A 53,189-nucleotide genomic window follows, 5' to 3' on the forward strand; every position below is an offset into this window, starting at 1 on the left:
TATCCCCCTTTTGTTACATGAAATTAGTTTACACCTTTCCCTGAGAAAGAGGTATTATTTTTCAAGCCAGTTCGTATGGAAGGTTCCTTCCTGATCCACTCTTTGATATGTGTGGGCACCAAAATAATCTCTCTGTGCCTGAAGAAGATTTGCAGGAAGAACCTCTGATCTGTAGCTGTCGTAATAAGAAAGAGCACTTGCCAATCCCGGAACTGGAATGCCAGACTTAATAGCAATAGCAACCACTTCCCTTGCCGATTCCTGATAGTTCTCCACTATGGATTGGAAATAAGGATCCAGCAAAAGATTTTCAAGTTCAGGATTACGGTCGTATGCTTCCTTAATTTTATGAAGGAAGCCTGCACGAATGATACAGCCACCGCGGAAAATCATTGAAATTTCACCAGGCTTAAGATCCCAGCTATACTCTTTAGAAGCATTCTGCAATTGAGCAAAACCTTGTGCATAGGAAATAATTTTACTTAAATAAAGAGTTTTTCGGATTAATTCAATAACTTCTTCTTTGTTTCCGGAAAACTTTGCCTGTGAAGGGCCTCTCAAAATTTTGCTTGCTTTTACCCTTTCATTTTTCATTGCTGATAAGAATCGGGCAAAAACGGATTCAGTGATAATGGAAAGAGGCACTCCGAGATCCAGCGCACTTTGGCTGGTCCACTTACCTGTGCCCTTTTGGCCGGCTGTATCAAGGATAACATCAACGAGTGGCAAGCCTGTTTTTTCATCTTTTTTTGTAAAAATGTCTGCAGTTATCTCAATAAGATAGCTGTCCAGTTCACCGCTATTCCAATCACTGAATACCTTGTGAAGCTCCTCAGCGGATAATCCAAGGATGTTTTTCAATAAATGGTATGATTCGCAAATTAACTGCATATCTCCGTATTCAATTCCGTTATGAACCATTTTCACGTAATGGCCTGCACCGTTTGGTCCAATATAAGTACAACATGGATCCCCATTTACTTTTGCAGAAATGGATACCAAAAGGTCTTCAACCTTCTCGTATGCTTCTTTCTGCCCGCCTGGCATAATGGCCGGTCCTGTAAGGGCACCTTCTTCTCCTCCAGAAACCCCTGCTCCAATAAAGAGGATTCCCTTTTCCTCAAGTTCCTTATTTCTTCGAATGGTTTCTTCAAAATAACTGTTTCCGCCATCGATCAGGATATCACCTTTTTCCAAGTATGGAACCAGGCTCTCGATGGCTTTATCAGTAATAACTCCTGCATTAACCATCAATAAAATTTTTCGTGGTGTTTCCAGAGATTGAACAAACTCCTGGACATTATTAGTTCCTGTTAAATTCTTTTCTTTATTAGTATCAAGAATTTCATTTATTTTTTCTTGTGATAAATCATAAACAGCAACAGAAAAACCCCTGCTCTCAAAATTTAGTGCAAGGCTCCTTCCCATTACTCCTACTCCGACTACTCCAACATTCTGTCTTTCCAATTCAAATCATCCCTTCAAGATGCAAAACATAAATTATGTAATGATATTTTTTGTACACTGAAATATTTCTATTATATCCAAAAGTACGGAGGAATCAAAATGTTAAGTTTTGTTAGCCCTTTAGACTTTAGACACTTAATGTTCAGAAAAGACATCGATTGTTCAATTTTGAGCATTCCGCCTTTTTATATAATGGATAAGAGAGTATTTAGTGAAGGGACTTGAAAATATGACGAAACTTCTATATATCACCGCTAATCCCAAGGGTATTGAAAAATCAAAAGGACTGCAAATAGGGGAAACCTTCCTCAATTCTTTTTTAGAGGAACAGCCAAATACAGAAATTAAGCGGATTGATTTGTTTTCATACGATTTGGCCCATATGGATGCAGATCTTGTATCCGCCAGAGGTAAGCTGGCTGGCTACGGTTATACGATGGACCAGTTAACAGAACCTGAAAGAGTAAAAATAAAAAAAATGCGTGCTGTTGCTGATGAATTCATACAGTATGATTATTACGTATTTGTCTCGCCACTTTGGAATCTAAGCTCCCCTGCAGTTTTAAAGGCTTATATTGATAATTTATTTGTTTCCGGAAAAACATTTGCCTATACTCCAACCGGAGCCAAAGGACTTTTGACAGATAAGAAAGCTGTACACATCCACACAAGGGGCGGACAATATATCGGAACGCCGATGCAGGAGCTGGAATCCGGGGATCGTTATTTAAAAATTGCATTAAGATTTCTTGGTATTGAAGTAATGGAAACTATTGTAGCTGAGGCATTTGATTTATACCCTAAAAAGGTTCCGGAAATTGTTGCAGCTGCCAAAGTACAAGCTGCAGCCGCAGCGAAAGAACTGGCAAAAGGAACAATTATGATTTAACTAAGAAAAAGCCCGTTCAGCGAAACAACTTCCTGTAACAGTTTCCCTGAATAGACGACATGCAGCATTGCGACGAGGTAAAATATAAGCTTCTTTGAAAAAGCTGTGGCGAAGGAGCACTTGAGTTCTATGTCAGTTTACCGCAGGGAGAAGCGGGAAGGACACTAGCTGGCCCAACTATCACCTAAAGGTCATACTTGAAGGATGCTTCTCTTGATGAAAACTAGCTGGCCGCTGGAGCTAAGAATTTTAAAAAGCTGCATTTCTTCATGAAATGCAGCTTTTCCTAATAGTTAAAGTACGCCAGAAAACAGTCTTGCAAATGACTCTTTTGCACGGTTAAAGAAACCTCTTTTATAGAACTCAACAGGGCGAATCCTTTCACTGTCCTTCATATCTTCCTCATAGTCAGCTGCAAGATCCCGAATCGCACTGGAGCCAAAGAGAAAAACGTTCACTTCAAAGTTCAAATGAAAGCTTCGCATGTCCATATTGGCAGTTCCAATGGATGCAAGATTTCCATCAACTATTATAAGTTTTTGATGCAAAAATCCTTTTTGGTAGGAATACACCTCTACTCCATAACGTAAAAGCTCAGGAAAATAGGAACGGCTTGCATATTGAGTTAAAAAGCTGTCATTAATCTCCGGCACCATTACCCTTACCTCAATCCCTTTGGCCGCAGCCACTCTTAAAGCTGTCCGAATAGACTCATCAGGAACAAAATATGGTGTGGCGATCCATATCGACTGTGTCGCACTGGAAATTAAAGAATAATAAAAGTCACTCATAATACCCTGCTGTGTATCAGGTCCGCTGGCAACAACCTGGACGGCTCCATCAATCTCACCTTCTTGGACATGAAGCCTGTTCGCACTGTAACTTTCAAGAACCCTTTCTCCGCTTACATACTCCCAATCTAGTAGAAAAACAGCCTGAAGGTTGAATACAGCCTCCCCTTCCAAAACCATATGGGTGTCTCGCCAGTAACCAATTCTTTTGTCTTGTCCTAGATATTCAACTCCTACATTCAGGCCGCCCACGAATCCTATTTCCCCGTCGATAATAATAATTTTCCTATGGTTGCGGAAGTTGAATTTCTGATTAAAAAAGCCATATTTTAATGGAGAGAATGGATGAACCTTAATCCCCGCCTCCGTCATTAAAGCAATATCCTTAGCAGAGAGGCTTAAACTTCCCGCGGCATCAAAAATAAAAAGTACCTCCACTCCGGACTTTGCTTTTTGAATTAAAATATCAATAATCTCTTTGCCCAGACGGTCAGACCTGAAAATGTAATATTCAATATGAATAAACTTTTTAGCTTCCTGAAGACGCCTTTTTATTTCTGTAAAAGTCTCTTCTCCGTTCTTTAAGACGGACGCCTTCGTTGCAATGCTAATTGGAGTAACCGAAGCATTCTCCGCAAATTTTGCAAAGGACATTTGCTGGTCGAGCAAAAAATTCAAGTCAGGTTTCGTTTCTGTCCTGGTAAGCTTCTCCCACGCCTCCCTGTCATTTCTTCGCTTTGTCTGAAAGAGATACCCCTTTAAATAAAGCTGTCCGGAGTAAAGATAAAATATATAACCGATAAGCGGAAGGAAGAACAAAACATACATCCACAATAAAGTGTGGGGAGCAGACCTATTTTCCAGTATAAGAGAAAAAATACTGACCATAATAATCGCCAGATAAAAAATACCAGCTATCAGTTTTATATAAAAGGGATAGCCGGTAAAAAACATGAGATAAACACATATTGCAAGTAAAATAATAAATAAAAATTCCATTCTGCTCTTTTTTTTATTCATATCAGTCTCCAGCCCAAAAGTTTTATAGCAACACAGTTACCTTTACCCTTATCTTACTTAATTAAAAACATTCGCTTAGTATGCAAAAAACTCCGTAAAAGGACTTCTTTACGGAGTTTTTCTAAATCAATTACTAGTTTCCTTTAATGTATTAATATAACGTTCCAAAGAATACTTATTTTCTGTTACATTGGCCAGGAGCTTTTCAACCTGGCTAACATCATGCCAATCCAGCGAAACAGCTAGATTCATGGTTCTGAAAAATGCATCCTCCTTTTCGCAAATCTTCTACCTCTTTTCTTAAAACTTCTACCCCTTTTTCCGATACTTCTACTTTTCTCACTTAAAGACCGGCCATTGCCGGCTTTACTCGCATATGTTCTCCCTTTTGGATGTGAGGTTCTACTCCTTTTCGCAAATCTTCTACCTCTTTTCTTACAACTTCTACTTCTTTTTTCTATACTTCTACTCTTCACACTTTAGTCAATCCGTCGAGAAGACCATGGCTGTCGATCAAAAACAGGAATTTTCACCATAGAAAAACCACCGGAAAATCCCGGTGGCTCTCTTTTAGTTTATTTATTTTCAAAGGATGTTCTTATTTCACTGTAAGAAATTGATTCTGTATTCGGGTAGATAAGATCCGCCTTGGCAAGTGTTTCATTGTTACCAACTCCAACTGCGAACATTCCGGCACCTTTAATACTTTCAACTCCAGCCGCTGCATCCTCAATTCCAATACAATTTGAAGGATCAACATTTAATTGCTTTGCTGCTGTCAGAAATATTTCAGGATCAGGCTTTCCCTTCAGAATCTTAGCTGCATCCACAATAGTATCAAACTGGGAAGTCAGTTCCAGGCGGTTCATAACAGTAAACGCATTTTTGCTTACTGATGCAAGCCCAAGCTTTAAACCGTCTGCCTTTAGTTTAGTTATTAATTCCTCAATGCCTGGAAGGATATCCGCAGGAGTGATATCTTCTATAAGCCTGCAATAGTGGACATTTTTTTGGTCAGCAAGAATCTTTTTTTCTTCAAAAGTAAAATCATTCTCACGACCGCCCAGTACAAGTATTTTTTCGAGTGAATCCATTCTTGATATTCCCTTTAATTCCTCATTAAACTCTCTTATAAAAGGAATATCCAATTCCTCGCCCAATGCTTTCCAGGCAAGATAATGATATTCTGCTGTATCTGTAATAACCCCATCCAGGTCAAAAATTACAGCTTTTAACAGTTGTGACATTATAGTATTTCCTCCAATTTTTGTTTAGCAACAGCTATTACCCGGCCATTTTCTTCAATATTGACATCTTCGCCATATAAATTAATAGTGAGGGCTGGGCCATCCAGAGTAATCGCTGTTTCATCTTTTGTAGCTTCTACATGGATTAAACGGCCGCGGTAAACAATTTTAAAGGCATACCGACCCCATCCTTCAGGGATAAACGGCGCAAACGATAAGGTTTCGTTAGCTGTACGCATTCCCGCAAACCCCTGAACAATTGAAAGCCATGAACCAGTCATACTTGTAATGTGAAGTCCATCCTCTGTGTCATTATTGTAATTATCAAGGTCGAGGCGTGCTGTACGATTGTACATTTCATACGCTTTTTCCTCCATGCCAAGCTCTGCAGCAAGAATGGAGTGGACACAAGGTGACAATGAAGACTCGTGAACAGTCATTGGCTCATAAAACTCAAAATTACGGCGTTTTTCTTCTTCGCTGAATTCATGGTTCAAGAAGTACACACCTTGGAGTACATCCGCCTGCTTGATAAAACAACTGCGAAGAATTTTATCCCATGACCAGTTCTGATTTATAGGACGTTCTGATGGATCAAGCTCATCGGCAGTCATCAAATTTTTATCAAGGAATGTATCGTGCTGGACAAATACACCTAATTCCTCATCATAAGGGAAGTACATTTTCTTAATAATTTCTGTCCACTTTCCGATTTCAGCACCATCAATTTCCAAATCCTCAACACGCTTGCCATGCCCATTTTTCTGCAGGTATTCAACTGCCCAAAGGGTATACTTCAACGTCCAGACTGCGATTGTATTGGTGTACCAATTATTGCTGACATTATTCTCGTATTCATTTGGCCCTGTAACACCATGAATCATGTACTGATCTTTTTTCTTATTGTAGTGTACTCTGTCAGCCCAGAAACGGGAGATACCTGTAAGGACGTCTATCCCATACTCATTTAAATATTCTTTGTCCCCAGTATAGTTCACATAATTATAAATCGCATAGGCAATTGCACCATTCCGGTGGATTTCCTCAAAAGTGATTTCCCATTCGTTATGGCATTCAACCCCTGTAAAAGTAACCATTGGATAAAGAGCACCTTTAAGACCTTGCTGGCGGGCATTGTGATAAGCCCCTTCTAATTGGTTGTGCCTGTAGACTAGTAAATTTCGGGACACTATTGGAGAGGCTGTTGACAGGTAAAAAGGAATGGCATAAGCCTCTGTATCCCAATATGTTGCACCGCCGTATTTTTCCCCTGTAAATCCTTTTGGTCCGATATTTAGTCTTGCATCTTCACCATAGTAGGTACTGAAAAGCTGGAACAGGTTAAAACGAATACCTTGCTGAGCTACCTCATCGCCATCAATTTCAACATCAGCAATGTCCCAACGCTTTAGCCAGCCATTTTTATGTTCTTCAAGCAATGCCTCAAATCCTTTAGCTGCACTTCTTGTCAGAACCTCCTGACCTTTTTGGAGAAGTTCTTTCTCAGAATAGTCACGATCGGTGGTAACAGCAATATATTTGTAAAGTGTTACTGACTCTCCCTTTGCTGCTTTTGCAATGATGGTGTTTTCTACGTACTCATTTTTAAGTGCTGTAGAAACAGAAACAACATTACCTTTAACATCAAGCTTCATTGAAGCAGCCACTTTAAATGTTGGCGTTCCAAATGGATTATCCTTTGTTTTCATGACCAGGCTGCCCTGATAATCAGAAATTCCTTTGCTGATTTCAGTCCAGAAATCCTCATCATAGTTGGAATCTTCGTTACGGATATCACCATCCATGTACGGTATGAAAGTGATTTCACCTTCATAGTTTTTAGGAGTTACAGAATATTTAATGACAGCTAGTTCCGGGTCCGCAATGGACAGGAAACGAACTGCCTCAACTTCTGTTATTTTTCCGCCATGATTTACAGTAAATCGTCGAGTTAGAATACCATGCTGCATATCGAGTTCACGATAGTATTCGTTAACCTCATTTGTATAAAGGTCAATCTCCTGTCCTTCTAGTAAAACTCGAATACCAATATAATTGATGGAGTTAATCACCTTCCCAAAATATTCAGGATAGCCATTCTTCCACCAGCCAACCCTTGTTTTATCCGGGAACCAGACTCCCGCAATGTATGACCCTCGGTGAAAATCGCCTGTGTATGTTTCTTCAAAATTGCCGCGCATGCCCATATGTCCGTTACCAAGACTGGTTAAACTCTCAGCAAGACGAAAATCATCTTTATGGAGTTCAGTCTCAACAATTTTCCAATTGTCCACTTGAAATAATCTTTTCATCTATGTTCATCCTTTACACTAATTATTGTGCAACCGTTTTCCTAAATGTCCAAAAAAAATGAAGCCTTCGCAACCTATGTATCTATTATAAACAATTCTTATTAAAATAAAAGTGAATAATTATCTAAAACAGCAAAAAAAGAAATCGTTTGCACAGAGACAGAAAACATTTTCTTAGCCTCTAACCGGTTTCCGACCCGGAAGCAAAACAAAAAAGCGGCAGGATTGATTTTTCTTGCCGCCAGTAATATTTATTGTTTTTCATCCTGTGCTTTCTTCTGCCCTTTTTTATTAAGCGAGATTTCACCGCATGCAATTCTATTCCCTGAATCGCCAGACGGCTGGGTCATCCCATCATCTTTGGCCTCATGAATAACGATCGAGGTTCCTTCTTTTGTAAAAAGTGATGTTTTCCCACTTTTGAGAGTTAGTTGAGGTGCCACAAGCTCTGCCTTTGCCTTCCCATCGCTTTCAACTATTAAGTTTGGCAGGTCTCCAGCATGTGCGCCTTTCGGATGAAGAAGACCGTGTTCTTTTTTCTCTGGATTAAAATGATTCCCAGCAGATTTAAAATCAGGAGCCTCGCACTTCCCTTTTTCATGAATATGGATAGCATGCTCACCGGGAGTCAAACCACTGACATTCACTTCAAGTTTTATCCCTTTTGCCTGTTCAGATACGGTGACCGTACCCAATGAGTCCCCCGCTGGATTGTACATGTTTACATCCAACTTTTTCGGATTCCCTTCCGTACACCCCGCTAAAAACAGCAGCAGAATAAGAATCAAACCATTCTTCATCACCATACTCCTCCAGAAACGCAATTTGTCCATCAGTATCTCCTTAAAGGCTGTAAAATAAACTTTCCAAGACAAATGTGTTGCAGAGAATGATACTTTTCATCGGCATTACCGAGTTTTATTCCTTTTCCTTTTTTAGGTAAAAGTTTCCCGATCTGTTACCGGGTTTTATCCTTAATCCCCTCTTTATTGGACACTTTCACTAATTTGTTGGTGAATTTATCCTTAAGATCCACTCTAATCAACATTTCCCCTAGTCCGTTGAAGAGTTTTGTCTTTGAGGACCCTCTTTTTGTCGTTTCGTTGATTTTCTGACATTGATTATCCAAAAAAAAGAAACAGCTTCTCAGCTGTTCCTCCCAGTATCTTTTTTCATAATTTTGTCTTCCAGCTCTTTTGCCTTTTTTGCTTCCTTTCGTGAAATCACGATAAAGAATCTCATTGCGATCAGTGCCATAATAAAGAAAATAGCGAAGGTTATGCCCGCTGGTATATACTCTCTTTTATCTTCAGGAAAATATAAAAACAATGATAAAACAAACCATTGAACCATTTTTGTCTTCCTTTCTCCAAAAGGTGATGCTCAATGATTTATTATATCAATAACACTTTCATCAACCAAGCATTTCATTTCAACTGCAACACTTATTTAATAACAGTAATTTTTTTAATCGTTACATCTTCATTTGGCTTATCCTGAGCTCCAACTGGAGTATTAGCAATCTTATCGACTATATCCATCCCCTCAACAACCTGTCCAAAAACAGTGTGCCGGAAATCAAGCCAAGGAGTCCCTCCATGCTCATTATAAGCATCTATAATTTCCTTCGGATAACCAGCCTGCTCCATTTGTGACTTCATTTGTGAATCAAGACCAGTTTTCTGTACAATGAAAAATTGGCTTCCGTTCGTATTTGGACCCGCATTAGCCATAGAAAGAGCCCCGCGGAGATTGTAAAGATTTTTTGAGAATTCATCCTCAAACGGCTTTCCATAAATACTTTCCCCTCCGGTTCCCGTTCCTTTCGGATCACCGCCCTGAATCATAAAGTCTTTAATAACCCTATGGAAAATAAGGCCATTATAATAGCCTTCTTCGCTATGCTTGATAAAATTCTCAACGGCTTTAGGAGCATATTCCGGAAATAGTTTAATTTTTATTTTGCCCATCGATGTTTCCATTTCAACGGCTTTTTCATTTTCTGCAATTTCGGTAGAAAGCTGTGGATACTCCATTTTTTTACCTTCCTTTTGTGAAGTTTTTGATGCAGCCTTATGGGACTCCTGCCCTGTTTTGGTTTTACTGCCGGATGTTCCGCAGGCAGCCAGAATCATAATAACTGCGAAAATAATTGCTGCACTTTTCAGTCTCATATATCATTCCTCCAAATATTATGCTTAAACACTAAGTCTTTGTTTTTTATTAAATCATGCCCCATAATAAAATAAAACTGAAATTTAAAAAAGGAGAGCGAAATTGTGAGCGAATTCCAAATAGGAGATAAGGTTACTGCCATATATAAAACCGGAAAGTACATCGGTGAAGTTACGGATATTCGTCCCGAGCATTATTTAGTCAGGGTTTTGGGAGTATTGAAACATCCCATGCAGGGGGACCTGCATAACCCAAAAGAAATCAGTTCAGGGATTTTTCATGAACGCAGAGCCCTTGCCTTTCGTGAACAAGCCAACATACCGAAGAAAATGGTGAGGCTATATGAAGAGGAAATACCAGAATACAGCTCATCTTTAAGGGAAGCTGTTGATAGAATGAAAGCAGATCTCTCCCAGGATTCCGCAGCTTGGAACGAACTTAGCCTTAAGCTTATTGAAGGACTTGAGAAAGATTATTTCAAATAAAATAAGAAAAGCGGAAGCGCCCGTTCAGCGACGTATGGACTGGGGCCCACTTCGACTGAGATAAAGGATACACGAAATGCAAAGCATTTCGATGTTGACTTATCGTAGGGAGAAGCGGGATGGACACTAGGCGCTGGGCGCTGGAACTAGACAATTTAAAAGGTAAAACTTTATGCTTTCTTAACAAAAAATAAAGGCCAAATCACAATTCTCGTGATTTGGCCTTTTAAGCAAACTCATTTAGTAATTTTGAAAAATCAACCCGGTCTCCAATAGTAGTAGGTTCCGGTTTTTGAAGGTACCTCTTGTCTTTTTCCACTAGCTTGAAAATATGATAGGTTGTCAGAGCATCATCTAATGCCTTATGATGTTTCCCGGTTCCTTCCTTACCATATTCCTGAACTGCTTTCCAAAGCCCTGTCTGGTTCTGGTCTCCAAAGAACCTTTTATATTCCATTGAAAGATCAACTTCTGCCGCTTTAAATGGAAATGATATTCCAGAACGGCTGCAATTTTGACGGAGTACCTTCATATCCATGTTTCCCCATGTAACAACCGTATTGTCGTAATTCCTTCCCATCTCCTCCAGCATCTGCGCAAGCTCTCTAAACGGCAGGCCATCGTTCACCTGTTTTTGCGTAATATGTAAGAAAGATTTGCAGCGTTCAGATAAAATAGGAAACTGTACAGGTGTAACGTAAGTGGAGAATTGCTTCTGGATTTGATTGTCCACAACAGCTACAATCCCCGCCTCAATAATTTCAGGATAAAAATCCTTCGATCTCATATTTTTTTCAGGCATTGTAAATTCAAAATCGATAAATAAATATTGGCGTTTCCCTTTCATACTATCACCCTCTTTCTCTTCTGTCCGTTTATTTATATTATATAAGAGACCTGTACAAAAAAATTGTGCCTTTTCTCTAAGCCTATTTATTTTATTATAGCAGAATTCCACGGTAATTTTTTAAATTTTTTCACAATGATATTCCTATTTCCAGGTAATTATTCCTTTAAAAATGAATAGCCGAACCGATAACAATACAGTACAGCATAAAAACTCACAGGATTGATTTAATTATGAGAACATTATCAGGCTACCTTATTATTTTACTTCTGCTACCCCTTTTTGGCATGACCGTTTTTTTGGCATCGGAAGAATGGGGACATGCAAAAAGTATCCATAGCACTCTCGATAACAAAATAAAGATTAAAGATATAAGCCTTAAACAAACTAGTGAAATTCTTGACCGAAATGGCCAGCTTGTTTCTGAGATTGCCGGTGCAGAAACAAGGTATTATGTTGCCTCAAAAGATATACCTGTTTTAGTAAAGAATTTGTTTGTTGTTTCTGAAGACCGGAACTTTTACCAGCATCCCGGATTTGACTTACCAGCTATGGCTCGCGCAATGGCGATTAATATGAAAAGCCAGGGTATTTCACAGGGAGGAAGTACCATTACCCAGCAGCTCGCCAGAAATATCTATCTGGGACAGCAAAGAACCTACAATCGGAAGCTGAACGAGATTATGTTCGCTTACCAGCTGGAACGTTCCCTATCGAAAGAAAAAATTTTGGAGCTGTATTTAAATACTATTTACTTCCAAAATGGTGCATACGGCATTGAAGCAGCGGCAAGGGAGTATTTCAATAAACATATTGGGGAACTATCTGGGGGAGAGCAGGCCTTTATAGCAGCTATTCCTAATAATCCTTCTCTCTATAATCCGTTGAAGCATTTTGTATTTACGAAATCCAGGCAGGAACGCCTGCTGGATCAGCTTCATGCCGCAGGAATCCTTACTGCTCAGGAAACAGCAAAGATTAAGGCAGAGCCCATTCGTTTAAATATACGGATAAAAACTAATTTATTTCCAGATTATACTGATTATGCTGAAGCTGAATTGAAGGAATTAATTTTTCAAAAAGATGGCCTGGATCAGCTTGTTGCCAAAGCTTCCCCTGAAACCAAAGCAGCCATAATAGAAAAGGCTGAAGCGCATTATCAGGAAGTTGTTCATTCTGGACTGGTCGTGCATACTGCCCTTGATCCCGCCCTCCAAAATAAAACAATATCAGCCGTACAAAAAAATCTTCCATACCCGGGAGTTGAAGGCGCCGCCACAGTAATCAGGCAAAAGGATCATACGATTGTGGCAATGGCAGGCGGAAAAGCATATCGAAAATATGAATTTAATCGAGCTTACCAGGCATTCCGGCAGCCGGGCTCCTCTATTAAGCCTCTATTGGATTACGCGCCCTATTTTGAGCGAAAGCAGGCAAATATAACACAAAAAATTAATGCAGGTACATTTTGCTCCAACGGCTATTGCCCGGAAAACTACGGTAATGCAAAGTATGGATATGTGACGCTAGAGAGTGCCTTTATCCATTCCTATAACACCCCTGCTCTCCGTTTGTTACAAACAACTGGGATTTCAAATGCCTTTAAAGATCTTAACCTTTTCCATTTTCAGAATGTAACCAGCCAAGACCAAAGGCTTCCGGCTGGGATCGGAGGTTTTTACACAGGCATGTCTCCTCTTGAAATGACCCGTGCATATACGGTTTTTGGAACCGGCGGCAGCTATCAGCCATCCAGAGCAATTGTTAACGTTACAGATCGTCAGGGGAAAATTTTATATACCTGGAATGACAAACCTGTTAAGGTCTGGAGCCAGAAAACAGTCGATAAGGTGCGGGTTTTGATGAAGGAGACACTCAGGGCAGGCACAGCTAAACGGGCTTATATCCAGGCTCCCTATGCAGGAGGAAAAACAGGTACAACAAATGATTATAAAGACTATTGGTTAATTGGGCTGACAGACGAGCTCACCATTGGGGTTTGGGTTGGTAAGGACAAGCCACAGAGCATGGAATCCATTGAAAAAAAGGGTCCACACCTTATGATTTGGAAGGATATTGCTAAAAACTAACAGTAAGGGGTAACTAAGCGCGTGCTTTAGTTACCCTTATTTTGATTTAGACAGAAATGCTGGCAACGATGCTGTTATATACTTTAACAGCCAGAATAGCAACACCTAGAATCAGTATGGACCAGGTTAAAATTTGAAAAAAGATAATTCCTATTAATCCGGAGGTTTTTAAGGCTGGGCTTACTTTAAAAACAAAATAGACAAAGTATACAAGAGATGTTGCCAGAAAAACTCCCGCTAACACCGTTAATTGCTGAATACTTAATAAAGATAATGCTCCCCCTCCTGCAAACAAGAGTGGGCCATTGCGAACCTTTCTTAAGCTTTCACCATCCGAATCCTGTGAAAAGAAGAGCAGTGAGAGTTCATTTATCGTATCAGCGACCAATTTTAAAGCAGCAAAGACCATAAAGAACATAACGGTTAATAATGCCATAAGTGAAAGCTTCACGCCGCTGTCCGAAAAAAACTCGAGCATCCCTGTGTAAATACCTGTTTTTTGCAGAAAGGCAAGAAGCGGAATTTCCATAGCAATTGCAAAAGAAAGACTGAACAAAATAATTGATAAAAGCGGAAAATAACTTGTTAAATAGGTGTTTTTCATCATATATCTCCCTGTTGTTTATCCAAAGAACATTATGGGATAAAAAAAGGTCATAGACAACACAAGAATTTATCACCTACATACTAAAGGTGCCCTGACATTCAAGGGCACCTCCTGAAAAATGTTAAACTCGGTTGTTGATTTCCCTTTAAAGACACCCGGAATCTTGTGACCTTCCGCTACAATTGGCATAGATAAAAATCTACAATGTTCTTTAACACAGCTTATTTTAAAGGAAAAACGGCCATTGTACACCTCGAAATGCAAATCATTCGATCCTGCTCATCCTTTATTTTGATATCCCAAACCTGAGTAGTCCTTCCCTGATGAAGGACCTCACCATAAGCTGTTACCTTGCCATCCTTCTTCGGACGAACATGATTAGCGTTAATTTCAAGCCCAGCGACCGCTTGTGTCTCTTTGTCCACAAGCTCATAGGCACCAACACTTGCCACAGTTTCCGCGAGAGCAACAGAAGCACCGCCATGAAGAAGTCCAAAGGGCTGTCTGGTCCTTTCATCCACAGGCATTGTGGCAATTACTTTTCCCTTTTCAAGCAAAGTTACTTCGATACCCAGTGTTTCAATTAGCGTATTCCTCAATTCCATTTCCTCAGCTCCCCATGCAAAAAATTCCATTTTATTTATTATAATATGGAACATACTATGGTTGTCCACTTCTGGACATCCTCCATCTAAAATGAGGTGATGGCGAATGGATATTAGAGAAGGTTTAATTCCCGCTGTACTTGGAACAGCCGTGACAACAGCAGGACTTGTAATGAAACAAAACAGAAAAATTGACTCCATGATCTCCAATACGGTTTTCGGCTTTGGTTTAGCCCATATCGTTTTGGGAGCAATCGACTTATATGAACATAGAGATCAATTCTAAACACTTAAGAAAGGCAGCCTTCGCTGCCTTTTATTTTTGCTGGGAAGTCTCAGAAAATACCCATTCTTCCACAGCCACCAAATTAATATCATTATTTTTGCTGCTATTAGCTTTTTTCCGTGTTTTTTTCCACAACACCCATACAATTCCCGCGGCACCCACCACCAGTATCCCAAGTATAATGGCCTTTTTCCCATACTGGACAATCTCTTCAAGATGATCGCCAAACAGAAAACCAGCTGAATACATCAGGCTGAGCCATATAAAAGCACCTGAATATGCATAGAGGGTAAAATTCCGGAATGAAAGTCGGCTGAAGCCGTATAAAAACGGGACAAATGTGCGGAGACCAGGAACAAAGTAGCTTAACAGCAAGGATTGTGCTTTGTATTTATCCATTAACTTTAACGAGGTATCTATAGCATTCGCAAACTTTTGCCTTTTGGTTAAAAATTTTAGCAGTGGCCTTCCTACGAACCTACCCATCACATAACTTGTCGTTAAGGCTGCAAAAATCCCTGCTAGTGTAACGATAAATGTTAAATAAGGATTCAAAACCTTCTGAGAAGAGGCCAAACCAACTGACATACTAATAATCTCATTCGGTACCGGCAGTCCAAATATTCCTAGCCAAAGCCATAAAAATAATCCGACGTATCCGTTCTCTTCAAAAAATTGAAGCAGAATGCCTATGTCCATGGTGATAGCCCTCCTTTCTCAAAAGGTTTATTCCTTCCTTTCCTAATTCCCTTTTTTTCCTAAATTAATCCATGAAATTGAAATTTCCATTTATCACCTAATTTAGCCAGGTAATAATAATAACAGACTGGCCAAAGGAACTGCCTTATATCAAAATGAAATAACTTAATAGTAAGGGTATCCAAAGCCTCCACCATAGCCGCCGTAACCGCCATAGCCGCCGTACGGATAACCACCACCGTATCCCAACATAGCGCTGCCTAGCATACCTCCAAGTACGCCTCCTACAAATGGACCTCCAAAACCGCCAAAGCCTCCACCGTAAAAAGGCCTTCTTCCAAATCCATATCCGCCAAAACCGCCATAATGTCCGAAACCACCATGTCCTCCGTGGAAGTAGGGCATTCTAAAATCGTTCATACGGGTTCCTCCTTTTTTTGTCAGTGCCTACACTATTTCATATGCGGGCGGGCAGTGTTTTGCGTGGGCTAGGATAGGGGTCCTGGAGAATGGATTTTAAAAGAAAAAAGCCCCCGGAATTCCGGAAGCTTATAAAAATTATTTTTGAAATGGTTCAAAGCATTCCACAAAAACGGCAAGGGTTCTGGCCATAACTCCTGTAGCACCTGAAGGTCCAAGGTTATATTCCTTTGAAGAAGTAGCTGTACCTGCAATATCAAGATGGACCCAAGGAGTTTCTTCAGCAAATTCACCGATAAAAGTTCCTCCCATAACAGCATGGCCTTCAGATCCAGGAGAATTATTCAGATCAGCGATTTTGCTTCCCCTCACTCTTTCCTTATCCCTTTCAAAGATTGGAAGCTGCCAAATGGGCTCGCCAGCTTCCGCAGAAGCTTCTAATATCTGTTCAAACAATGCCTCGTTATTTGTCATAGCACCTGTAGTATGCAATCCAAGGGCAGTAATAACTCCTCCAGTAAGAGTAGCCACATCCACTAAATAATTTGCTCCATGATGTTTGGCATACGTAATGGCATCCGCTAAAACAAGCCGTCCTTCTGCATCTGTATTAAGCACCTCAATGGTTTTTCCGCTCATAGAGGTAATAACATCATCAGGTTTAAATGCTCCGCCGCTTATCATATTGTCCGTAGATGGAATGACAGCCACAACGTTTTGTTCCGGCCTTAATTCCCCAATAATCTCCATTGCGCCAAGTACAGCTGCAGCACCGCCCATGTCGGTCTTCATCCCGACAATACCTGTTTTTGTTTTAATGGAATATCCTCCGGTATCAAAAGTAATGCCCTTACCGACTAAACCGATGACATCTTCCCATTGTTCTTTACCCTGATACTTAAGAACAATCATTTTTGGCGGTTCCGCGGAACCCTGATTAACTGCCAGGAATGCTCCCATGCCAAGCTTTTCAATTTCTTCTTTATCGAGGATTTCCGATTCAAATCCATATCTATTGGAAAGCTCCTCGGCATACTCTGCTAAATCCGTTGAAGTCAGCATGTTTCCAGGTAGATTCACAAGCATCCTAGCTGAGTTTGTTCCTGCACCATAAGCATAACCTACTGTTAGCGAAGCCTGGATTGCTTCTGCCTCCTCTGACGTGCTGTAGACTGTTATTTGCTCAAGCTTCTTAACTGGCTCATTGGATTTTTGCTTATATCCCTCAAATTCATAAGTTGCCAGCGCAAAGGATTCACTTAATGCATGTGCAGCGGCTTCAGCATCTAATTCTTCATGTCCAACAAAGGAATCGAGAAGGAATGCAGCTTCCTCCTGCCTGCTCTTCTTTAAGGCTTTAAACAGGGCACCAAGTGATTCCTTCAGTAAATCAAACGTTAAGTCCTTTGGTTTCCCAAGTCCCAAGACCCAAATTCTTTTTGCCCCTATTTTTCCAAAGCTATGTACTTTATTTACAGCCTTTGCTTTCGCTGAAAGATCACCGCTTTTAACAAGTTCAGTCAGCTGACCTCCAAAAGCTTCATCGAGCTTTTCTAAAGGTCCCTCAAACTTTACAGGCTTGTCAAATAACCCAATAACAATGCCTTCATGTTCACTATGCAAATCAAAATTTCTGCTTACATTGAACAATTCCTTCACCCCCGATAAATTTTCCCACATTTTTCTAGCACGACTTTCCGAATTTGTTGTTTAAACCATGCTAATGGGTGTTATACATTGATTATAACGAAAAGGAGTAAATATTTCGAATATCTAATTAAAGGGCTTGTAAAACTTCTTCTATTACTTTTTTATAAAAACATTGTTAACTTGCCTGTTGGTCGCGCTTTTCCCGCAGGAGTCTCCCGCTTTTCGCTCTAATCAACTTGGTGAATAACACAATGAGTAAATAAAAAAGAACAGATGAATCATATGATAAAGCCATTAGAAAAACTTGGCATTCGCCAAGTCCTTTTTGGCGGATGCCTTAGTTTTGCTTATCACGCTCAAATCGGCACATCCTCAAAAAAGCTATGCTTTTTCTTCGTGCGAGGCAAAGCTGACGTAGCTTTCCTTGTCCTGTGCCTTTCGCCTGACTAGGACTTCCTCGGAAAAGCAGGTGCTTTTCCTTCGTGCGATGATAATGCTGACGAAGCCTTCCTTATCCTGTCCGTCGTGCGTTCAGAATTTATGGATATAAATTTCTGATTAGCTAAAAAAAGAAAAACAGGCACAAGGCCTGCTTTTACTCTGATTTTGTATATTGCTGACGGAACACCTGCATAGATTCATTTTCGTTCCATTCTTTTAATTGCTGTTCACTTAACTTTCCCTCGCCCATCTCAACAATATAGACATCGAGGGTCTTTTTGCCCCACTGTTTATAAACATCCTGGACAGTATTGTAAAAGAGGTCCAGCCTATTGCCTTTGATAGCCCCGCCCTTATCCGCAACCACACCATAGCCATAACCAGGAATAAAGAGGACTGTCCCAATTGGAAAAACGTTCAAATCAGCAGCGACTGTCGAATATAAATCACGCTTAACTTTGACTCCTGAATATGTAATCCCGTATTCCGGATGGCTGCTATATTTGCCTGTTGATTCATAACCAGCGGTATAACCTGTAGCTGTCACTGTTTTTTTGGGATACTTTGACCAATTAACAGATTCCTCTAAAGTTTGCGGCGGTGCCGCTGCCTCCACACTGGATGAAATAAGTGGTTCTGTTTCTGCCACCCGTTTTAAAGATTTGAATGCCAGATCAATTTGCTTAAGTTTATGTGTAAAAAAAGAATCTGCATACTCTTCCTGCTGCCAGCTATCTGCTATGGCAGTAACGGAAATAAGGGATTTCGCTTCAACGCCTGAAATGGATTGGAAGGTCGTTAATAGCGCCATTACAAATAGAACTGTCATGGCAAAACGCCTTGTCCAAGTTTTAAATTTTGTCATGTATTTTTTCACTCCTCCCAAACATAATAATTTCCCAACTTTGGAGAAAGTATGCCTCTTTGGAGCAAAAAAATGATTAAACAGCCTAAAACTTACTAAAACGGACATAAAAAAAGTCTTTTACTCGAAAGTAAAAGACTAGAACATTTGATAACCATTTTTACGAAGCAGCTTGATTGTAATACCGGCTCCAATAGCGCCTAAAAATCCGCTTATAAGGATTAGGACATCTGCAGAACCAAGAGACATAACCCGATTTCCCAGATCTTTAAATGCATTGCCGCTGTCTGTAAAATAATTAATGAAGCGGACCTTGTCTATGATAAGAATAGCTATTATGGGGAAAATGACCGCCATAATCCAGGACATTCTTAAAAGCATATTCAATAAGAAACCAATCCCAAAAAACAATACGAAAAATAACAGCATCGAAATGATTAAAACACCAATCGACATAAATAACTCCCCCTCTGCACATCAACACTAAGTGTACTGAATGCAGAAAAAGGAGTCAATCGTCATGTTTAAATTTATTTTACTCTTTGCTTTTTCCTGAACCGCCGCAGCAGCTGCAGGTTTCAGATCCGCCGAGAAGCAATTGAAAATATCCATTACCTGAACAATAATCACACTCTTTGTTAGTATCCGTTTTCTTCATCACCGATCAGCTCCTTAAGATATTTACTTAATTTTCTGATAATATACCAAGAAAACACCTAATTTGAAAAGGTTCAATTTCGGCTGAAATGGACAATGTAAACGGATACATATTGAATTATCTTTCAATTCCTCTTAGTTACTCATTTTTTTGATAAATCAGAAATTTTATTAATTTGCTTACAAAAGTACTTAAAGCGACTGGTTTCCTTCTTTAACTTACCTGTTGATTTCCCGCCCTCAATGAGCTTTAAAACAGCCAATTAACTAAAAGAACAATTTATAGGATGTATAACCGAATTGATCTCCCGGGTTTAAACCTTCTGCCGAAGGCCTTGATAAGACTTCTTCAATATCGAGCAGGTAATGAAGAAGAACGGAAGCATCTTTGTCCTTAGCAAGATCTTCAGTTGAAATAAATTGGGCTTCAAAAAGCTCAGATTCTTGGTGTTTTAATGTTCCCCCATCCTGTTGTTCCAGCAGAAAAACAAGCATATTATCGCTTATCTCACCTTTTATAACACCAGTTCTTAGGCCAATAAGACCTTTTACCCTGCAATCAATACCTGTTTCTTCTCTTACTTCTCTCATTACAGCTTCATCGGCCGTTTCACCTGCTTCAACAAAACCGGCAGGCAATGACCAGCTTCCCTTTAATCCACCGTACTTTTTATTAACAACCAGCCATTTTCCATCTTTAGACTTTACAAGTCCAGCAACGGCCAGCCATACCTTTCCCCGTTTATTTTCCTTTGGCATATATGTCCCTCCCATAAATGGTTATTTCTATTTTAACATTTTCCCGTTGATTTCCCCTTCAGGCACATGCTTTCTAAGTGAGGTTCGTGAGTCTGTAAAACTTGAGCCCCTAAGAGGTCGCTTGTATATTCCCGAGACACAAAAATAAGCCTGGCATACAACCTTGAGATGGTTGTTAATGCAGGCGACGCAAACTTTCGCTGCCCTGAATTAAAAAGATGGACAACTGAACATGGAAGGGGCCAGTATAGGCCATGAGTCCGTGGATAAGATTGGTATAATCCAATAGGAGATCTCAATAAAATCAAAAAAGAGGGTTCGGAATAAAGCATTCCGAACCCTCTTTGTCGACAAGCTGAAGAGCAGATTTCTCTGTCCTCTTAGTTATGGATTAAAAAATGTTGAATTTTCCTTTTTTCAGTACAAGAGAAGGACCGCCAACCATGAATAATGCACGGTTATCAATCATTTTCTTCATAAAGGATGCTTTGCTTCCTGTTAACTTTTTGCCATAAACAACGCCAATTGCATCGTTTTCACCAAGTGAGCAAACAGTTCCTTTAATATCTGGTTTGAACGCTTCAAGTTCTGATTTTTCGCGAACGAGCGCTACAAGGTTGCGTGCACAAACTTCACCCTGCTGCATAGCAATCTGTGCAGTTGGTGGGTATGGACGGTTAATTTCCTCATTAATGATTAATGAGCTGTCGCCGATAACAAAAACATTATCCTGTCCTGGAATACGAAGATCTGGCTGAACCTTTACACGGCCGCGCATTGCTTCAAATCCTGATTTTTCAATAATGGAATTACCGCGAACACCAGCAGCCCATACAACTGTGCCGGCTTTAATTTCTTTTACTTCCTCTTCACCTTTACCAACAATAATGCCGTCAGGAGTACATTCCTTAATCGCTGTCCCGATCATGAATTCTACACCTTTTCTTTCAAGATAAGATGTAGCATAGTTTACAAGCTCAGGATCAAAACCAGGAAGAACCATTGGTGCTGCTTCTACACAGATAATTCTTACTTTATGGAAGTCCACATCGTACTCGTGGCATAATTCAGGAATACGGTTAGCTAGCTCTCCAAGGAATTCAATTCCTGTAAAACCTGCTCCTCCAACTACGATAGATAGTCTTTCATCCTTCTTCTCTTCTTCCATATTATAAGTAGCAAATTGGTACTCAATATGCTCACGTAATTGACGTGCTGAATTAACACTTACAATTCCAAAAGCATATTCCTTTAAGCCTTTAATTCCAAAGGTTTCGGGCTCTGCACCTAATGCGATAACTAAATAATCATAAGAAACTTCGCCTTTTTCACAAATAACTTTTTTCTCTTCTTTATTGATTTCCACAGCAGTATCCTGTACAAATTCAACTTTACTTCTATCAATTACATCACGGATTTCATAACGGACACGATCATGATGAAGGGTACCAGCTGAAGCTTCATGCAGCCATGTTGTTTCATAATGATAATCGTTTTTGTTAATCAAAACGATATCAGCTTCGTTTGCTCCCATCATTTTTTGCAGACGGGTTGCAGTAATTAATCCCCCGTATCCAGCTCCCAGAATAACTATTTTTGGCTTTCTCAAAGTGATCACTTCCACCTTTTATAATAAATTTTTGAGTATTTCTTAGTTTCTACTGCTTTTGGAAATATTATTTTTTATAGCTGAAAAAAGTTTGTGATAAAGTTCACTAAATAGGTCAAAAAAATGTGCTAAAATTGTCACAAAACAGTAACAATATGTCCAAAATACATCTTATTCCTTTTCTGCAGCTTTTTCAAGCTATTTATATTGTTTTCTTAGCTAAAGAAATTTCCAATTATAAACCTATTTCTTTATTCCAACATTAAGAAAGGATAATCTAGGTTTTAAACACTATATAATCGTTAGAGATATCAGTGAGCAAATCCAATATTTGTGGTATGATATTAAATGGATTTCTTTACTACATAGTTAGGGGGATATGGAGTTGCGAGAAGATCAAAAAGTATACGACATTACCATTATTGGAGGCGGCCCAGTAGGGTTATTTACCGCTTTTTACGGAGGAATGAGACAAGCGTCTGTTAAAATTATTGAGAGCCTTCCACAGCTTGGGGGCCAGTTATCAGCGCTTTATCCTGAAAAATATATATACGACGTTGCGGGTTTTCCTAAAGTACGTGCCCAGGAACTCGTTAATAATCTAAAAGAACAAATGGCAAAATTCAATCCTGTTGTGGCTCTGGAGCAATCGGTTGAAAAGCTTGAAAAGCAGGAAGATGGCAGTTTTAAATTAACTACCGATAAAGAAATTCATTACTCCAAAACCGTCATTATTACTGCTGGAAATGGAGCATTCCAGCCGCGCCGTCTTGAATTGGATAGTGCTGTTCAGTATGAGCACACTAACCTGCACTATTTCATTGATGATTTAAATTATTTTGCCGGTAAAAAAGTTGTCGTTTTCGGTGGTGGAGATTCTGCCGTAGACTGGGCTCTTATGCTTGAGCCAATTGCTGAAAAAGTGACAATCGTACATCGCAGGGATAAATTCCGTGCCCATGAGCATAGCGTAGAAAATCTGTTTAATTCAAAAGCGGAGGTAAAAACTCCATTCGTTCCAGCTGAATTGATTGGTGACGCTTCCGGAGTTAAACAAGTTGTTCTTAAGGAAGCTTCAGGAGATAAGCAGGAAGCCCTTGACGTTGATGCAGTTATTGTTAACTACGGATTTGTTTCTTCTCTTGGCCCAATTAAGGAATGGGGTCTTGAAATTGAAAAGAACTCCATTGTAGTAAATTCAAAAATGGAAACAAATGTACCAGGAATTTATGCTGCTGGAGACGTTTGCACCTATGATGGTAAAGTTAAACTTATCGCTTCAGGATTTGGCGAAGCTCCAACTGCCGTTAATAATGCTAAAGCATTTATGGATCCTAAAGCAAAAATTCAGCCTCTTCACAGTTCTTCTATGTTCCAATAAATATCAGCCTTCAACCGAAGTTTAAACAGATCTAAAAGGTGTCTCCAAAGCGGGGCGCCTTTTTTTGTCCAGATTACTCATTAAATCATAACGTATTTAAATAGGGAATGATCTTCTACTAGTTCTTAACAATAAATCAGTCCGATACCTCAATTTAGCTTAAAAAGGGGCCAATGAAAGAGGATACTAATGATTAGCTAATAAAAACCTTCCTGGCCTTGAAGACTCAGGAAGGTTAATGTTTAAATTAGCACTCTTCTGGTGTTCCAGCAGCTGTTGCAGTACGGAATGATGAACCGCATCCGCATGAGGCGATAGCATTAGGGTTATCAATCGTAAATCCCCCGCCCATCATGGACTCTTTGAAATCAATTTTAGTGCCCTTAAGAATAGCTGAACTTTCTTTATCTACAACAATCTGAATTCCGTGCTGTTCAAAGCTGAAATCATCTTCCTTAGCTTCCTGTTCAAAGCCCATTCCGTAAGATAGACCGCTGCAGCCGCCTCCTTTAACTCCAACTCTTAAAAGAGAGCCTTCTTCTTCATTGTGTTTCATCATTTCTTTTATTTGAAGTGCAGCAGCTTCTGATAAAATAACTACTTCATTTTCCATCTTAATTCCTCCTTGTTTTACTTCTTTATATATCTATAAACGATTCTTTATAAAAAAAGTCAAATGCATCCTAGATTAGTCCCTTAAGGAAACATCTCCTATTTACAGTATATACGCTGTATAAGCTGTACTCAACTTATTGAGTTCATAAAAATCCCCTATTTTCAGGAAATATTTAACCAATTATATTCTTTATAGTCTATAATAATAGTTATAAAGAACTATTTTATACTATGAACATAGTAAAAAACCAAGTGAGGAGTGAGTCGAATGACTCAAATCGAGCCTTTATATGATAAAGCTTGTGAATGTCTCATATGCAAAAAGCCATTTACCTCAAAAAAAATAAGATCTAGATTTATCAAAATTAACGGTTATGATACAGACTTTCTGCCACTTTACCATTCAAATGAAGTTAACCCTATTTTTTATTATATATATGTTTGTCCGAATTGCGGATTTTCTTTTTCAGACGAAACCTTTAAATCTTTTCCTCTGAGCAGTAAAAAGGATATAGAGGATAAAGTGTGCAGCAAATGGGCTCCACAGAATTACGGAGGAAAAAGAACGATTGAACAGGCTATTACTACATATAAATTAGCGATTTATTGTGCAGCCTTAAAAAAAGAGAAACATATTAATCTTGCGGGGATGTACCTCCGAATAGCATGGCTGTATAGAATTATGCCAAACATCGAGCAGGAACAGCGGTTTATGAAGCTTGCTCTTATGGAATATGAAGAATCAAATAAGACTGATGACTTTCGGGGTACCCAAATGTCAGAGTTTAAACTACTTTATTTAGCTGGTGAATTATCCAGGAAAACCAATAAGACCGAACAGGCCATTTATTATTTTTCAAAAGTGATTGAACGCCAACGACAATCGGTTGAGCCAAAAATTATTGAAATGGCTCGGGAACGCTGGCAGGAAATCCGAGAGTCCAGGACCGTACATTTAGGTTAAAGGGTTTCATGGGGACAAATTAATTGAAAAAAGTGGCTAAAAAGCGTCATTGAGGACTAACTGACTGTCACAGAAGGGGTAAATATCTTTAATATACTTCCCCACCGATGGGAAAAGTTCATGGGTTATTTAATTGGTATATGAAAAGGGAATGGAATTATTTCCATTCCCTTTTTTATATGATTAAAACATTGGATTTTCCTCAAGAAATTGGTAAATGTTTTCAACTAATTCTTCTGGTGTTTCTCCAGTTACTGGCTCTCCATTTACAAGTGCATAAAGTGAAGATGCACATTTTCCGCAATACCCAAGGCAGCCATATTCAATCACATCTAAATTAGGATCTTTTTCCAGCTGCTCACGCGCTCTCTGTGCTCCGCTTGCAAGATTACTTATGCAAAATTCAATGATCGGCTGAATCATTACTTTCACCTCACTACTAACATATTATCCTAACCCTTTTAACCATTCTCGTCAAATTCCTTTTAAATCCATGATGTCAAGATACTATTAAAAATGTTGTTATTTCGTCACAATTCCTATATACTCTTAATGGGTAAAAAATCGGTTCGGGTATTTTCGTTATATTCAGATAATATTTGAGATTGACTTTGCAAACGGTTTCCCTTCCCTTGAAGGATGGTTTAATCGTTGATAAAACAGCATTAAGGGAATTTCTAAGAATGGAATCGTGTTAAAAAGGGGCAATTGACAATGAAAAACCTTGTAATCCTAGGTGGCGGTTACGGCGGGATGAAGATTCTTAATGAACTCCTTCCTGATCATCTTCCAGAGGATGTTCATATCACTTTGGTTGACCGAGTACCATATCACTGTTTAAAAACTGAATATTATGCTTTAGCTGCAGGAACCATTTCCGACAAGGAAGTTCGTGTTTCCTTTCCGCAGCATTCACGCTTGCAGGTTACATATGGCGAAGTAACAGGCGTGGATTTAGACGAAAAGAAAATTAATCTTAAAAATGGAGATTCAGTTGAATATGATGACTTGATTATTGGTCTGGGCTGTGAAGATAAATATCACAATGTTCCGGGTGCCGATCAATTTACCTTCAGTATTCAAAGCATTGAAAAATCGAGGGCAACTTACTCAAAACTTAATAATCTTCCTCCTGGTTCAGTTGTTGGCATTGTCGGAGCCGGTCTTAGCGGGGTAGAGCTTGCAAGTGAACTGAGCGAGAGCCGCTCTGATTTAACTATTAAACTCTTCGATAGAGGAAATCATATTCTTTCAGACTTTCCTGACCGCCTCAGCAAGTACGTTGAAAATTGGTTTATAAAACATAATGTTGAGATAGTCAATAATTCCAATATTACAAGAGTAGAAGAAAATCTGCTTTATAACCATGATGAGCCTATTCCATGTGATGTAATCGTATGGACTGCAGGCATACAGGCAAGCAGAATTGTTCGCGCGCTTGATGGTGAAAAAGATAAGCTTGGCCGATTAAAAATAACTCCTCACCATCACTTGCCAAATGATGAGCATGTTTTTATAGTTGGTGACTGTGCCAGCCTTCCGCATGCACCTAGTGCACAGCTTGCCGAAGGACAGGCAGAGCAGATAGTTGAAGTGCTTAGAAAGCGCTGGAAAGGCGAGGAATTACCTCCTTTCTTCCCAGCTATAAAACTTAAAGGAATCCTTGGATCACTCGGAAAACGTCAAGGTTTTGGAATGATGGCTGAACGCGCTATTACAGGCCGGGTAGCACGATTGATCAAGTCGGGTATTCTTTGGATGTACAAGTACCATAACGGGTGAGTTTAAAAAGCTAGACAATAACAAAAGGCTGTCTCCTTAAAGGAGCAGCCTTTATTTTTTCGTGCTATTCAGCTTTATAACCGTGATTTTCCAGCTCTGCAAAAATTGTTTTCAACCTTGGATTGCCTTCGCCTACAATTTTTTCCTCAATCAAAACAACCGGATAAAACATATCCTCTTCAATTACTCTTTCAGCAAACTGCTTTTTTGAACCATCTTCTGGCGGATTAAAGATATCAACATATGTAATTCTGAATGGCTGATTGGCAAACTTTCTCGCAACCGCTGCTTCAAGCCACTCATAAGTTTCCTTTGACGATGGCATATTTACACAGCTTGGGCATAATTGCTCTGCCCCATAAACAATAATTTCAACTCCCTGATTCGTCAATGCAGCAACCTCTCTTTTTTTCCTTTTATTTTACACTATAAATTTATTAATAATCTAAAAATATCTTCTAACTGAGAATTTCCTTTTTCAGAGAATGGATTTTTACGCTTGATGACATTATAATAGATATTATGAAAGGAGTCGATTTTGACATGACAGAACAAGAAATGATATCTCAAGTTCAAGAAGTTTTAGATAAATTGCGTCCATTCCTTCTAAGGGACGGCGGAGACTGCGAATTAGTAGATGTGGAAGATGGTGTTGTTAAGCTTCGCCTTCTTGGCGCTTGCGGCAGCTGCCCAAGTTCAACCATTACTTTAAAAGCTGGGATTGAACGCGCTCTTTTAGAGGAAGTTCCCGGTGTTGTTGAAGTAGAACAAGTATTTTAATTGCAAATATTAAAGCGATTGCCATCCGGCAATCGCTTTTTTTTATCCTCTTAGCTCCTTTTTCTCGTTACAGGAAGCCATACTTTTTAATTCATCAGCCAATCGGGCATTGGAAGTTTCATTTTTCTTACTGGTGCACCCGCTAAATTATAAAAAGTTCTCAGAAAGGCTTCATATTCCCGGGATTGATTTAAAATTTTCTGCAGTTTCTCTTCCAGTATTTTTTTATCTTGTTCAGACCGCGTTATATAATAATTTTCAATGCATTCAAAATAATGGAGAGGAAATAAAATCCGGGAATATAAAAGCCTCCAGGAAAAGGGAGAAAGGGAAGAAATACTTTGGTAGTCCTCATAAAATTGAGTAATTTCTCGTTGATAGGTTTGTATATTATAAAAATAACGTTCCCTCGTCCATTCAGCAAGATCCCGGCTCCGATGGTCAAAAACCCAGTCAAATGGATTTTTAATTAAATAATCCTTCCCCCAGGAGGATGATAAGAACCGTTCGTGGCATACTGTTCCATTGTCAGTATTCCCTGGCTCAACGTCTATTTCCGTATCAACTAAGTACTGAATAGCGTTTTCCGTCAACCCCATATAATAGGGAAAGGTTTCGATAAATAGACGTTCAAATTCATCCTCTGGCGATTGAAAAAGAAGCCCGTTCCAAACCTTTTCCATTTGTTCAAGCCTTTTTTCCCAAAGTTCTTTCCACTTTCCGATCCTGCTGGACCTTTCCACATAAAAAGGCACCATTCCACCGCGTTCATGAAATTTGGCAAGCTTTCTTCCAAGCTTTTGTTTTGGAGGCGGAACCTCTTCCTGCCTCCGTGCAAAGACACAGTAGTTATTCTCTTCCCACTTGGTTAAAATTTTTCCATCCTTCGTTGTAAGAAAATAAGGAACATGTCTGTCACCATATTGATGGAGATGTTCGGCAATGCGCTGAAGTTCTGCTACCTCCTCCTCTTCCCTGCCTCCTGGCTTTGCAATCAGATAAAGCCATCCATTCCCTCTCAGTGCATCGTAGGCATCTATTTTTATATATTCCTGAACCTGTACTCCATACTCCTTTTCAAGCAGCTGCTTAAGCATACTCGCACCCCATTTAACTTTCTTCTTTATCACATATATATGTTTGTGGATGAGAAACTTGTTTATTGAAAGTATAAGAATAGTAAACAGGGAAAAGCTGAAGTATGAAATAAATTCCAGCATTCCCCTTTTAGGTCACTAATGCATACCTTAAGGGAAAAGGGTATATATATAGGGAAAATTAAAGGAAAAGGTGATTCGGTTATGGCAGATGATAAAAAAATGGATTTAACAGAAGAAACCGCGCGCAGGTGGCTAAAGGAAAGAGGAGTAAAGATTCAGGACATAGCCGACTTGGTCTACTTTTTACAGCAGCAGTATCATAAGGATCTTAAAATTGAAGATTGCCTCGAGAACGTAGAGCGAGTCATTTTAAAACGCGAGGTTCAAAATGCCATTATTACGGGGATCCAGCTTGATATGCTGGCTGAGAAGGGACTGCTTGAGGAGCCACTTCAGTCAATCATTAAAACCGATGAAAGTCTTTATGGGGTCGATGAAGTGCTAGCTTTTTCGATTGTAAACGTATATGGTTCGATTGGTTTTACCAATTATGGATACATCGATAAACAAAAGCCCGGTATTTTACGGCGCTTAAATGACAAATCAACAGGAGAATGCCATACCTTCCTTGACGATATTGTCGGTGCGATTGCAGCCGCTGCTTCAAGCAGGCTTGCCCACCGTGCAGCCCATGTGGAATAAAAACCCGAAGCAAAGCAATGCCAGCTTTACTACTTAAGGAATATCACTTTGCGGAAGCCGAACATCAGCGGCTCCAATAGAAACTTTTGCACAGGAAAACACTTTTAAAATAATAAGATAATATATCCAGTACTATAAAACCAAAAGCCGGGCTCATGCCCCGGCTTTTGGTTTTTATGGTTCCCAGTGATCTAGTGAATCAATTGTATAGGTTGGCTGGACGCCATATCCTTTTAACAGTTCCTTAGTGGTCACACCTGTGTGGACAAGCAATGTATCCATTCCTGCATTGATTCCAGCAAGGATGTCAGTGTCATAGTAATCCCCAACCATGATTGTTTCTTCTTTCGGGACTCCAAGTACCTTTAATGCCTGTTCCATGATAACCGCCTCGGGTTTTCCGATAAAGATAGGCTGAGTCTGCGTAGAAACTGTTATTACAGAAGTCAGAGATCCATTCCCAGGCACTAATCCTCTTTCTGTTGGAAGTGCAATATCTGCGTTTGTGGAGATAAAAATCGCGCCATTGCGTACTGCCAGACAGCCAATAGTCAGTTTTTCATAATTAATGGAGCGATCGATGCCAACCACGACAAAATCAGCATCCTCACCGGCAAAGTGGAAACCCTTTTCCTCTAAGGCAGTCCGAATCCCCTCTTCTCCAATGACATATACACTTGCATCTTGGTTTCTTCCATATATGTAATTGGCCGTTGCCTGACTTGTAGTAAATACCTGTTCTTCTTCAGCAGGAATGTCGAAGCCCTTCAGCTTTTCAGCTACTTGCTTAGGAGTTCTGGAGGAATTATTTGTAACAAATAAATAAGGAATTCCCTTTTCCTTTAGCTTTTTTACAAAGTCTGAAGCTTCCTCAATTCTCTCGGTTCCTTTATACATCGTCCCATCCAGGTCAATTAAATATCCTTTATATTTTTTCATCCTTATCCCTCCTAAAGAGTATCTTACCCTATCCTAAATAATACTAAATGAAAAAAAGACCCCTAAGGTCTCTTTTTACCTAATTCTTAAATGCCGAAACTGGACCAAGCTCCTCAATCAGATACTTTCTTACGTGATTTGCAAAAGCATGGATATCCGAAAACCTTTTGGAAAATTCATCAGCCAGGTCGTTGTGACTGATTTCAGTATAGGATTGAACAAGCATCTTTCTGAATGAAATGAGCGTTTTAAGGCTCTTGCCCGTCTCTTCAGAAACCACTTTTTCGTCCATTAGGATATCAATGATATCCTCATAGCTTCCTGGATCCCTCATGATAAATCCATCAATCATCAAATTCCCAACATCCAAAATAGATTCAATCATCATCTGGGTGAGTCTTTCAAGAGCTGCTTTTTCTAATCGGCCTTCCCAACTCTTTACTTCGGAGAATGTACGAATCAATTCTTCCAGGTACGATAAAATCTCTTCAATTTTATTACGGTCCACAAAATACATACGTCCACTTCCTTTGTCGTTTCTAGGTAGCCATAGATTTTGCCAGCGCGGCAGGCCTTGCATAAAAATACCCCTGGGCCAAATCCACATTATTACGGGACAATACGGATGCTTCGGATTCATTCTCAATTCCTTCTGCCACAACCAAAGAACCAGCCTCTTTCGCCACAAGCAGAAGTCCTTTTAGCATCGATTCCTTAACTGAATTCTTGTCGATATTCTGAATGACTGAGCGATCAATTTTTATAATATCCGGCATAATTTCACTAATTGTATTAAGACTGGCATATCCCGCCCCTGTATCGTCAACGGCAAGTCGGAAGCCCATTAGCCTTAAAACTTTAATATTATAACTAAAGTCCTTGATTCCCTCAATTGAGTCGCGTTCAGTTATCTCAAAAGTAATCTGTTTAGGGGATATTTTCTTATATTTTATCATTAATTTTTTAATATCACGTACAAAACGCATATTCCCTATGGTAAGCGGCGTACAATTGAGGAATATATCTTGTTTGCAGCCTAAATCCCTTACCTGCTGAAGAGCTTTTTCAAGAACAATCATCTCCAGATCATAAAGAAGGCCAGTTTGCCTTGCAATAGAAAAAAGAGAAAGCGGATTTTCAAGGACTGTTCCCGCTGGCCCTCTAGTCAGCATCTCCCAAGCCCTGACCTTATTTGTCGCCACATCAATAATAGGCTGTGCAAGAAGGCGGATATCCTTTTGGGAAACAATTCTTGTCATTGTAAAAAGCATTTCATTGAACTCTGTATCAATACGCTTTTCAGCCATCGCAATAGCCTGCTGCTGCGCCTTGAGTACTGCTTCCTGGATGGAATAATGTTTTTTCTCAACAAACATATACCCTGTTTGAAAAATGGTAGGAACCATCGGATATTCAATTAGGAGGAAACGTTCTGCTTCACGGGAAATTCTTTTTATTAAAAGGTCTAGTTCAGAAATGGAATGATGCTCGGGATTTACTCTTATTGATAAGGTTAACCCATCTCCACAAAAATCATGAAGAGTGATAATATCGTTAATGTCGATTTCTTGCTCAATTATATTCCGAAAGAACTTTTTTACTCTTTTCATATAACCCTGGAATTGAAATTGGCCAAGCAAATCAGCCAATTCTTTTATATCTTTAATATTAAATACAATGACCGCCACCTCGCAGCCATTGTTAAAGGCATTTTTTACTCCTTCAGCAACGGGGTTTCTTACAATAAATTGAGGAGGATAAAAACGCATGGCCGAATAAGGCATAAAGAGTTTCCCCCATGTTAATATCCTTTTCGCTTTTTCGACATAACGGCGGGCCATTCGGTTTCATTCCTCTCAGAAGTCGATATCCATTTCCTGAGACTATTGTACCACATTCTTTATCTTCATTTTTCCTTAACAAGAAATTTTTTCAAAATAACACTTTAACAGAGGACTGACATTTCAATTCAAAATCTGATAAGATTAAATGTGATTAAAATATTGAGAAAAGTTAAATTCCTAACAATTTTCAAAGGAGAAAAACTATGACAGACCATTTCTTTTTATACGATGATAAAGAATCTGCAAATACACGTTTTGTGAGCTTTTTGGGTGAAGATAAGCGTTATGATCTTGCCATTATTCAAACTGGCCGTCATTATGGAAAAAGCCTCGTGCTCGATATGCAGGGAAACCGATTTGCGATTATTGGGCAGGATGACCTTCAGGAAGAAGGTTATTTGGAGTATGCTTTCCAGCTAACAGAAGCTGAAGCTGAAGAGCTGCGTTCGTTTTTAACAGAAGTTGTATAATTTTTGCGGCTAAAAGCATGTTTCACTTTCAAATGACCATAATATAAGAAAAGCGCAAGCGCCCGTTCAGCGACGTATGGACTGGGGCCCGCTTCGACTGAGATAAAGGATACACGAAATGTATAGCATTTCGATGTTGACTTATCGTAGGGAGAAGCGGGATGGACACTAGGCGCTGGGCGCTGGAGCTAGACAAATTAAAAGGTAAAACTTTAGCCCTTAGGTGAGGGCAGAGCCGTAGTTGCGCATATGCATTCAGAATTTATGGATATAAATTCTGATTAGCTAAGAAAATTGGCTCTTATGGGAGTGAAAGCATGTCAAAAAAAGATGCGGAAAAATATAGTGATTTTTCAAATGTGGAAAAACAGAGAGACTACCTTACTGTAGAAACTCTGCCTGAAGGGCCTTATGGTTCTCCAATTGGAGAAAATGAACCTGTAGAAAATAAAAGCACGCCCTGGGAAAAAGGGCAGCGTTATTATACTCCCTTTAATTATGAAAACAAATCTCTTCATCAGAATAATCCAAGACAAATGCCTGGTGCTCATCCAACACATGATGACCCAAACAGAGATGATCAGCCACCCTATTCTCCATAAGTCAAAAAGGCCGGTACAAGTAGTACCGGCCCCTTTTTAACTTTTTGCTTTTTTAAGTACAAAATAAGCACAGCCAAAATTACAGTACTCATAAAGGTACTCACTTAATGTGCTGATTTTTGTATCAAAGGAGGCCTTTTGATTTTGGTCATCAAAGAACCCTCTGAGGCGGAGCTGACCATAGCCCCAATCCCCTACAATATAATCATACCGCGCTAAAATATCACTAAACCGCCCTTTAAATGCATCTTCATTAAAAGCGGTCCGATAATCCTCTATTACCTCATAAGTAGTATTATTGATCGAAATCATTGTCTCACCTCTATTTTCCAGCTACCTTATACTCATTATAACCGATTCCCCATGAATTTCTAAGTGAAAAAAACACAGTCATTGGTAATCCTAATAACAGGAGGTGTAAATATTGAAAAAAACCTTGTCAGTACTCGGAATTGCCTGCCTGATGGCCACCGTTGGCTGCTCTAATGACGCGTCCCACAAGGATGTTTACGAGGAAAGCGGACATTCCATAAATGTTAATAATAAACGCAATGAACTTTATAATGAAAAGCAAACACAAGGCGTTAGAAATATGAGTAATGATTTTGGTTATGTGAGGCATCAAAAAAGCCCGGTTATGGGGGATGCACACTCAAATGGACGCCCAATTGCTATGAATCGGGAACAGTTGGCCCATGTTATCAGCAGTCTTGGAACTGATCTGCCAAATATAAACGATATTGCCACTTTGGTAACCGACCAGGAAGTCCTAATTGCATACGATACGGATGCACAAGACAGAAACCGGACAGCCGATATGGTAAAAAGAACCGCAATGTCAGTGGTTCCCCGCTATTATCACGTTTATGTAAGTGATAACAAAAGGATGTTCAGAGAAGTAGAAAATTTATCACACCTGGAATCCACAAGCAGGGGGTCACGCCATCTTGTCGATAATTTAATTAAAGAAATGAAAAAGTCTCCACAGGGAGCACCAATGAATGCAAGTGAAAACGCCAATGGCGAAACACCCGATGATCACACAAAGATGTCCGGTAATAACACAGGTAAATCGAATAATAGTATGGGTAAATAACAAAAAAGAGTTCAGCTAAAAATTCAGCTGAACTCTTTTTGATATTTCACCTTATGCTTCTTGTGCTTTAATCTCTGCAAGTGCACTTTTATGCTTGGCAGCAGCATTAACCTGTTCATCTGCATGGTATGAAGAACGGACAAGCGGACCTGCCTCACAGTGGCTGAATCCTTTGTTTAGAGCAATTTCCTTCAGTTCTTCAAACTCAGCAGGGCTGTAATATTTAATAACGTTCAAATGCTTTTTAGTTGGCTGCAGATATTGGCCAATAGTCATAATATCCACATTATTAGCACGAAGGTCATCCATCGTTTCCAAAATCTCTTCTTTGGTTTCGCCTATTCCAATCATGAGGCTTGATTTCGTTGGAATATTAGGCTGCATTTCTTTCGCTCTCCGCAAAAATTCAAGGGAACGTTCGTATGTAGCACGCGCTCTAACTCTTGGCGTAAGCCTCCGGACCGTTTCTATGTTATGGTTCAGAATATCTGGTTTTGCATCCATAAGTACCTGTAAATTTTCTTCTTTTCCACCCATATCGGAAGGAAGTACTTCGATGCTAGTAAAAGGATTTTTACGGCGAATAGCCCGAACAGTCTCAGCAAAAACGGCTGCTCCCCCATCCTTTAGGTCATCCCTTGCCACTGCTGTAACAACCACATGCTTTAAATTCATAAGCGTGACCGAATCAGCAACTCTTTCAGGTTCCTGTAAATCCAATTCAGTAGGAAGTCCAGTTTTTACAGCACAAAAGCGGCATGCACGTGTACATACATCTCCTAGAATCATAAAAGTTGCTGTTCTTCTTACCGCCCAGCATTCATGAATATTCGGGCATCTTGCTTCTTCACAAACGGTATGAAGCTTCTTTTCCCTCATCATCTTTTTTAAGCCGGTGTAACTTTCATTCGTATTAAGTTTTATCTTTAACCATTCCGGTTTACGCAAGTGTTCACCCTTGGTATTCATATATTCCACCTCATTTAATCTGAAAAATTGCTCTTCCACTGCACTAGAATGAGTGTCTCAACTGTCACTTTATCATACTAAAACAGGCAGGACAAGCCATGAGTTTATCTTTACCATTTATTAACCATAATAAATCTCACGCTCTTTTTGCAAACTAATTTTGTATATTATCCGAAGGGAGGATTCCTGTGCGGGCGCTTTTGATATTAGGAACAGTATTCGTATTTATATTTTTACCCTTCCAATCTGCACATGCCGAAGAAGAAGATGTTTATCAGAAAAGAATGGCCCTGTATAAAAAAGTAGAAGCTGTAACTCAAATCCCATGGTACTACTTGGCCGCTATCGATCAATATGAGCGGAACATCCGCCAGGTTCGCAGAGACTTGCCAAAACCACAGGGATTAACCGGCATCTATTTCCGGCCGGAAGAATGGGCAGGGATAGCAAATCCCCATCCTTCAGATACCAATCCAGCTTCCATCACCTTTTTTAATGGCGCTGGGGTCGATGGGAACGGAGATAGAAAAGCAAGCATCAATGATGATGAAGATGTTCTCTATTCCTTTGCTGTTTATCTTCTCTCCTATGGAATTGACCAGGAGAATATTAAAATTGCTCTTTGGGATTATTATAAACGTGATAAAACAGTGGGTATTATTGCGGACAAAGCAAAGATCTACAGGCACTTTGGAAGGATTGATTTAGAGGATTCCGCCTTTCCTGTTCCTATTCGAAGCAACCATAGTTATAACAATACATGGGGAGATGCACGAGGCTGGGGCGGGAGAAGAATACATGAAGGAACGGATATTTTCTCCCATTACGGTGTACCAGTCCGGGCAACAAAGTATGGAATTGTTGAAATGAAGGGCTGGAATAAATTTGGCGGCTGGAGAGTAGGGATTCGTGATATTAACAACACCTATCATTATTTTGCCCACCTTAGTGGCTTTGCCAAGGACCTTAGAGTAGGCCAGATTGTAGAACCCGGCACCTTGATAGGCGGGGTGGGAAGCACTGGCTACGGGCCTCCTGGGACTTCAGGAAAGTTCCCTCCTCATTTGCATTACGGCATGTACAAGGACAACGGTTATTCTGAATGGTCCTTTGATCCATATCCACATTTAAGAATGTGGGAGAGAACCGAAAGATTAAAAGCGAGAAAAAAATAAAGAATCCACTGCATAAAAAGGACTGCCCTTGACGGACAGTCCTTTCAATCTTTAATCTCCAGTTACCGGAAGTTCGAACGACGGCGAGGAACTTCCTCCTCCATTATAAAACTGAGGAACCTCCCCTTGTATTAGCCCTGCTGCGACCGGTATATTTTGTGAAAGCTTGGTAATTTTTGTGTCAAAAGGGGTGATAATTTGAATGGAGACCTCCAAATGAATGGCAATATCAATCCAGGTATTATTGATTCCCATTGGTTTTACTGTTGTTTTCACATCAGGATGGACGTTTCCTATCGCATTAAAACGTACGGGTATTTTTGGCCCAAGGTTCCCCAATAAGGTAATGTTTGAGGCCTGGCCCAAAGGAACATACCAAATGATACCCTCCAGGTCCTTTGGCTTATTTGTTTCTATTTTTACATCGGACAGCTGTTCAAGTGCTGACAGATCTCCCTTTTCCGCCATTTTGATGTTCTTTTCAACTTCAAGTGTGGTTTCAGCCAGAGCTCTGTTAATAACTTCCGTTTTCATATTGTAACTTGAGGCCTTACCGTTTTTCCCCGGAATTTCTTCCATAATATCATTAATATCCTTTACGTTAACCGTCTTCTTAATAACAGCCTTTGTTATAACCACAGAGGCAATTTTCCTTGTCTGAGATTCTGCAAAGCTCATAAGAGTAGGGGTAATTCCTTTATTGATCATCCACATCCCCGCAGCTGTAGAAAAAATGAAGAAAATAAAGGTTAATAAAAAAACATATCTATATGGCAAAGGGCCTTTACGGAAAGACCTGATGCGCCGCTTCACAATAAAAAACCCCCTTTACATGCTAAGTGTATGCTTGTAAAAGGGGAACTAGCTCTAAAAGTTTTTAAAAAGAATCAGTTCTTTTTTAAGGTTGTGTCACAATCGGTAATCATTATATGAAGTTCCTGTTTCAAATCCAGTTCATAAGGTTCGACTTCTTCTCCGTTTTCCTTCAGAATCCTTACTATTGGCCGATCACTTAATCCTTTATTCTGTCTGCTTACGACACCCTTACGGCCGTCTGAGAGGTTCACAGTAATTCCGACGGGATAAATTACGACTGCTCTTCTAAAAGCATCGACAACTTTTGTATCATATAAAGTTCCGGATCCGGCATATAGAATTTCTAGAGCCTTATGTGGCAGCATGGCTTTTCTGTAAACCCTATTGGATGTGATGGCATCGAATACATCAGCGACCGCAAGGATCTTTCCAAAATCATGAATATCATTGCCCATAATCCCGCGGGGATAACCCGACCCATCAAGCCTCTCATGGTGCTGAAAAGCACAGTGTGCTGCTAAAAGTGGGACTGTTGGGATGGTCCGCAGAATGTTAAATCCATCCTCAGCATGTTTCTTAATTTCTTCATATTCCTCTGCAGTTAACCGCCCGGGTTTCAGGAGAATTTGCTCAGGCACCTTCATTTTGCCAACATCATGCAAAATGGCTCCCAACCCTAATATTTCAAGCTCTTTTGGTCTTAATTTCATTTCAAGCCCAATTGCAAGGGTATACATAGTAACATTCAAGGAATGAGTAAAGATATAATGGTCGTATGTAAAAACATCAGACAGCAGTACCAGCAAATCTTCATTTCCTTTTATTTCTGAAAGGAGATATTTTATTAAGGATTTAAAATCACCCGAAGCCTTTTCTATCACTAAGGAACCGGAAACGTACGCATCCTTTTGAATCTTAACGAAATTGGATTCTATCGTAGTCATAGCCTTTCTTCTGGCTTTAACAGGAATAGGGTCCTTTAGTTTAATATCATCGGTCTTTTTATCTTTTACATATATATAACTAATGCCCATTCCTTCGAGACGGCTTAAAAGCTTGTCCTCGAGCTTGACCCCCTCGTTTAGGAGAATCTTTCCACGGTCATTATATATGGCCTTGCCAAGTATTGCTCCGGTAGGTACGGAGCCGGTGGCGACTAATCTCATAGTAAACTCCCATCTCAAAATACATCTGAATTGGCTGAGGAGTTCCAGCCGTTTGGAGAGGCAACAAAGTTAGGTACAAAGTTCGACAAATTCCTCTATTTCTATTATTATCTAATCCTTTTAATACTTTCAACTATCTTATGTACCACTTTAATGATTTTTTTAGTGAAAATGGAATTTCCCAACAGTGTAAGGATAGAATACGGTCTTCATTAGGCCTCCGGGAACTCAGTAATAAAAGACCTAAATTTTCCATCTTGATAAAAATAATTTTATTAAGAGCGTGAACTACAAAGGTAGGCCGCTGTCCGTGAAAATAGTCGTTCATCCTAGGATATGAAAGACCAAAGCCGATAACAGCACGTGAAAATACTAGTTCACCCAGGTTGTAAACGCCAAAGCCGTTAGCGAGCACTGATAAAAATCGTTCATTAGTGTCCAGCTGCCTGCTGGAAACAAATATAGTAGGCAGCATTGAGGCATTAAATTCACTTAAAAACACAAAAAGCCCACCACAATGGCAGGCACTATATCATTTTAAATAAAGCTTCTTTTCCAGGCATTCCTGGAAAAATCCCGAGCTTTTCAGCCTCATGTGTGACCGACTCCAGCGGCGCATCAAGGAGTTCCTGAATCGTTCTCACCCCAACTGCACGACCCGCAATGATACCCCGATCCCCTAATTTAGTATTTAATAATCCAACATCAAGAGCACCACACATAATATAGCCCTTATCATTGGATACAGACAGCAGAGTAGTTTTTGGAAGCTTTACCGTAACAGCCAAAAAGGTATTGCCTTTTATGTCAACAGGAAACAGGTCAATCATACTCTCACTCCTTCCCTATCCATAACACTTTATGTTATGGGCAGGAAAAGGTGAATTTGTCTATTTAGTTATTTTCCATGCAAGGAGATCTCGGAGGAACTCGGGCATGAAATACCTTTTATGAGCTGACCGTTGTATCACGGGGAAAAACCTCCCGAAAGTAAACATATCGGGTATAGCTAGCTTGTAAATAGTATCAGGTTTCAAATTCCTTCCTCTTATCTGAATCTCCTGCAGTTCATCAATAAATTCTATCTGATCATAAACCATATTTCCCATTACCTTCCCACGGAAGCCAAGCCCTTTGATTTGCATATGAGGCCACTCCTCATCCCTTGTCTGTAAAAGAATTTCCCTTAGTTCATTTCCGGGTAATTCAACTACACAAGGATTAATGGGGTGAGGACAAACAGTCAGCAAATCATATTTTGTGACATCACCGGATATGGGACCAAGCAAAAGTCCAGCATTTAAAAAGGCACAGTCTGCATCACACCATTCCCTTAAAGCATCACAAAGCAGCTGCGGGAGTGACGAAGGTTTAAAGTACTCGCTTTTAAGAGGCTGCTCCAGAGTAACAATTTTTTGATTCAGCAGGTGCTTTCCTTTTTCAAAAAGATTACTTGCCTCCTCCCTTTCTCCTACTGGTGCCTCTATTTCGTTCACATCGTATAATACAGCCTTTTTATTTGCTGCCAGGCCAATTGAGCTGATATTAAGCTCAACGTGTCCCACGTAGGCACCATGCTTTCCAGCCCCGCATAGAAGGGTTTGATTTACCATTTTTCCTTCATGGAGAATATGGTGTGTATGCCCTCCGAGGATAATATCAATCTCGGGATAATCTGCAGCAATTCTCTCATCTTCGTGTAAGCCAAGATGAGAGAGAAAAACAATGATATCTGCTTTTTCCTTTAACTCAGGCAAGAGGTTTTGAAGTTCCTGCAAAGGCTCCTCAAGCCTCCACCCAAGCAGATCGTAAAAATGAGAGAAGTACACAGTTAAACCGAAGACACCAATCCGAGTGCCTTTTTTTGTTGTGTAGATTGTATACGGTTTTGCCCAGCCTGGACGTTCCCCATTTTTATAAAACAGGTTTCCGAGCAAGACATCAAATTGAGCATCCTGGTAGACAGTATCCAGGTCTTCATGGGGAAGGGTTATACCTTCGTTGTTTCCAATCGTAATCGCTGTGTAACCAGCCTGGTTTAATAACTGGGTATTCCCTTTGCCATGCGTTCCTTCGGTAAAAGGATGCCATCTGTCCATATGGTCACCTATATCAAATAATAAAAATTCATCACCGGCCTCTTTATGCCATCTTTGACGTTCCTGAAGCAAATGACGGATTCGGGGCCAGTGATCAAAATGGCTATGTAAATCATTTGTATGGTAGATATGAATATTTTCCATTCCTGCCCTCATCCTCTAATTTCTTATATGTTAACCAAAAAACCCTTGATACATAAGCCGTACTCCCACAATAACCAATATGGTTCTTAGAAGAACTACAATTGTTTTGCTCTTAAGTCGTGTATTCAGATAAACGCCAACCTTTGCTCCCATCCAGGCTCCTGGAATTAAAGCCAAAGCATATAACCAGTTTACATTTCCTAACGCAACATGGGTAATGGAGCTAAGGACAGAAGACGGAAATATCATAAACATGGAGGTAGCTACGGCCACATGGGGCGGGAAAAAGAAAATTAAAATCATAGCAGGTACCATTAACGAACCTCCGCCAACTCCAAAAATCCCGGAAAGAAAACCAACCACAAATGAAATAAGAATGCCTATAACAGGATTAAATCCATATTCGAAGGTTGTGCCAGTGTTATCGGTAAATGTTCTTACAATTCCTTTATCCTTCCGGTAAGGAATCGGTTTTAATTTATTCTTTAATGTTAGGACAATGGAAACAAGAATAATAAAAAGGCCGAAAAAAATATTGAAGGATTTTAGATTCAGACTTTCTGTAACCCAGGCTCCAAGAATGCTTCCCGGACCGCTTCCAATTAGAAAAAGCAAGCCGCTTTTGTAATCTACCGTTTTATGTTTCATATAGGATAAGGTAGATGATAGTCCCGTGAAAATCATTGTGAATAAAGAAGTCCCCACAGCCACCTGTGGTGTAATATGATCAAAACCATGAAGAGTGCCTAAATATAGCAGCGCCGGCACCACAATGATGCCTCCTCCAAGGCCAATCAAAGAACCAAGAGAACTCGCCGCCATTCCAAGCAAAACTAGTAAAACCCATTCCATATATTATCCTTCTTCCAAGTTAAAATAAATCAAGCTGTCTGGGAGCAAGATTTTCATATTCAATATTTAACAGGCTGATCAATTGCCTGGCATTATCTGCCGCATCTCCGCCGGAGTTGTTATTAAATAGAACATATACATTCTCCGATTGGTTTTGTAGATTTTTAATGTACTCTGCCCATTCTTCTAGTTCTCGTTGATTATATCGGTATAAGTAACGAACTTCGCGCCAGTTTGGTGCATTTTTTTGCTGCCATCCATGGATATTACGGCCATGAAAACGCACAAGTACCTTTTGCGGACTTGTTGTTTCCAAAACAATCGGGACCGACCCTTCACCCGCCTGAGGCTCGTCACACACAACATGAATCCAATTCTCTTCCTTCATAAAAGCAAGTGTCTTTTCACGCAAATCAGGAGAAAACCATGTTTGATTCCTGAATTCAAGTGCACAAGGTATACTTCCCATTTGCTGTCTGCACCATCTTAAATAATCAACATTTTCCTTTTGGCAATCAAACCATGGCGGAAACTGAAAAAGAACCATAGCCAGTTTTCCTGCAGTTTGATAAGCCTCCAAAGAATCAATAAATGCTTCAAACATTTCCTCTTTGCTATCAAAAGGAATAACACCACGTTCATGCCCTGTCATACCCTGATAGGCTTTTACAATAAAATGAAAGGTTTCAGGAGTCTCAGTTACCCATCTTTGCGAGTTCTTTTTTGGCTGTATAGCATAAAAAGATGCATCCACTTCCACTGTTGGAAAATACCCAGCGTACTCTTTTAATTTATCTCGCGGTGGGATTCCTTTTCTATAAAGACTTTCATGATCTCCCCACCCGGTTACTCCAATATATATCATTGGCCCACCCCCCAAATAAATTTTAACATAGCCTTCTGAAAACGCACACTTTGCCGTATTTGTTCATTTTCCCCTTTAATACATGGTGTAAAACTAGGTAAGCGAGGCCCTAATAACTTACCAGATTCTAACTAGTAAAGTTTGTCCCTGAGAGTAATTCTCTCAGACATTTAATGGCCTTTCCGATATAAGTATTTGTTCAGCCAGATCATGAGTTAATCACAAAAAACCGCCTGCCATAATGGCGGGCGGTTAGGGCAAAAGTTATACCAATACAAGAGAAGGTGGAAGTGTTACGCTTGTTAGGATTTCCAATTCTTTCAAACGGTCTTTATTATAAGAAGATCCGCTCAGTACGGACTGATCCAAATAGCCTGGGTGAGTCATGACTTCCACAACCGAACCATCCGGTACTCGGTGCGGAATCTGCTCAAAATAATCGAATGTCGCTGTTTCTCCGTAAAAATCAGTCAGAAAAACATCTGAGAAAAACGTTATCCCTTCGATTGCCTCCTGAGTGAGGCGGATCGGAACGTTGTATTTTTTTGCCAGCCGCTGAACTACGGATTTCAATAAAAGAATTCCATGAGCATGATGGTGGGAATCAATATGAGTCAACGTGACTCCCGATGCCAAAAACTTTTCAATCTGAGCGGTCCATTCCTGCTCCACTTGTGCGGCATTGAGATTGGGATCATTAAAAATGATGCTATTCTTTTTAAAATAACCCTTTTCATCCACGAGGTCCGGTACATTTGTAAGCGGTTTTCCGCAAGTCAGCACCAGATGTATGCCGACCTGAAGCCGAGGATTTTCTTTGGCAAGCTCAAACGCATGCTCGGCACCCGGCATATTGGTCATAAGAGTCGCACTGGTGAGAATTCCTTTTTGATGAGCATCGATAACGCCAAAATTGACGCCTCTTGAATAGCCAAAATCATCTGCATTTACGATCAGTTTGATCATGATGGTTCCTCCTCATTTTGACAAAAGGTAGCGATGGCTACCTATTTGTTTTATTTCATGATTGAAAGAATTGTGGAAGGTACGCTTGATGCGCTTCCAGCATTTCATCTACAATCTGTTTGGCGACAGAGTCGCTTGCAACGAGCGGATTAATCGTTAACGCAAGGACCGCCTTGTCATAACTTCCTTCAACGGCCGCCTCGCAGGCAATGCGCTCAAACGATTTGATCTGCTGAACCAATCCTCGTGCGGCGACTGGTATATCTCCCATGGTCAAAGGAACAGGACCGTCCTTTGTTATAATGCAGCTGACTTCGACAGCGGAATCAAACGGAATGCTCGCGATGGAGCCTCTGTTCATTGTATTTACCGGTTGGATGTCGCGCTTATCATTATAGATACTGGTAATCAAGCGAACCGCCGCATCGCTGTAATAAGCCCCTCCCCGCTGCTCAAGCTGTGGTGGCTTGATCGCGAGATTTGGATCTTTATACAATTCGAACAGCTCATCTTCCAGGCGTTTCACTACTTCAGCACGGGTACCTTCTTTTTCTGCTGCTTCTTTTGTCTTTTTCAGCATCTCCGGCATTTTGTAATAATAGTTGTGGTATCCGCAAGTTAACGCGTTCAGAGAACGGATGAATTCCGGCTCCCATCCTTGTCCTTGAATATTTTTCACAAAACTGGTATTTTCCGGGTTAGTCAGCATGTCAATGACCTTGTCTTTCACACTTTCGCCGTCCAGATAAACATTCAGTCCGTACACCATGTGATTCAATCCTGCGAAATCGATGCGAATACGGGAATGCTCCACCTCTAAAAGTTTGGCGATTCCCATCTCCATTCCAATTGGAACGTTGCAAAGACCCACGACTTTCCGGAATTTACTATGACGAAGAACCGCTTCCGTTACCATTCCTGCCGGGTTAGTGAAATTGACAAGCCATGCATTCGGGCAAAGTTCCTCCATGTCTTTCACTATATCCAAAATGACAGGAATCGTACGAAGACCTTTGAACAGTCCACCCGGTCCGTTCGTTTCCTGACCTAATACATTGTATTTCAATGGAATGCGTTCATCTTTTGCGCGGGCATCCAGAAGACCTACGCGGAACTGAGTGGTCACAAAGTCGGCGTCTTTCAAAGCCAAACGGCGATCCAACGTAAGATGCACATCAACAGGAAGTCCGGCTTTTTTAAACATACGTTTCGCTAAGTTCCCTACGATATCTAACTTTTCTTTTCCTTCCTCCACATCCACCAGCCACAGTTCGGTTAATGGGAATTCATCGTACCGTTTGATAAAGCCTTCCACCAATTCAGGCGTGTAACTGGAACCTCCGCCAATGGTGGTGATTTTCAAAGGTTTTTTCGGTGTCATCATAAAGCCCTCCCAAATTCTTGACGAATGTCTACCAATTCAAGTAGCAAGATCTTTTACGGTCATAGCGGTCATCAGATGATCTTGCGTATGAACGAGAATCACCGGAATGTCATACGTATCCCGCTTGCTTCACCTTGAATAAGTTTGGTTTGAAATTTGTGCGCCTGGTTAAGCTCTTTATCTGCTTCTTCCAATTTCTCTTTCGCTCCATCAAAGTTTTTCTATTTCGCGTCATATATCATATATTGCTTCCATCTTGAGACTTCTCGCATTACCACTGTGCAAAATGGAACCAATCCCTGTTTTTTTCCATTAAATAAGAGCCTGCCCCAGGCAAGCTCTTATTCAATTGTTTACACTTTCTATTTTTTTTAATTTTTTTAGACCCTTTTTTTATTTAACTGACTTTTTTAGCCTCATTTTCAGAGCCGGATTCCAGCATCAGATTTTGCTTGTCCCAAATCTTAAAGAATGGGAAGTAAATCGAAAACGCAATCGCTAGGTTTACCAGTTGCATGGCTGCGCCTTTCCAGCTGAGGGTAGCTAAATAACCGCCCATAATTGGAGGAGAAGTCCAAGGAGGAAGAACACCGTTTGTTAACGGAACCATTCCGGTTTTCATGGCTAAGTACGTCACGATAGTGGTAATCACAGGCGTTAAGATAAACGGAACCATGAGAATAGGGTTCATCACAACAGGAGCACCGAAAACAATCGGCTCATTAATATTGAACAAACCAGGTCCGAGTGCCAGTCTTCCTAATTGTTTCGCCTGCTGGCTTTTGGAAAAGAATGCCATCATGAAAGCAAACACAACAGTCACACCGGAACCGCCCATATAGACGAAAAGATCAAAAAACGGTTGAGTAAAGATATTATGAGGATCATGGCCCGCAGCAATGGCTAAACGGTTATCGTCCAGAGAAGAGAGCCAAATAGGTCCCATAACAGCTCCAACGATCGCCCCGCCGTGAAGTCCTGTGGTCCATAACAAGTTTAAAAGTAACACGATAATGATGGTTCCGAATAAAGATCCTCCAAACGCACCAAGCGGACCTGCTAACAGCTTCGTCACCACACTATGTAAGTCATGGAAACTGGTATGTTCGACACCTAGACGAAGAAGCCAAACCACAAGGATTACAGCCGCACCAGGAATTAAAGCGACAAATGATTTTGAAACAGCAGGCGGAACACCGTCCGGCATTTTAAATACAATATTCATTTGAATGATTTTCCGGTAAATTTCAGTAGATATAAGAGCTAGAATCATGGCAACAAACAAACCTTTGCTTCCCATGTACATCATTGGGAGGACTCCTGTGACATGGACGGCTGCTTTTGCACCCGCAGGAAGAAATTCAGTAAAAGTGGGGGTTGCTAAAATAAAGGCAGCAACTGAAATGGCACCGGATGAAAGAGGATCGACGCCGTATTTTTCAGCCAGACGGTACGCAATTCCGAAAGAAGCAATCAGTGCCATAATACCAAAGGTTGCGCTCACAGGATAACTAAGAGCAGTGGTCCAGTCTTTTCCGAAAACATGGGACATAAAAGCTAAGTACCCTTCAAATGGAAGATTCGCTAGAATCAAGAAGATGGAACCGATGATTAATAATGGTGTTGATAGGACAATACCGTCACGAAGTGCTTGCAAGTGGCGTTGACCGGCAATTCTACCGGCAACAGGCATTACTTTGTTCTCCAAAAATGAATTAAATTTACTCATGTGTACTCACCCCTGTTTAATTTGGTTGCACAAAGTTAAAAACGCTTTCTTTTTGTCGAAAAAATATAAAAAGCATTTTCGCTACCTTTTTCACCGAAAGAAATTGAGGTTATTGTTAAACCAGCATGAAACTTTCCAAGGTTGTCCTCATTTTTCTCCCTAACTTCTTCTTTTTCACCATTAACAGATAAAAATCATAATATTCTGTTATTTTTTTGAATTATCCCAATTAGGATTTCATCCGCACCCTGTTCAATACTATTTTCATAGAGCTCACCTATACCTTTTTTAGACCAATTTTTATCTCCTCCCAACTATTACTATTAAGAATATCACTTTCGATGAAAAATTTAATCTACGATCGAAACAAAAATATTGACATGTTTCGACCTTCATTATGTCAGTTAAAGTAAAAAAAATAAATTTTTATAATAACAAAAAACATAAAAACTCCCCATCCAATAGGGTGAGAGCAATAACCTCTTTAAAGTGAGTAACCTAAAGTTACTTAAAAAGGCTAATAGATAAGTAAAAAAAAAGCGTATAGCAATTCAAACAAAAATGAAATCCTTGATCCTTCAAATTTAGGTGCCCATCAGTGACGGACAACAGTGACAATCCAAAGTATGAAGAAGATCGTTTTTGAATTTGCACATAAACTAGCCGAAGTATGTGTCATATCGCGGCAATAAGATAAAAGGTTTCGATAAAAAAAAACCATCCTTATTTTCAGAAGATGGTTCCCTTCCTTATTACATTAGTATTAATAAAAGCCAATTTACTAATAACTCTTTGAAATCAACTGGGACTTTTGTTGCCTTACAGATATCCATATTGGGAGAGTTTTGAAACTTGGGGTGGAGTACCAAAACTTTAACGGACATTATTTAACACCTTCTATCATTCGTGAAACAATTCAAGTTACTGCAATAAAGCTGGTGTTGAATATAAAGGCACCCACGTTTTTAGACATACACATGCTGTTTTGCTGCTTGCCATCAAAATAACAGCGGATACTTAACGGGATATTACCGAAAAAATAGAAGAAGACGAACTTCAAAAGTTCGTCTTCTACACTAAAAGATAATATCAAATCGGCATGAAATCGGCACGCCAGCAATTTTACATTTTGTAAATTACACATAAAACCCTATATATAAAAAGGTTTTTTCTTTGTTAGCCGATAGAACCTTCCATCTCGAACTTGATCAGGCGGTTCATTTCAACTGCATACTCCATTGGAAGTTCTTTTGTGAACGGCTCAATGAAGCCCATTACGATCATTTCAGTAGCTTCTTGTTGGGAAATACCACGGCTCATCAGGTAGAAAAGCTGTTCTTCAGAAACTTTTGATACCTTCGCTTCGTGTTCTAATGAAATATTATCGTTTAGAATTTCATTGTATGGGATTGTATCAGATGTTGACTGATTATCCATAATCAATGTGTCACATTCAATGTTAGCACGTGCGCCATCAGCTTTACGGCCGAAGTGAACGACTCCACGATAAGTTACCTTACCGCCATGCTTAGAAATAGATTTAGAAACGATAGTAGATGAAGTATTAGGAGCCAGGTGAATCATTTTTGCACCTGCATCCTGGTGCTGGCCTTTTCCGGCTATCGCGATTGACAATGTCATGCCACGGGCACCTTCGCCCTTCAAAATAACAGCAGGATACTTCATAGTAAGTTTAGAGCCGATGTTACCGTCAATCCATTCCATTGTTGCGTGTGCTTCGCAAACAGCACGCTTTGTAACTAGGTTAAATACGTTGTTCGCCCAGTTTTGGATTGTAGTATAACGGCAATAAGCATCTTTTTTAATAATAATTTCAACAACCGCGCTGTGAAGCGAGTTTGTAGTATATACAGGTGCAGTACATCCTTCAACATAGTGAACATGTGCGCCTTCATCAACAATAATTAATGTACGCTCAAATTGACCCATGTTTTCAGAGTTAATACGGAAGTAGGCCTGCAAAGGAGTATCCACTTTTATGCCTGGCGGTACGTAAATGAAAGATCCACCGGACCAAACAGCCGAATTAAGAGCTGAAAATTTATTATCTGTTGGAGGAATCACCTTTCCAAAGTGCTCACGGAAAATGTCTTCATTTTCCCTTAAAGCAGAATCCGTATCTTTAAACACGATTCCAAGATCCTCAAGATCTGCCTTCATGTTATGGTAAACAACCTCTGATTCATATTGTGCTGAAACCCCGGCAAGATACTTCTGTTCAGCTTCCGGAATCCCAAGCTTGTCAAAAGTGGCTTTAATTTCTTCAGGAACTTCATCCCAAGACTTCTCGGATTTTTCTGATGGTTTTACATAATAAGTAATTTCATCAAAATTTAGGGAAGCCATGTCTCCGCCCCATTGAGGCATTGGCATATTATAGAAATGTTCAAGAGACTTTAGTCGGAAGTCCAGCATCCATTGCGGCTCTTTCTTCATTTTAGAGATTTCCTCAACGATTTCACGTGTCAAACCACGTTTTGAACGGAATATGGAAACGTCTTTATCGGCAAAACCATATTTATAATCACCGATTTCAGGCATCTTTTTGGCCATTTTCGTTACTCCTCCTTATTGAAAAAGCGACTCGAACCCGCCGGAGACAAATGCTCCGGATAAAGCAGATATAGCTTTACTTTTCAGGCGCGGAGTTTTCCGCCTCCATCATTCGCTTAATCGTATATTATTCCCCTTCTTCGTGGAATCCCTTTTCCATAGCCTTCCATGCCAAAGTGGCACATTTAATTCGGGCCGGAAATTTGGAAACTCCCTGAAGGGCTTCTATGTCACCTAAGTCCATTGTATCGTCGTAGTCTTTTCCAAGCATCATATCAGAAAAAATTTTCGAAAGCTTAACTGCATCTTCTATTTTCTTTCCTTTAATAGCTTGAGTCATCATGGAGGCGGATGACATCGAGATGGAGCAGCCCTCTCCCTCAAACCTGGCATCTGCCACAGTTCCATCCTCCACTTTCATAGTAAGCTGGATACGATCGCCGCAGGTAGGATTATTCATATTGACGGTCAGGCTGCCATCCTCCAAAACACCCTTATTTCGTGGGTTTTTATAGTGATCCATAATCACCTGGCGATAAAGAGTATCTAAATTATTATTAGAAGACATTGCTGAAATACTCCTTTGTTTTGACAAGCCCCTCTACCAGCTTATCAACATCTTCTTCGGTATTGTACAGGTAAAAGCTGGCACGCGCAGTTGCAGCTGCTTCAAGCCAGCGCATAAGCGGCTGAGCACAGTGATGGCCAGCACGAACCGCGATGCCTTCAGCATCCAAAACAGTCGCAACATCATGAGGATGAACTTCATCCAGATTAAAGGTAATAACCCCAGCCCGCTTTCCAGCTTCCTTCGGTCCGAAAATCTTTATACCTTCAATACCAGACATTTTTTCCATTGCATATGCTGCAAGTTTATGTTCATGTGCTTCAATATTATCAAGGCCCACCTGCTGAAGAAAATCAATGGCAGCGCCAAGGCCAATTGCACCTGCAATGATCGGTGTGCCGGCTTCAAATTTCCACGGAAGCTCTTTCCATGTCGATTCATAGAGGTGTACAAAGTCAATCATTTCTCCGCCAAATTCGATTGGCTCCATTTTTTCAAGCAAGTCCTTTTTGCCGTAGAGGACACCAATCCCAGTGGGACCGCACATCTTATGTCCTGAAAAGGCAAAAAAGTCACAGTCAAGATCCTGTACATCAACCTTGATATGCGGAGCAGCCTGTGCTCCGTCCACCACCATTACCGCACCGTTTTCATGTGCAATTCTGGCAATTTCTTTAATTGGATTAATAACACCCAGTACATTAGAAACAAAAGTAACAGATACTAGTTTTGTGTTAGAAGTTATTGTTTCACGAACATTATCCAAAGACAGGGTTCCATCTTCCTGGAGCTCCAAATATTTAAGAGTAGCTCCAGTTCTGCGGGCAACCTGCTGCCAAGGTATAATATTGCTGTGATGCTCCATCAGAGAAATAACAATCTCATCGCCTTCTTTTAGGTTTTCTGCAGCATAGCTTGCAGCTACCGTATTAAGGGCGGTTGTTGTTCCTCTTGTGAAAATTACTTCCTGCATTGATTTCGCATTTATGAATTTGCGGACCTTTTCCCGGGCTCCTTCATAAGCATCAGTTGCTCTAGTGCCCAAGGTATGGACTCCGCGGTGAACATTCGAATTATAGCCGCGATAGTATTGATCTATCGTTTCAATTACTTGAACAGGTTTCTGTGAAGTAGCAGCACTGTCAAGGTAAACAAGCGGCCTTCCATTGACTTCCTGGTCTAAGATGGGAAAGTATTTACGAATATCCTCGATATTCATTAGCGTACTTTCCTTTCAATTACTTCTGTAAGCTGCTTTTTAACTCCTTCAATTGGAAGCTGGTTTACAACTGGTGCAAGGAAACCGTGAATAACCAGGCGTTCAGCTTCTTTTTGAGGGATTCCGCGGCTCATTAAGTAATAAAGCTGTACTGGATCTACACGTCCAACAGAAGCAGCGTGGCCCGCTGTTACGTCATCCTCATCAATTAACAGGATAGGATTCGCATCCCCACGTGCTTTTTCACTAAGCATTAAAACGCGTGACTCCTGCTCAGCATTCGCTTTGCTGGCACCATGCTCAATCTTGCCAATACCATTAAATATAGCTGAGGCACTATCCTTCATAACACCGTGCTTCAGGATAAACCCTTCAGAATTTCTTCCGAAGTGGACAACTTTAGTAGTGAAGTTTTGAATTTGCTCGCCGCTTCCAACTACTACGGTTTTAGTATCCGTAAAGGATCCATCGCCTACAAGGTTTGTTGTATTCTCAGAAATAGTATTTCCGTCATTCATCAAACCAAGAGCCCATTCAATTCTTGCATCTCTGCCGACAACCCCGCGACGGTTTACATAGGTTGTGATTCCTTTTGCCAGATTATCAACCGCGCCATACTGCACTCTTGCATTGGAATTGGCAAAAACCTCTGTGACTATGTTAAAAATAGCCTCAGATGAATCAACGGTAGAAATGTAATTTTCCACGTAAGTAACAGAGCTGTTATCTTCTGCAACTACAATCACGTGATTAAATAATGTCGCTTCCGCATTATCATGTACATAAACAGCTTGAACTGGTTCACTGATTTCTACATTTTTTGGAACATAGAGGAAAGTTCCGCCATTTACTAGAGCAGCATGTAAAGCAGCCAATCGATGCTCATCTGCTTTTACACCTGTCATAAAGTATTTTTGCAAAAGATCGCTATGCTCGCGGGCTGCTGTAAAAATATCTGTAAAGATAACTCCCTTGCCTTTTAAATCATCTGTTAATGATAGAAAGGCTGAAGTCTGATTACGCTGAATATATAAGTTTTTACTGCTCGCTTCTGTTATCAAAGCCTTAACTTCCGGAGCAAGCTCATCCAATGAGTTAAAAATCTGACTTTCAACTGTATGACTGCTGAACTGTGTGAAATTCCATTTATCTATTCTAGTCTTATCCGGTCTTGGCATCGGAAGAGTTTCCGCGTTTTCAATTGCTTCTAAACGCAGGTCTCCAAGCCATGCTGGTTCGCCTTTTTCCTTTGAGAAAGAAGCAACATACTCCTTGTCAAATGGCAATTTGGTTTCGGTTGTCATTTCAAATCCTCCTTAACGCTTACGCTTCTTGCCCAACTGTTTCATCTTCAATGCCTAGTTCTTGTTTGATCCAGTCATATCCTTCTGCTTCCAGGCGCTGCGATAGCTCAGGTCCGCCAGACTTAACAACTCGGCCCTGCATCATGACATGCACAAAGTCAGGAGTAATATAATTTAAAAGACGCTGATAGTGTGTGATAACCAAGCAGCCGAAATCTTCGCGGCGCATATCATTAATACCCTTTGAAACTACCTTAAGGGCGTCAATATCCAGACCGGAGTCAATTTCATCAAGGATGGCAATCTTAGGTTCAAGCATCATTAACTGAAGGATTTCATTTCGTTTCTTTTCACCGCCGGAGAAACCTTCATTTAAATAACGCTGGGCCATATCCAGGTCCATTTCAAGGAATTCCATTTGCTTATCCATCTTACGGATAAATTTCATAAGAGAAATTTCATTACCTTCACCAAGGCGGCTGTTTAGAGCTGAACGTAAGAAGTCAGCGTTTGTTACGCCGTTAATTTCACTTGGATACTGCATTGCAAGGAAAAGGCCTGCACGTGCACGCTCATCCACTTCCATTTCAAGAACGTCCTTGCCGTCAAGAGTAATGCTTCCGCTTGTTACAACATATTTTGGGTGTCCCATAATGGCAGAAGAAAGAGTAGACTTTCCTGTTCCATTTGGTCCCATAATGGCGTGGATTTCTCCGCCTTTTACTTCAAGATTAACACCCTTTAAGATTTCTTTCCCATCAATTTCTACATGAAGATCTTTGATCGTTAAAGTTGACCCAGCCATATATATACCTCCGAAAAATATAATATCTTATCATAAAGAACTTACTTATAGCTGTTAAAACGGCGCTATCCTGCATCCCTTATGAAATCAGAATTTAAGGATATAAATTCTGATGGTACTTAAAAAGACATATTTCTATTCTCATTTTATTCTCATTACAATCTTATAACAAATGAAAAGTGTTAGCAACTCTTAAACAGTATTAAATAAAAGGGCTTTTTTTAGCTTGCTCCGTGCGCAACACACTGCTTTGATGTTCTATTTTTTCCTAAGATGGGTGTTTCATGTATGGGGAAAACTGTCTCCATAGGGTGAACCTTATAAGGATATCCGACACAAATGTATTTAGAGAGATGAA

General features: G+C 40.1%; 56 protein-coding genes and 1 pseudogene. 13 read left to right on the forward strand and 44 right to left on the reverse strand.

The window, feature by feature from the left end:
* Nucleotides 1-54: 54 nt before the first annotated feature.
* Nucleotides 55-1,467, reverse strand: a complete 1,413-nt coding sequence (gnd, locus tag AC3WR0_RS03955; protein ID WP_492551086.1) for an NADP-dependent phosphogluconate dehydrogenase — start codon at nucleotides 1,465-1,467, stop codon at nucleotides 55-57.
* Between the two features lie 211 nt (nucleotides 1,468-1,678).
* On the opposite strand from gnd, the gene AC3WR0_RS03960 reads away from it, so the two are divergent.
* Entirely contained in the window at nucleotides 1,679-2,356 is a 678-nt protein-coding gene (locus AC3WR0_RS03960; protein WP_492551087.1) for an FMN-dependent NADH-azoreductase, read from the forward strand.
* Nucleotides 2,357-2,649: 293 nt separating this feature from the next.
* On the opposite strand, the gene cls is transcribed toward AC3WR0_RS03960, so the two are convergent.
* The 7 genes from cls to AC3WR0_RS03995 form a co-directional block, all read right to left on the reverse strand.
* Complete coding sequence (gene cls, locus AC3WR0_RS03965; protein WP_492551088.1) at nucleotides 2,650-4,167, reverse strand: cardiolipin synthase; 1,518 nt, start codon at nucleotides 4,165-4,167, stop codon at nucleotides 2,650-2,652.
* Nucleotides 4,168-4,293: 126 nt separating this feature from the next.
* A complete protein-coding gene (locus AC3WR0_RS03970) occupies nucleotides 4,294-4,419 on the reverse strand; it encodes a hypothetical protein (protein WP_492551089.1) in 126 nt (41 codons plus the stop codon).
* A gap of 323 nt (nucleotides 4,420-4,742) precedes the next feature.
* Nucleotides 4,743-5,414, reverse strand: a complete 672-nt coding sequence (gene pgmB, locus AC3WR0_RS03975; protein WP_492551090.1) for a beta-phosphoglucomutase — start codon at nucleotides 5,412-5,414, stop codon at nucleotides 4,743-4,745.
* Complete coding sequence (locus tag AC3WR0_RS03980; RefSeq protein WP_492551091.1) at nucleotides 5,414-7,726, reverse strand: glycoside hydrolase family 65 protein; 2,313 nt, start codon at nucleotides 7,724-7,726, stop codon at nucleotides 5,414-5,416. Before AC3WR0_RS03980 ends, pgmB begins: the two co-directional genes overlap by 1 nt.
* Before the next feature lie 251 nt (nucleotides 7,727-7,977).
* Nucleotides 7,978-8,526, reverse strand: a complete 549-nt coding sequence (locus tag AC3WR0_RS03985) for a superoxide dismutase family protein (protein WP_492551092.1) — start codon at nucleotides 8,524-8,526, stop codon at nucleotides 7,978-7,980.
* Nucleotides 8,527-8,872: 346 nt separating this feature from the next.
* The gene (locus AC3WR0_RS03990; protein ID WP_027320565.1) at nucleotides 8,873-9,079 is read right to left on the reverse strand and encodes a hypothetical protein; all 207 of its coding nucleotides are present in this window, start codon (nucleotides 9,077-9,079) and stop codon (nucleotides 8,873-8,875) included.
* A gap of 92 nt (nucleotides 9,080-9,171) precedes the next feature.
* Nucleotides 9,172-9,762, reverse strand: a complete 591-nt coding sequence (locus tag AC3WR0_RS03995) for a peptidylprolyl isomerase (protein ID WP_492551192.1) — start codon at nucleotides 9,760-9,762, stop codon at nucleotides 9,172-9,174.
* 243 nt (nucleotides 9,763-10,005) lie between these two features.
* Here AC3WR0_RS03995 and kapB point away from each other — a divergent pair, with 243 nt between their 5' ends.
* On the forward strand, nucleotides 10,006-10,386 hold the full coding sequence (kapB, locus tag AC3WR0_RS04000; protein WP_492551093.1) for a kinase-associated lipoprotein KapB: 381 nt from the start codon (nucleotides 10,006-10,008) through the stop codon (nucleotides 10,384-10,386).
* A 226-nt stretch (nucleotides 10,387-10,612) separates the two neighbouring features.
* Here kapB and kapD read toward each other — a convergent pair whose 3' ends face one another.
* A complete protein-coding gene (gene kapD / locus AC3WR0_RS04005; protein WP_492551094.1) occupies nucleotides 10,613-11,233 on the reverse strand; it encodes a 3'-5' exonuclease KapD in 621 nt (206 codons plus the stop codon).
* Between the two features lie 233 nt (nucleotides 11,234-11,466).
* Between kapD and AC3WR0_RS04010 the strand changes: the two genes are divergently transcribed.
* Nucleotides 11,467-13,323 (forward strand): transglycosylase domain-containing protein, encoded by a 1,857-nt coding sequence (locus AC3WR0_RS04010; RefSeq protein ID WP_492551095.1) that lies wholly within the window; start codon nucleotides 11,467-11,469, stop codon nucleotides 13,321-13,323.
* Between the two features lie 46 nt (nucleotides 13,324-13,369).
* Here AC3WR0_RS04010 and AC3WR0_RS04015 read toward each other — a convergent pair whose 3' ends face one another.
* Nucleotides 13,370-13,927 (reverse strand): DUF5366 family protein, encoded by a 558-nt coding sequence (locus AC3WR0_RS04015; RefSeq protein ID WP_492551096.1) that lies wholly within the window; start codon nucleotides 13,925-13,927, stop codon nucleotides 13,370-13,372.
* A 224-nt stretch (nucleotides 13,928-14,151) separates the two neighbouring features.
* Entirely contained in the window at nucleotides 14,152-14,535 is a 384-nt protein-coding gene (locus AC3WR0_RS04020) for a hotdog fold thioesterase (protein ID WP_492551193.1), read from the reverse strand.
* A 106-nt stretch (nucleotides 14,536-14,641) separates the two neighbouring features.
* On the opposite strand from AC3WR0_RS04020, the gene AC3WR0_RS04025 reads away from it, so the two are divergent.
* Entirely contained in the window at nucleotides 14,642-14,821 is a 180-nt protein-coding gene (locus tag AC3WR0_RS04025) for an asparagine synthase (RefSeq protein ID WP_492551097.1), read from the forward strand.
* A gap of 30 nt (nucleotides 14,822-14,851) precedes the next feature.
* Here the strand turns inward: AC3WR0_RS04025 and AC3WR0_RS04030 are convergent, their stop codons facing one another.
* From AC3WR0_RS04030 to AC3WR0_RS04065, 8 genes are all read right to left on the reverse strand, one after another.
* Nucleotides 14,852-15,520, reverse strand: coding sequence for a DedA family protein (locus tag AC3WR0_RS04030; protein ID WP_492551098.1), 669 nt, complete (start codon nucleotides 15,518-15,520; stop codon nucleotides 14,852-14,854).
* A 165-nt stretch (nucleotides 15,521-15,685) separates the two neighbouring features.
* Nucleotides 15,686-15,940 (reverse strand): hypothetical protein, encoded by a 255-nt coding sequence (locus AC3WR0_RS04035; protein ID WP_492551099.1) that lies wholly within the window; start codon nucleotides 15,938-15,940, stop codon nucleotides 15,686-15,688.
* Between the two features lie 138 nt (nucleotides 15,941-16,078).
* Entirely contained in the window at nucleotides 16,079-17,590 is a 1,512-nt protein-coding gene (locus tag AC3WR0_RS04040; protein ID WP_492551100.1) for a leucyl aminopeptidase, read from the reverse strand.
* Nucleotides 17,591-18,185: 595 nt separating this feature from the next.
* Nucleotides 18,186-18,896 (reverse strand): stationary phase survival protein SpsC, encoded by a 711-nt coding sequence (spsC, locus tag AC3WR0_RS04045; RefSeq protein WP_492551101.1) that lies wholly within the window; start codon nucleotides 18,894-18,896, stop codon nucleotides 18,186-18,188.
* A gap of 138 nt (nucleotides 18,897-19,034) precedes the next feature.
* The gene (locus AC3WR0_RS04050; RefSeq protein ID WP_492551102.1) at nucleotides 19,035-19,352 is read right to left on the reverse strand and encodes a YuiB family protein; all 318 of its coding nucleotides are present in this window, start codon (nucleotides 19,350-19,352) and stop codon (nucleotides 19,035-19,037) included.
* Nucleotides 19,353-19,431: 79 nt separating this feature from the next.
* Nucleotides 19,432-19,554, reverse strand: a complete 123-nt coding sequence (locus tag AC3WR0_RS04055) for a YuiA family protein (protein ID WP_196814295.1) — start codon at nucleotides 19,552-19,554, stop codon at nucleotides 19,432-19,434.
* Nucleotides 19,555-19,820: 266 nt separating this feature from the next.
* The gene (locus tag AC3WR0_RS04060; protein WP_492551103.1) at nucleotides 19,821-20,312 is read right to left on the reverse strand and encodes an NUDIX hydrolase; all 492 of its coding nucleotides are present in this window, start codon (nucleotides 20,310-20,312) and stop codon (nucleotides 19,821-19,823) included.
* Nucleotides 20,313-20,703: 391 nt separating this feature from the next.
* A complete protein-coding gene (locus AC3WR0_RS04065; RefSeq protein ID WP_492551104.1) occupies nucleotides 20,704-21,930 on the reverse strand; it encodes an NAD(P)/FAD-dependent oxidoreductase in 1,227 nt (408 codons plus the stop codon).
* A gap of 376 nt (nucleotides 21,931-22,306) precedes the next feature.
* Between AC3WR0_RS04065 and AC3WR0_RS04070 the strand changes: the two genes are divergently transcribed.
* A complete protein-coding gene (locus tag AC3WR0_RS04070) occupies nucleotides 22,307-23,302 on the forward strand; it encodes an NAD(P)/FAD-dependent oxidoreductase (RefSeq protein WP_492551105.1) in 996 nt (331 codons plus the stop codon).
* A gap of 247 nt (nucleotides 23,303-23,549) precedes the next feature.
* On the opposite strand, the gene AC3WR0_RS04075 is transcribed toward AC3WR0_RS04070, so the two are convergent.
* Nucleotides 23,550-23,915, reverse strand: a complete 366-nt coding sequence (locus tag AC3WR0_RS04075) for a HesB/IscA family protein (protein WP_027320581.1) — start codon at nucleotides 23,913-23,915, stop codon at nucleotides 23,550-23,552.
* A 270-nt stretch (nucleotides 23,916-24,185) separates the two neighbouring features.
* Between AC3WR0_RS04075 and AC3WR0_RS04080 the strand changes: the two genes are divergently transcribed.
* Nucleotides 24,186-24,881 carry a DUF2225 domain-containing protein gene (locus tag AC3WR0_RS04080; RefSeq protein ID WP_492551106.1) on the forward strand — a complete coding sequence of 232 codons (696 nt, stop codon included), beginning with the start codon at nucleotides 24,186-24,188 and terminating at the stop codon, nucleotides 24,879-24,881.
* A 183-nt stretch (nucleotides 24,882-25,064) separates the two neighbouring features.
* Here AC3WR0_RS04080 and AC3WR0_RS04085 read toward each other — a convergent pair whose 3' ends face one another.
* The gene (locus AC3WR0_RS04085) at nucleotides 25,065-25,304 is read right to left on the reverse strand and encodes a YuzB family protein (protein WP_027320583.1); all 240 of its coding nucleotides are present in this window, start codon (nucleotides 25,302-25,304) and stop codon (nucleotides 25,065-25,067) included.
* Nucleotides 25,305-25,595: 291 nt separating this feature from the next.
* On the opposite strand from AC3WR0_RS04085, the gene AC3WR0_RS04090 reads away from it, so the two are divergent.
* Nucleotides 25,596-26,663 (forward strand): NAD(P)/FAD-dependent oxidoreductase, encoded by a 1,068-nt coding sequence (locus AC3WR0_RS04090; protein WP_492551107.1) that lies wholly within the window; start codon nucleotides 25,596-25,598, stop codon nucleotides 26,661-26,663.
* Between the two features lie 64 nt (nucleotides 26,664-26,727).
* Here AC3WR0_RS04090 and AC3WR0_RS04095 read toward each other — a convergent pair whose 3' ends face one another.
* Nucleotides 26,728-27,054: a YuzD family protein gene (locus AC3WR0_RS04095; protein WP_492551108.1), complete on the reverse strand. Its 327-nt coding sequence runs from the start codon at nucleotides 27,052-27,054 to the stop codon at nucleotides 26,728-26,730.
* 152 nt (nucleotides 27,055-27,206) lie between these two features.
* Here AC3WR0_RS04095 and AC3WR0_RS04100 point away from each other — a divergent pair, with 152 nt between their 5' ends.
* Nucleotides 27,207-27,443, forward strand: coding sequence for a NifU family protein (locus AC3WR0_RS04100; protein ID WP_027320586.1), 237 nt, complete (start codon nucleotides 27,207-27,209; stop codon nucleotides 27,441-27,443).
* 86 nt (nucleotides 27,444-27,529) lie between these two features.
* Here AC3WR0_RS04100 and yutH read toward each other — a convergent pair whose 3' ends face one another.
* A complete protein-coding gene (yutH, locus tag AC3WR0_RS04105) occupies nucleotides 27,530-28,540 on the reverse strand; it encodes a spore coat putative kinase YutH (RefSeq protein ID WP_492551109.1) in 1,011 nt (336 codons plus the stop codon).
* A 204-nt stretch (nucleotides 28,541-28,744) separates the two neighbouring features.
* Between yutH and AC3WR0_RS04110 the strand changes: the two genes are divergently transcribed.
* Nucleotides 28,745-29,245 (forward strand): phosphatidylglycerophosphatase A family protein, encoded by a 501-nt coding sequence (locus AC3WR0_RS04110; RefSeq protein WP_027320588.1) that lies wholly within the window; start codon nucleotides 28,745-28,747, stop codon nucleotides 29,243-29,245.
* Between the two features lie 174 nt (nucleotides 29,246-29,419).
* On the opposite strand, the gene AC3WR0_RS04115 is transcribed toward AC3WR0_RS04110, so the two are convergent.
* From AC3WR0_RS04115 to AC3WR0_RS04125, 3 genes are all read right to left on the reverse strand, one after another.
* Entirely contained in the window at nucleotides 29,420-30,184 is a 765-nt protein-coding gene (locus AC3WR0_RS04115) for a TIGR01457 family HAD-type hydrolase (protein ID WP_492551110.1), read from the reverse strand.
* 79 nt (nucleotides 30,185-30,263) lie between these two features.
* Nucleotides 30,264-30,701, reverse strand: a complete 438-nt coding sequence (locus tag AC3WR0_RS04120; RefSeq protein ID WP_492551111.1) for a DUF86 domain-containing protein — start codon at nucleotides 30,699-30,701, stop codon at nucleotides 30,264-30,266.
* Nucleotides 30,702-30,723: 22 nt separating this feature from the next.
* The gene (locus AC3WR0_RS04125; protein ID WP_492551112.1) at nucleotides 30,724-32,025 is read right to left on the reverse strand and encodes an EAL domain-containing protein; all 1,302 of its coding nucleotides are present in this window, start codon (nucleotides 32,023-32,025) and stop codon (nucleotides 30,724-30,726) included.
* Between the two features lie 206 nt (nucleotides 32,026-32,231).
* On the opposite strand from AC3WR0_RS04125, the gene AC3WR0_RS04130 reads away from it, so the two are divergent.
* The gene (locus AC3WR0_RS04130; RefSeq protein WP_027320592.1) at nucleotides 32,232-32,498 is read left to right on the forward strand and encodes a DUF3055 domain-containing protein; all 267 of its coding nucleotides are present in this window, start codon (nucleotides 32,232-32,234) and stop codon (nucleotides 32,496-32,498) included.
* Nucleotides 32,499-32,815: 317 nt separating this feature from the next.
* On the forward strand, nucleotides 32,816-33,100 hold the full coding sequence (locus AC3WR0_RS04135) for a hypothetical protein (protein ID WP_027320593.1): 285 nt from the start codon (nucleotides 32,816-32,818) through the stop codon (nucleotides 33,098-33,100).
* A gap of 36 nt (nucleotides 33,101-33,136) precedes the next feature.
* Here the strand turns inward: AC3WR0_RS04135 and AC3WR0_RS04140 are convergent, their stop codons facing one another.
* Nucleotides 33,137-33,412 (reverse strand): YutD family protein, encoded by a 276-nt coding sequence (locus tag AC3WR0_RS04140; RefSeq protein WP_492551113.1) that lies wholly within the window; start codon nucleotides 33,410-33,412, stop codon nucleotides 33,137-33,139.
* A gap of 112 nt (nucleotides 33,413-33,524) precedes the next feature.
* Here AC3WR0_RS04140 and AC3WR0_RS04145 point away from each other — a divergent pair, with 112 nt between their 5' ends.
* Nucleotides 33,525-34,196: a YhcN/YlaJ family sporulation lipoprotein gene (locus AC3WR0_RS04145; RefSeq protein WP_492551114.1), complete on the forward strand. Its 672-nt coding sequence runs from the start codon at nucleotides 33,525-33,527 to the stop codon at nucleotides 34,194-34,196.
* A gap of 51 nt (nucleotides 34,197-34,247) precedes the next feature.
* Here the strand turns inward: AC3WR0_RS04145 and lipA are convergent, their stop codons facing one another.
* Nucleotides 34,248-35,165: a lipoyl synthase gene (gene lipA / locus AC3WR0_RS04150; RefSeq protein WP_492551115.1), complete on the reverse strand. Its 918-nt coding sequence runs from the start codon at nucleotides 35,163-35,165 to the stop codon at nucleotides 34,248-34,250.
* Between the two features lie 188 nt (nucleotides 35,166-35,353).
* Between lipA and AC3WR0_RS04155 the strand changes: the two genes are divergently transcribed.
* Complete coding sequence (locus AC3WR0_RS04155) at nucleotides 35,354-36,340, forward strand: M23 family metallopeptidase (RefSeq protein WP_492551116.1); 987 nt, start codon at nucleotides 35,354-35,356, stop codon at nucleotides 36,338-36,340.
* Between the two features lie 51 nt (nucleotides 36,341-36,391).
* Here AC3WR0_RS04155 and yunB read toward each other — a convergent pair whose 3' ends face one another.
* The 16 genes and pseudogenes from yunB to sufC all read right to left on the reverse strand — a co-directional run bounded on the left by yunB (nucleotide 36,392) and on the right by sufC (nucleotide 52,831).
* The gene (yunB, locus tag AC3WR0_RS04160; RefSeq protein ID WP_492551117.1) at nucleotides 36,392-37,153 is read right to left on the reverse strand and encodes a sporulation protein YunB; all 762 of its coding nucleotides are present in this window, start codon (nucleotides 37,151-37,153) and stop codon (nucleotides 36,392-36,394) included.
* A gap of 74 nt (nucleotides 37,154-37,227) precedes the next feature.
* The gene (locus tag AC3WR0_RS04165) at nucleotides 37,228-38,322 is read right to left on the reverse strand and encodes an HD-GYP domain-containing protein (RefSeq protein ID WP_492551118.1); all 1,095 of its coding nucleotides are present in this window, start codon (nucleotides 38,320-38,322) and stop codon (nucleotides 37,228-37,230) included.
* Between the two features lie 133 nt (nucleotides 38,323-38,455).
* Entirely contained in the window at nucleotides 38,456-38,824 is a 369-nt protein-coding gene (locus tag AC3WR0_RS04170) for a hypothetical protein (RefSeq protein ID WP_492551119.1), read from the reverse strand.
* Nucleotides 38,825-38,849: 25 nt separating this feature from the next.
* Nucleotides 38,850-39,152, reverse strand: a complete 303-nt coding sequence (locus tag AC3WR0_RS04175) for a YunC family protein (protein ID WP_492551120.1) — start codon at nucleotides 39,150-39,152, stop codon at nucleotides 38,850-38,852.
* 60 nt (nucleotides 39,153-39,212) lie between these two features.
* Nucleotides 39,213-40,565: a bifunctional metallophosphatase/5'-nucleotidase gene (locus tag AC3WR0_RS04180; RefSeq protein ID WP_492551121.1), complete on the reverse strand. Its 1,353-nt coding sequence runs from the start codon at nucleotides 40,563-40,565 to the stop codon at nucleotides 39,213-39,215.
* 30 nt (nucleotides 40,566-40,595) lie between these two features.
* Nucleotides 40,596-41,417 carry a sulfite exporter TauE/SafE family protein gene (locus AC3WR0_RS04185; protein ID WP_027320601.1) on the reverse strand — a complete coding sequence of 274 codons (822 nt, stop codon included), beginning with the start codon at nucleotides 41,415-41,417 and terminating at the stop codon, nucleotides 40,596-40,598.
* A 19-nt stretch (nucleotides 41,418-41,436) separates the two neighbouring features.
* Nucleotides 41,437-42,282, reverse strand: a complete 846-nt coding sequence (locus AC3WR0_RS04190; RefSeq protein WP_492551122.1) for a DUF72 domain-containing protein — start codon at nucleotides 42,280-42,282, stop codon at nucleotides 41,437-41,439.
* A 264-nt stretch (nucleotides 42,283-42,546) separates the two neighbouring features.
* A complete protein-coding gene (chbG, locus tag AC3WR0_RS04195; protein WP_492551123.1) occupies nucleotides 42,547-43,248 on the reverse strand; it encodes a chitin disaccharide deacetylase in 702 nt (233 codons plus the stop codon).
* A 55-nt stretch (nucleotides 43,249-43,303) separates the two neighbouring features.
* Nucleotides 43,304-44,629, reverse strand: a complete 1,326-nt coding sequence (locus AC3WR0_RS04200) for a 6-phospho-beta-glucosidase (protein ID WP_492551194.1) — start codon at nucleotides 44,627-44,629, stop codon at nucleotides 43,304-43,306.
* 39 nt (nucleotides 44,630-44,668) lie between these two features.
* A pseudogene (locus AC3WR0_RS04205) lies at nucleotides 44,669-44,838 on the reverse strand (PTS sugar transporter subunit IIA); the annotation flags it as partial.
* Between the two features lie 191 nt (nucleotides 44,839-45,029).
* Nucleotides 45,030-46,361, reverse strand: a complete 1,332-nt coding sequence (gene celB / locus AC3WR0_RS04210; protein ID WP_027320605.1) for a PTS cellobiose transporter subunit IIC — start codon at nucleotides 46,359-46,361, stop codon at nucleotides 45,030-45,032.
* A 1,176-nt stretch (nucleotides 46,362-47,537) separates the two neighbouring features.
* Complete coding sequence (gene sufB, locus AC3WR0_RS04215; protein WP_027320606.1) at nucleotides 47,538-48,935, reverse strand: Fe-S cluster assembly protein SufB; 1,398 nt, start codon at nucleotides 48,933-48,935, stop codon at nucleotides 47,538-47,540.
* A 127-nt stretch (nucleotides 48,936-49,062) separates the two neighbouring features.
* Nucleotides 49,063-49,503, reverse strand: coding sequence for a Fe-S cluster assembly sulfur transfer protein SufU (gene sufU / locus AC3WR0_RS04220; RefSeq protein WP_027320607.1), 441 nt, complete (start codon nucleotides 49,501-49,503; stop codon nucleotides 49,063-49,065).
* On the reverse strand, nucleotides 49,493-50,722 hold the full coding sequence (locus tag AC3WR0_RS04225) for a cysteine desulfurase (RefSeq protein ID WP_492551124.1): 1,230 nt from the start codon (nucleotides 50,720-50,722) through the stop codon (nucleotides 49,493-49,495). The genes sufU and AC3WR0_RS04225 overlap by 11 nt, the downstream gene beginning before the upstream one ends.
* Entirely contained in the window at nucleotides 50,722-52,026 is a 1,305-nt protein-coding gene (gene sufD, locus AC3WR0_RS04230; RefSeq protein WP_492551125.1) for a Fe-S cluster assembly protein SufD, read from the reverse strand. The genes AC3WR0_RS04225 and sufD overlap by 1 nt, the downstream gene beginning before the upstream one ends.
* A 19-nt stretch (nucleotides 52,027-52,045) precedes the next feature.
* Nucleotides 52,046-52,831, reverse strand: a complete 786-nt coding sequence (gene sufC / locus AC3WR0_RS04235) for a Fe-S cluster assembly ATPase SufC (RefSeq protein WP_027320610.1) — start codon at nucleotides 52,829-52,831, stop codon at nucleotides 52,046-52,048.
* Nucleotides 52,832-53,189: the final 358 nt, after the last annotated feature.

The sequence above is a fragment of the Neobacillus sp. FW104-15D2 genome (genome assembly GCF_058790155.1).

Coding starts and splice junctions, on each gene's coding strand:
- cls (WP_492551088.1), bottom strand. CDS start 4,167: ATGAATAAAAAAAAGAGCAGAATGGAATTTTTATTTATTATTTTACTT.
- AC3WR0_RS03970 (WP_492551089.1), bottom strand. CDS start 4,419: ATGAATCTAGCTGTTTCGCTGGATTGGCATGATGTTAGCCAGGTTGAA.
- pgmB (WP_492551090.1), bottom strand. CDS start 5,414: ATGTCACAACTGTTAAAAGCTGTAATTTTTGACCTGGATGGGGTTATT.
- AC3WR0_RS03980 (WP_492551091.1), bottom strand. CDS start 7,726: ATGAAAAGATTATTTCAAGTGGACAATTGGAAAATTGTTGAGACTGAA.
- AC3WR0_RS03985 (WP_492551092.1), bottom strand. CDS start 8,526: ATGAAGAATGGTTTGATTCTTATTCTGCTGCTGTTTTTAGCGGGGTGT.
- AC3WR0_RS03990 (WP_027320565.1), bottom strand. CDS start 9,079: ATGGTTCAATGGTTTGTTTTATCATTGTTTTTATATTTTCCTGAAGAT.
- AC3WR0_RS03995 (WP_492551192.1), bottom strand. CDS start 9,762: ATGGAGTATCCACAGCTTTCTACCGAAATTGCAGAAAATGAAAAAGCC.
- kapD (WP_492551094.1), bottom strand. CDS start 11,233: ATGAAAGGGAAACGCCAATATTTATTTATCGATTTTGAATTTACAATG.
- AC3WR0_RS04010 (WP_492551095.1), top strand. CDS start 11,467: ATGAGAACATTATCAGGCTACCTTATTATTTTACTTCTGCTACCCCTT.
- AC3WR0_RS04015 (WP_492551096.1), bottom strand. CDS start 13,927: ATGAAAAACACCTATTTAACAAGTTATTTTCCGCTTTTATCAATTATT.
- AC3WR0_RS04020 (WP_492551193.1), bottom strand. CDS start 14,535: ATGGAATTGAGGAATACGCTAATTGAAACACTGGGTATCGAAGTAACT.
- AC3WR0_RS04025 (WP_492551097.1), top strand. CDS start 14,642: ATGGATATTAGAGAAGGTTTAATTCCCGCTGTACTTGGAACAGCCGTG.
- AC3WR0_RS04030 (WP_492551098.1), bottom strand. CDS start 15,520: ATGGACATAGGCATTCTGCTTCAATTTTTTGAAGAGAACGGATACGTC.
- AC3WR0_RS04035 (WP_492551099.1), bottom strand. CDS start 15,940: ATGAACGATTTTAGAATGCCCTACTTCCACGGAGGACATGGTGGTTTC.
- spsC (WP_492551101.1), bottom strand. CDS start 18,896: ATGACAAAATTTAAAACTTGGACAAGGCGTTTTGCCATGACAGTTCTA.
- AC3WR0_RS04050 (WP_492551102.1), bottom strand. CDS start 19,352: ATGTCGATTGGTGTTTTAATCATTTCGATGCTGTTATTTTTCGTATTG.
- AC3WR0_RS04055 (WP_196814295.1), bottom strand. CDS start 19,554: ATGAAGAAAACGGATACTAACAAAGAGTGTGATTATTGTTCAGGTAAT.
- AC3WR0_RS04060 (WP_492551103.1), bottom strand. CDS start 20,312: ATGCCAAAGGAAAATAAACGGGGAAAGGTATGGCTGGCCGTTGCTGGA.
- AC3WR0_RS04075 (WP_027320581.1), bottom strand. CDS start 23,915: ATGGAAAATGAAGTAGTTATTTTATCAGAAGCTGCTGCACTTCAAATA.
- AC3WR0_RS04080 (WP_492551106.1), top strand. CDS start 24,186: ATGACTCAAATCGAGCCTTTATATGATAAAGCTTGTGAATGTCTCATA.
- AC3WR0_RS04085 (WP_027320583.1), bottom strand. CDS start 25,304: ATGATTCAGCCGATCATTGAATTTTGCATAAGTAATCTTGCAAGCGGA.
- AC3WR0_RS04090 (WP_492551107.1), top strand. CDS start 25,596: ATGAAAAACCTTGTAATCCTAGGTGGCGGTTACGGCGGGATGAAGATT.
- AC3WR0_RS04100 (WP_027320586.1), top strand. CDS start 27,207: ATGACAGAACAAGAAATGATATCTCAAGTTCAAGAAGTTTTAGATAAA.
- yutH (WP_492551109.1), bottom strand. CDS start 28,540: ATGCTTAAGCAGCTGCTTGAAAAGGAGTATGGAGTACAGGTTCAGGAA.
- AC3WR0_RS04110 (WP_027320588.1), top strand. CDS start 28,745: ATGGCAGATGATAAAAAAATGGATTTAACAGAAGAAACCGCGCGCAGG.
- AC3WR0_RS04115 (WP_492551110.1), bottom strand. CDS start 30,184: ATGAAAAAATATAAAGGATATTTAATTGACCTGGATGGGACGATGTAT.
- AC3WR0_RS04120 (WP_492551111.1), bottom strand. CDS start 30,701: ATGTATTTTGTGGACCGTAATAAAATTGAAGAGATTTTATCGTACCTG.
- AC3WR0_RS04125 (WP_492551112.1), bottom strand. CDS start 32,025: ATGGCCCGCCGTTATGTCGAAAAAGCGAAAAGGATATTAACATGGGGG.
- AC3WR0_RS04130 (WP_027320592.1), top strand. CDS start 32,232: ATGACAGACCATTTCTTTTTATACGATGATAAAGAATCTGCAAATACA.
- AC3WR0_RS04135 (WP_027320593.1), top strand. CDS start 32,816: ATGTCAAAAAAAGATGCGGAAAAATATAGTGATTTTTCAAATGTGGAA.
- AC3WR0_RS04140 (WP_492551113.1), bottom strand. CDS start 33,412: ATGATTTCGATCAATAATACTACTTATGAGGTAATAGAGGATTATCGG.
- lipA (WP_492551115.1), bottom strand. CDS start 35,165: ATGAATACCAAGGGTGAACACTTGCGTAAACCGGAATGGTTAAAGATA.
- AC3WR0_RS04165 (WP_492551118.1), bottom strand. CDS start 38,322: ATGAGATTAGTCGCCACCGGCTCCGTACCTACCGGAGCAATACTTGGC.
- AC3WR0_RS04175 (WP_492551120.1), bottom strand. CDS start 39,152: ATGATTGACCTGTTTCCTGTTGACATAAAAGGCAATACCTTTTTGGCT.
- AC3WR0_RS04180 (WP_492551121.1), bottom strand. CDS start 40,565: ATGGAAAATATTCATATCTACCATACAAATGATTTACATAGCCATTTT.
- AC3WR0_RS04185 (WP_027320601.1), bottom strand. CDS start 41,417: ATGGAATGGGTTTTACTAGTTTTGCTTGGAATGGCGGCGAGTTCTCTT.
- AC3WR0_RS04190 (WP_492551122.1), bottom strand. CDS start 42,282: ATGATATATATTGGAGTAACCGGGTGGGGAGATCATGAAAGTCTTTAT.
- chbG (WP_492551123.1), bottom strand. CDS start 43,248: ATGATCAAACTGATCGTAAATGCAGATGATTTTGGCTATTCAAGAGGC.
- AC3WR0_RS04200 (WP_492551194.1), bottom strand. CDS start 44,629: ATGACACCGAAAAAACCTTTGAAAATCACCACCATTGGCGGAGGTTCC.
- celB (WP_027320605.1), bottom strand. CDS start 46,361: ATGAGTAAATTTAATTCATTTTTGGAGAACAAAGTAATGCCTGTTGCC.
- sufB (WP_027320606.1), bottom strand. CDS start 48,935: ATGGCCAAAAAGATGCCTGAAATCGGTGATTATAAATATGGTTTTGCC.
- sufU (WP_027320607.1), bottom strand. CDS start 49,503: ATGTCTTCTAATAATAATTTAGATACTCTTTATCGCCAGGTGATTATG.
- AC3WR0_RS04225 (WP_492551124.1), bottom strand. CDS start 50,722: ATGAATATCGAGGATATTCGTAAATACTTTCCCATCTTAGACCAGGAA.
- sufD (WP_492551125.1), bottom strand. CDS start 52,026: ATGACAACCGAAACCAAATTGCCATTTGACAAGGAGTATGTTGCTTCT.
- sufC (WP_027320610.1), bottom strand. CDS start 52,831: ATGGCTGGGTCAACTTTAACGATCAAAGATCTTCATGTAGAAATTGAT.